The 57,671-nt window shown below is 41.3% G+C and carries 52 protein-coding genes, 1 pseudogene and 2 riboswitches (1 of these 55 running past the window's edge); of the genes and pseudogenes, 43 read left to right on the top strand and 10 right to left on the bottom strand.

Features of this window, described 5'->3' with window-relative positions; genetic code table 11:
- The 3 genes in view from tsaB to tsaD are tightly spaced (at most 20 nt apart) and all read left to right on the top strand, a layout consistent with a single transcriptional unit that may run on beyond the window.
- Nucleotides 1-454 carry the 3' portion of a tRNA (adenosine(37)-N6)-threonylcarbamoyltransferase complex dimerization subunit type 1 TsaB gene (gene tsaB, locus NQ095_RS21020; RefSeq protein ID WP_258265325.1) on the top strand. The gene continues 245 nt to the left of window position 1, outside the view, so the window shows 454 of its 699 coding nt (coding positions 246-699); its start codon lies off the left edge, out of view; the stop codon is at nt 452-454.
- Between the two features lie 20 nt (nt 455-474).
- Nucleotides 475-912 (top strand): ribosomal protein S18-alanine N-acetyltransferase, encoded by a 438-nt coding sequence (gene rimI, locus NQ095_RS21015; protein ID WP_258265324.1) that lies wholly within the window; start codon nt 475-477, stop codon nt 910-912.
- Nucleotides 909-1,925, top strand: a complete 1,017-nt coding sequence (gene tsaD, locus NQ095_RS21010; RefSeq protein WP_258265323.1) for a tRNA (adenosine(37)-N6)-threonylcarbamoyltransferase complex transferase subunit TsaD — start codon at nt 909-911, stop codon at nt 1,923-1,925. Before rimI ends, tsaD begins: the two co-directional genes overlap by 4 nt.
- A gap of 346 nt (nt 1,926-2,271) precedes the next feature.
- Here the strand turns inward: tsaD and NQ095_RS21005 are convergent, their stop codons facing one another.
- A complete protein-coding gene (locus tag NQ095_RS21005) occupies nt 2,272-4,212 on the bottom strand; it encodes an ABC-F family ATP-binding cassette domain-containing protein (RefSeq protein WP_258265322.1) in 1,941 nt (646 codons plus the stop codon).
- A gap of 191 nt (nt 4,213-4,403) precedes the next feature.
- Between NQ095_RS21005 and NQ095_RS21000 the strand changes: the two genes are divergently transcribed.
- Genes NQ095_RS21000 through tatC form a run of 3 tightly spaced genes read left to right on the top strand, consistent with a single transcriptional unit; the run spans nt 4,404 to nt 6,095 of the window.
- Nucleotides 4,404-5,081, top strand: coding sequence for a redox-sensing transcriptional repressor Rex (locus tag NQ095_RS21000; protein WP_258265321.1), 678 nt, complete (start codon nt 4,404-4,406; stop codon nt 5,079-5,081).
- Nucleotides 5,082-5,135: 54 nt separating this feature from the next.
- Nucleotides 5,136-5,306, top strand: a complete 171-nt coding sequence (locus NQ095_RS20995; protein ID WP_044340658.1) for a twin-arginine translocase TatA/TatE family subunit — start codon at nt 5,136-5,138, stop codon at nt 5,304-5,306.
- 15 nt (nt 5,307-5,321) lie between these two features.
- Nucleotides 5,322-6,095: a twin-arginine translocase subunit TatC gene (tatC, locus tag NQ095_RS20990; protein WP_258265320.1), complete on the top strand. Its 774-nt coding sequence runs from the start codon at nt 5,322-5,324 to the stop codon at nt 6,093-6,095.
- A gap of 15 nt (nt 6,096-6,110) precedes the next feature.
- On the opposite strand, the gene NQ095_RS20985 is transcribed toward tatC, so the two are convergent.
- Together NQ095_RS20985 and NQ095_RS20980 are read right to left on the bottom strand one after the other, a co-directional pair.
- Complete coding sequence (locus NQ095_RS20985; protein ID WP_258265319.1) at nt 6,111-6,320, bottom strand: YdiK family protein; 210 nt, start codon at nt 6,318-6,320, stop codon at nt 6,111-6,113.
- Entirely contained in the window at nt 6,317-7,060 is a 744-nt protein-coding gene (locus tag NQ095_RS20980; RefSeq protein WP_258265318.1) for a CPBP family intramembrane glutamic endopeptidase, read from the bottom strand. Before NQ095_RS20980 ends, NQ095_RS20985 begins: the two co-directional genes overlap by 4 nt.
- Nucleotides 7,061-7,349: 289 nt before the next feature.
- On the opposite strand from NQ095_RS20980, the gene groES reads away from it, so the two are divergent.
- Nucleotides 7,350-7,637: a co-chaperone GroES gene (gene groES / locus NQ095_RS20975; protein WP_034766060.1), complete on the top strand. Its 288-nt coding sequence runs from the start codon at nt 7,350-7,352 to the stop codon at nt 7,635-7,637.
- A gap of 54 nt (nt 7,638-7,691) precedes the next feature.
- Nucleotides 7,692-9,326: a chaperonin GroEL gene (gene groL, locus NQ095_RS20970; RefSeq protein ID WP_258265317.1), complete on the top strand. Its 1,635-nt coding sequence runs from the start codon at nt 7,692-7,694 to the stop codon at nt 9,324-9,326.
- Nucleotides 9,327-9,707: 381 nt separating this feature from the next.
- On the opposite strand, the gene NQ095_RS20965 is transcribed toward groL, so the two are convergent.
- On the bottom strand, nt 9,708-10,970 hold the full coding sequence (locus NQ095_RS20965; RefSeq protein WP_258265316.1) for a benzoate/H(+) symporter BenE family transporter: 1,263 nt from the start codon (nt 10,968-10,970) through the stop codon (nt 9,708-9,710).
- A gap of 123 nt (nt 10,971-11,093) precedes the next feature.
- Between NQ095_RS20965 and NQ095_RS20960 the strand changes: the two genes are divergently transcribed.
- Together NQ095_RS20960 and NQ095_RS20955 are read left to right on the top strand one after the other, a co-directional pair.
- The gene (locus NQ095_RS20960; protein ID WP_258265315.1) at nt 11,094-11,963 is read left to right on the top strand and encodes a LysR family transcriptional regulator; all 870 of its coding nucleotides are present in this window, start codon (nt 11,094-11,096) and stop codon (nt 11,961-11,963) included.
- Between the two features lie 188 nt (nt 11,964-12,151).
- Entirely contained in the window at nt 12,152-12,580 is a 429-nt protein-coding gene (locus tag NQ095_RS20955; RefSeq protein ID WP_258265314.1) for an ASCH domain-containing protein, read from the top strand.
- 246 nt (nt 12,581-12,826) lie between these two features.
- Here the strand turns inward: NQ095_RS20955 and NQ095_RS20950 are convergent, their stop codons facing one another.
- Nucleotides 12,827-13,855, bottom strand: a complete 1,029-nt coding sequence (locus NQ095_RS20950) for a zinc-binding alcohol dehydrogenase family protein (RefSeq protein WP_258265313.1) — start codon at nt 13,853-13,855, stop codon at nt 12,827-12,829.
- A gap of 771 nt (nt 13,856-14,626) precedes the next feature.
- Here NQ095_RS20950 and NQ095_RS20945 point away from each other — a divergent pair.
- The 6 genes and pseudogenes from NQ095_RS20945 to NQ095_RS20920 all read left to right on the top strand — a co-directional run bounded on the left by NQ095_RS20945 (nt 14,627) and on the right by NQ095_RS20920 (nt 19,526).
- Complete coding sequence (locus tag NQ095_RS20945) at nt 14,627-14,968, top strand: ArsR/SmtB family transcription factor (protein ID WP_375162869.1); 342 nt, start codon at nt 14,627-14,629, stop codon at nt 14,966-14,968.
- Between the two features lie 558 nt (nt 14,969-15,526).
- A complete protein-coding gene (locus tag NQ095_RS20940; protein WP_258265312.1) occupies nt 15,527-16,549 on the top strand; it encodes an LLM class flavin-dependent oxidoreductase in 1,023 nt (340 codons plus the stop codon).
- A 144-nt stretch (nt 16,550-16,693) separates the two neighbouring features.
- The gene (locus tag NQ095_RS20935) at nt 16,694-16,993 is read left to right on the top strand and encodes an iron-sulfur cluster assembly accessory protein (RefSeq protein ID WP_258265311.1); all 300 of its coding nucleotides are present in this window, start codon (nt 16,694-16,696) and stop codon (nt 16,991-16,993) included.
- 146 nt (nt 16,994-17,139) lie between these two features.
- Nucleotides 17,140-17,651 (top strand): annotated as a pseudogene (locus NQ095_RS20930) (type 1 glutamine amidotransferase domain-containing protein).
- Nucleotides 17,652-17,694: 43 nt separating this feature from the next.
- Nucleotides 17,695-18,453 (top strand): SDR family oxidoreductase, encoded by a 759-nt coding sequence (locus NQ095_RS20925; protein ID WP_258265310.1) that lies wholly within the window; start codon nt 17,695-17,697, stop codon nt 18,451-18,453.
- 173 nt (nt 18,454-18,626) lie between these two features.
- The gene (locus tag NQ095_RS20920) at nt 18,627-19,526 is read left to right on the top strand and encodes an aldo/keto reductase (protein WP_258265309.1); all 900 of its coding nucleotides are present in this window, start codon (nt 18,627-18,629) and stop codon (nt 19,524-19,526) included.
- A gap of 288 nt (nt 19,527-19,814) precedes the next feature.
- Here the strand turns inward: NQ095_RS20920 and NQ095_RS20915 are convergent, their stop codons facing one another.
- The 5 genes from NQ095_RS20915 to NQ095_RS20895 form a co-directional block, all read right to left on the bottom strand.
- The gene (locus tag NQ095_RS20915; RefSeq protein WP_258265327.1) at nt 19,815-20,912 is read right to left on the bottom strand and encodes a major royal jelly family protein; all 1,098 of its coding nucleotides are present in this window, start codon (nt 20,910-20,912) and stop codon (nt 19,815-19,817) included.
- A 188-nt stretch (nt 20,913-21,100) separates the two neighbouring features.
- The gene (locus tag NQ095_RS20910) at nt 21,101-22,204 is read right to left on the bottom strand and encodes a spore germination protein (protein ID WP_258265308.1); all 1,104 of its coding nucleotides are present in this window, start codon (nt 22,202-22,204) and stop codon (nt 21,101-21,103) included.
- A gap of 27 nt (nt 22,205-22,231) precedes the next feature.
- On the bottom strand, nt 22,232-23,308 hold the full coding sequence (locus NQ095_RS20905; protein WP_258265307.1) for a Ger(x)C family spore germination protein: 1,077 nt from the start codon (nt 23,306-23,308) through the stop codon (nt 22,232-22,234).
- A gap of 17 nt (nt 23,309-23,325) precedes the next feature.
- Nucleotides 23,326-24,870: a spore germination protein gene (locus NQ095_RS20900; protein ID WP_258265306.1), complete on the bottom strand. Its 1,545-nt coding sequence runs from the start codon at nt 24,868-24,870 to the stop codon at nt 23,326-23,328.
- A 178-nt stretch (nt 24,871-25,048) separates the two neighbouring features.
- Nucleotides 25,049-26,056: a DUF3231 family protein gene (locus tag NQ095_RS20895; protein WP_258265305.1), complete on the bottom strand. Its 1,008-nt coding sequence runs from the start codon at nt 26,054-26,056 to the stop codon at nt 25,049-25,051.
- A gap of 331 nt (nt 26,057-26,387) precedes the next feature.
- Here NQ095_RS20895 and NQ095_RS20890 point away from each other — a divergent pair, with 331 nt between their 5' ends.
- The 27 genes from NQ095_RS20890 (at nt 26,388) to ptsG (ending at nt 57,234) form a co-directional block, all read left to right on the top strand.
- A complete protein-coding gene (locus NQ095_RS20890) occupies nt 26,388-26,540 on the top strand; it encodes a hypothetical protein (protein WP_258265304.1) in 153 nt (50 codons plus the stop codon).
- A 64-nt stretch (nt 26,541-26,604) separates the two neighbouring features.
- Nucleotides 26,605-27,792: an alanyl-tRNA editing protein gene (locus tag NQ095_RS20885; RefSeq protein WP_258265303.1), complete on the top strand. Its 1,188-nt coding sequence runs from the start codon at nt 26,605-26,607 to the stop codon at nt 27,790-27,792.
- A gap of 626 nt (nt 27,793-28,418) precedes the next feature.
- Nucleotides 28,419-29,207, top strand: coding sequence for a Flp pilus assembly protein CpaB (gene cpaB / locus NQ095_RS20880; protein ID WP_258265302.1), 789 nt, complete (start codon nt 28,419-28,421; stop codon nt 29,205-29,207).
- A 28-nt stretch (nt 29,208-29,235) separates the two neighbouring features.
- Nucleotides 29,236-30,384, top strand: a complete 1,149-nt coding sequence (locus NQ095_RS20875; RefSeq protein ID WP_258265301.1) for a CpaE/TadZ family protein — start codon at nt 29,236-29,238, stop codon at nt 30,382-30,384.
- Between the two features lie 26 nt (nt 30,385-30,410).
- Complete coding sequence (locus tag NQ095_RS20870) at nt 30,411-31,796, top strand: TadA family conjugal transfer-associated ATPase (RefSeq protein ID WP_258265300.1); 1,386 nt, start codon at nt 30,411-30,413, stop codon at nt 31,794-31,796.
- A complete protein-coding gene (locus tag NQ095_RS20865) occupies nt 31,765-32,697 on the top strand; it encodes a type II secretion system F family protein (RefSeq protein WP_258265299.1) in 933 nt (310 codons plus the stop codon). Before NQ095_RS20870 ends, NQ095_RS20865 begins: the two co-directional genes overlap by 32 nt.
- Nucleotides 32,698-32,700: 3 nt before the next feature.
- Nucleotides 32,701-33,642, top strand: coding sequence for a type II secretion system F family protein (locus NQ095_RS20860; RefSeq protein ID WP_258265298.1), 942 nt, complete (start codon nt 32,701-32,703; stop codon nt 33,640-33,642).
- Between the two features lie 17 nt (nt 33,643-33,659).
- The gene (locus NQ095_RS20855) at nt 33,660-33,878 is read left to right on the top strand and encodes a hypothetical protein (protein ID WP_258265297.1); all 219 of its coding nucleotides are present in this window, start codon (nt 33,660-33,662) and stop codon (nt 33,876-33,878) included.
- Between the two features lie 99 nt (nt 33,879-33,977).
- A complete protein-coding gene (locus tag NQ095_RS20850) occupies nt 33,978-35,360 on the top strand; it encodes a VWA domain-containing protein (RefSeq protein ID WP_258265296.1) in 1,383 nt (460 codons plus the stop codon).
- 57 nt (nt 35,361-35,417) lie between these two features.
- Complete coding sequence (locus NQ095_RS20845) at nt 35,418-36,722, top strand: hypothetical protein (RefSeq protein ID WP_258265295.1); 1,305 nt, start codon at nt 35,418-35,420, stop codon at nt 36,720-36,722.
- 46 nt (nt 36,723-36,768) lie between these two features.
- Entirely contained in the window at nt 36,769-37,572 is an 804-nt protein-coding gene (locus NQ095_RS20840; RefSeq protein WP_258265294.1) for a hypothetical protein, read from the top strand.
- A gap of 11 nt (nt 37,573-37,583) precedes the next feature.
- Complete coding sequence (locus NQ095_RS20835; protein WP_258265293.1) at nt 37,584-38,276, top strand: hypothetical protein; 693 nt, start codon at nt 37,584-37,586, stop codon at nt 38,274-38,276.
- A gap of 18 nt (nt 38,277-38,294) precedes the next feature.
- Nucleotides 38,295-38,702 (top strand): TadE/TadG family type IV pilus assembly protein, encoded by a 408-nt coding sequence (locus tag NQ095_RS20830; protein WP_258265292.1) that lies wholly within the window; start codon nt 38,295-38,297, stop codon nt 38,700-38,702.
- Nucleotides 38,692-39,390 carry a Tad domain-containing protein gene (locus NQ095_RS20825; RefSeq protein ID WP_258265291.1) on the top strand — a complete coding sequence of 233 codons (699 nt, stop codon included), beginning with the start codon at nt 38,692-38,694 and terminating at the stop codon, nt 39,388-39,390. The genes NQ095_RS20830 and NQ095_RS20825 overlap by 11 nt, the downstream gene beginning before the upstream one ends.
- Before the next feature lie 20 nt (nt 39,391-39,410).
- Nucleotides 39,411-39,617 (top strand): hypothetical protein, encoded by a 207-nt coding sequence (locus tag NQ095_RS20820; protein ID WP_258265290.1) that lies wholly within the window; start codon nt 39,411-39,413, stop codon nt 39,615-39,617.
- 79 nt (nt 39,618-39,696) lie between these two features.
- On the top strand, nt 39,697-41,085 hold the full coding sequence (locus NQ095_RS20815) for a vWA domain-containing protein (RefSeq protein ID WP_258265289.1): 1,389 nt from the start codon (nt 39,697-39,699) through the stop codon (nt 41,083-41,085).
- 148 nt (nt 41,086-41,233) lie between these two features.
- Nucleotides 41,234-41,554, top strand: a complete 321-nt coding sequence (locus NQ095_RS20810) for a YIP1 family protein (RefSeq protein ID WP_258265288.1) — start codon at nt 41,234-41,236, stop codon at nt 41,552-41,554.
- A 105-nt stretch (nt 41,555-41,659) separates the two neighbouring features.
- Nucleotides 41,660-43,060, top strand: a complete 1,401-nt coding sequence (locus NQ095_RS20805; protein ID WP_258265287.1) for a vWA domain-containing protein — start codon at nt 41,660-41,662, stop codon at nt 43,058-43,060.
- A 347-nt stretch (nt 43,061-43,407) separates the two neighbouring features.
- Nucleotides 43,408-44,877, top strand: a complete 1,470-nt coding sequence (locus tag NQ095_RS20800) for a nicotinate phosphoribosyltransferase (RefSeq protein ID WP_258265286.1) — start codon at nt 43,408-43,410, stop codon at nt 44,875-44,877.
- A gap of 70 nt (nt 44,878-44,947) precedes the next feature.
- Nucleotides 44,948-45,775: an ammonia-dependent NAD(+) synthetase gene (gene nadE, locus NQ095_RS20795; RefSeq protein WP_258265285.1), complete on the top strand. Its 828-nt coding sequence runs from the start codon at nt 44,948-44,950 to the stop codon at nt 45,773-45,775.
- A gap of 226 nt (nt 45,776-46,001) precedes the next feature.
- Nucleotides 46,002-46,958: an AAA family ATPase gene (locus NQ095_RS20790; protein WP_060675004.1), complete on the top strand. Its 957-nt coding sequence runs from the start codon at nt 46,002-46,004 to the stop codon at nt 46,956-46,958.
- A 60-nt stretch (nt 46,959-47,018) separates the two neighbouring features.
- Nucleotides 47,019-48,176 (top strand): DUF58 domain-containing protein, encoded by a 1,158-nt coding sequence (locus tag NQ095_RS20785; RefSeq protein WP_258265284.1) that lies wholly within the window; start codon nt 47,019-47,021, stop codon nt 48,174-48,176.
- Nucleotides 48,173-50,377, top strand: a complete 2,205-nt coding sequence (locus NQ095_RS20780) for a transglutaminase TgpA family protein (protein WP_258265283.1) — start codon at nt 48,173-48,175, stop codon at nt 50,375-50,377. Before NQ095_RS20785 ends, NQ095_RS20780 begins: the two co-directional genes overlap by 4 nt.
- A gap of 39 nt (nt 50,378-50,416) precedes the next feature.
- Nucleotides 50,417-50,518, top strand: a riboswitch (purine riboswitch).
- A 130-nt stretch (nt 50,519-50,648) separates the two neighbouring features.
- A complete protein-coding gene (gene guaA, locus NQ095_RS20775) occupies nt 50,649-52,202 on the top strand; it encodes a glutamine-hydrolyzing GMP synthase (protein WP_258265282.1) in 1,554 nt (517 codons plus the stop codon).
- A gap of 178 nt (nt 52,203-52,380) precedes the next feature.
- Nucleotides 52,381-52,482, top strand: a riboswitch (purine riboswitch).
- Nucleotides 52,483-52,591: 109 nt separating this feature from the next.
- On the top strand, nt 52,592-53,926 hold the full coding sequence (locus NQ095_RS20770) for an NCS2 family permease (protein ID WP_258265281.1): 1,335 nt from the start codon (nt 52,592-52,594) through the stop codon (nt 53,924-53,926).
- A 217-nt stretch (nt 53,927-54,143) separates the two neighbouring features.
- On the top strand, nt 54,144-54,986 hold the full coding sequence (gene glcT / locus NQ095_RS20765) for a glucose PTS transporter transcription antiterminator GlcT (protein ID WP_258265280.1): 843 nt from the start codon (nt 54,144-54,146) through the stop codon (nt 54,984-54,986).
- 178 nt (nt 54,987-55,164) lie between these two features.
- Nucleotides 55,165-57,234, top strand: a complete 2,070-nt coding sequence (gene ptsG, locus NQ095_RS20760; RefSeq protein ID WP_258265279.1) for a glucose-specific PTS transporter subunit IIBC — start codon at nt 55,165-55,167, stop codon at nt 57,232-57,234.
- Nucleotides 57,235-57,671 lie beyond the last annotated feature (437 nt).

Raw genomic sequence — 57,671 nt, 5'->3', positions numbered from 1 at the left:
GGCATGGTCATTAAATATCCCTCTTATCCCTGTGTCCAGCCTTGCCACTCTGGCTTCATCGGGAAGATATTTTTCAGGATATATCGTTCCCATATTCGATGCGAGAAGGGGGCAGGTGTATACGGGGCTATATGAGTTTCAGGAAGATCGATTAGTTTGCGTGGAAGAGGATCGCAACATCATGCTCGATGAATGGGTGACAACGTTAAAAGAGTCAGATAAAGATATATTATTTGTCGGTAATGACGTTTCCATCCATCAGGATATGATTAAGGAAGTACTTGGAGATCAAGCAAGAATCGCCCCTTTTGTCAGCCATAATCCCCGTCCTTCTGAACTGGCTTATATCGGACTGGGTTTAAAAGAAATGAAGGCACATGAGGTGCTTCCTAACTATATACGGATGGCGGAAGCAGAAGTGAAATGGCTGGAGTCCCAAAAAAAATCTGAATAGATGATAAAGGATCGTTTAATATGAACATACGGTTTATGACGGTTGATGATTTAGACGCTGTTATGGATATTGAAAATCAATCTTTTAGCATTCCTTGGAGTCGTGACGCTTTCTTGAATGAAATCGAGCATAACCACCTGTCCACCTACCTCGTTGCAGAAGATGGAGACAAGCTTGCAGGTTACTGCGGCGTGTGGCTGGTCGTGGATGAGGCCCACATCACAAATGTAGCCGTCCTCCCTGATTACCGGGGACGTGGCTTGGGGGAAGGTCTTATGCGTAAGATAATGGGTATAGCGATTGAATTTGGCGCACGCGTGATGACGTTAGAAGTCAGGGTATCGAACACACCGGCACAACATTTATATCGGAAGCTCGGTTTCAAAGACGGCGGGATCCGGAAACGGTACTACTCGGACAATCAAGAGGATGCTTTAGTAATGTGGGTGAATTTATGAGAAAAGATACATTTGTATTGGGAATTGAAACAAGCTGTGATGAGACAGCTGTGGCGATTATAAAAAATGGAACAGAGATTGTGACGAACATTGTTTCGTCTCAAATTGAAAGTCATAAGCGATTCGGTGGAGTGGTCCCAGAAATTGCATCGCGTCACCATGTGGAGCAGGTTACGTATGTACTGGAGGAAGCCCTTGAACAAGCCGGGATGACGATGGAGGATATAGATTGTGTCGCTGTGACGGAGGGACCTGGATTGGTAGGCGCACTATTAATTGGTGTCAACGCGGCGAAGGCTCTGGCTTTTGCCCACGATAAACCGTTGGTGGGGGTCCATCACATTGCAGGGCATATCTATGCGAATCGCTTAGTGAGAGAGATGAGGTTCCCCCTACTTTCCCTGGTTGTTTCCGGAGGACATACGGAGCTTATACTCATGAAAGATCACGGTTCCTTTGAGGTTATCGGAGAAACACGCGATGATGCTGCAGGTGAAGCGTACGACAAGGTAGCCCGGACGTTGGGTCTTCCATATCCAGGAGGGCCGCATATTGACAGGCTGGCACATGTTGGGGAACCGAGTCTTAATCTGCCCCGGGCCTGGCTGGAGGAAGGTTCCTATGATTTCAGCTTCAGTGGTTTGAAGTCAGCGGTTATCAACACGCTTCACAATGCCAAACAAAAAGGAATGACCATTCATCCACAGGATTTGGCTGCAAGCTTTCAAGCAAGTGTCATTGATGTGTTAGTAACTAAAACGGTTAAGGCTGTAAAAGAGTATGGTGTGGAGCAAGTCTTACTTGCTGGCGGAGTGGCAGCCAATAAAGGCTTGCGTGCTGCCCTTCAGGAAGCATTTGGGGGAATCGAAGCGGAGTTGGTCATACCTCCGTTATCCCTTTGCACAGACAACGCAGCTATGATTGCAGCTGCAGGAACGGTTTTGTTCCAACAAGGAAAAAGAGGAAGCATGGATATGAATGCTCATCCAGGACTTGATATCGAGAATTTCTAAAAGGGAAAGCTTGAACGATACTTCGTTCAAGCTTTTTTACTGTGTGTTGATATCCTGTGAATAACGTGCAGAGTTAGGCAGATGACAGAGATGAAAGGAACGAACATACGTTTTATCAACAGGTTGTGGATAAAATGTTAGTAACTACTTATTTAGTGTGTATACATTGTGAAAAAGACCTGCATTACCAATCCTAAATAATGGAAAATTTTGTGGATAACATAAGTTTTTTATGTGGATACTGTGGAAAACTTCTGTGAATAACGTTTTGTAGATGTTTTGACTGTGGATAATAATGTGGAATAAGAAAGGATTGGGGAGTGATAGTTATCCCCAATCCTGTGGATTACTGCTCTTCTTGAAGTAGTTCTTCCAGTTCTGTCCACTCTTCCAATAAAGAATCCAGTTCTTCTTTAGCTTTGGTGAGTGATTCATTAATATCCTGGACTTTCTCGTGATCTTGAAAGATATCAGGATCGCAGAGAAGATCTTCTTTTTCCTGTATGTTTGTTTCGAGTGATTCCATTAAGCCTTCGATTTCTTCGACTCTGCGCTTTCGTTGACGTTCGAGTTTTTTCGCTTCTTTATCAATCTTGTGGGAACGTTTTTGAGTCGGCTCATGTGATTGTTCACCCTGTTCCATGCGTTCAAGTGCCGCAAGTTCCTCCTGCTGTTGTAATTTTTCTACATAATAATCGTAATCGCCAAGATATTCCGTCGATCCTTTTTTGGATAGTTCAACGACTTTTGTGGCAATTCGGTTGATGAAGTACCGGTCGTGTGACACAAAGAGGATCGTTCCGGGATAATCTATCAGGGCATTTTCCAACACTTCTTTGCTGTCCAGATCAAGATGGTTCGTCGGCTCATCCAGGATCAGGACGTTCCCTTTTTCCATCATCAGCTTGGAAAGGGCTAACCTTGCCTTTTCTCCACCGCTGAGTGTGGAAACGGGCTTAAGGACATCCTCCCCTGAAAAGAGGAAGTTGCCGAGGACCGTCCGGATTTCTTTTTCCATCTTCATCGGGTATTCGTCCCACAGTTCATTTAATACTGACTTATTCGAAGACAGTTCGGCTTGTTCTTGATCATAGTAACTGATGGTCACATTCGATCCGAATTTAAATGTACCATCTTGTGGTTGCAGTTTATTGACCAATGTTTTCAAAAGCGTCGATTTCCCGATTCCATTCGGTCCGACCAGGGCGATACTGTCTCCTTTTTTGACAGAGAAATCGATATGGGAGGAAATCGTATCGTTTTTCCCATATCCAATGGAAAGATCCTGGACGTGAAGCACGTCATTCCCGCTTGGTCGGTCGATTTGAAACGCGAAGCTGGCAGATTTCTCATCCCCGAGTGGTCGATCCATCCTATCCATACGCTCCAGTTTCTTTCGCCGGCTCTGTGCCATTTTAGTGGTAGAGGCACGGGCGATATTCCGTTGAATGAAGTCCTCGAGCTTTGCGACTTCCTGCTGCTGACGCTCGAACATTTTGAGGTCTTTCTCATAGTCTTCCGCTTTTTGTTCAAGATATCTGCTGTAGTTCCCCAGGTATTTCTTACTCCGGTTCCGGGAAATTTCATACACCTGATTGACGACGCTGTCTAAGAAGTAGCGGTCATGGGAAACGATCAGGACGGCCCCTTCATAGCTTTGAAGATACGTTTCAAGCCATGATAGGGTTTCGATATCCAAGTGGTTGGTCGGCTCATCAAGGATAAGGATGTCAGGCTTGGTCAGAAGAAGCTTCCCGAGGGCGAGCCGGGTTTTCTGACCACCGCTCAATGTGGATATCTTTGTTTCGTAATCAAAATCGGCAAAGTTCAAACCGTGAAGGACGGAACGGATATCCGCTTCGTACTGATAGCCGCCGGAGTCCTTGAAGTTAACCTGGAGTTGATCGTATTCCTTCAATACCCGTTGGTAGACGTCCTCTTGCTCATATACCGAAGGATCGGCCATCTGCTGCTCCAATAGTCGTAACTTCTTTTCCTGCTGTTTCAACTCTTCAAAGACGGTCAGCATTTCAGACCAGATGGATAGCTCGGATTCGAGACCCGTGTTCTGCGCAAGATACCCGATGGAGACACCTTTTGGCTTTGTGATTTCTCCGGAATCGTAGGAAAGGTGACCTGCAATTATTTTTAGAAGAGTCGACTTCCCTGCACCATTACGACCGACAAGGGCAACTCGATCTCTAGTCTGTATTTCAAGTTTAATATTTGATAGGATATTATCTGCACCAAAGTTTTTCGTTAGTTGATTCACTTGTAATAGAATCATGACGTTTCACCTCTATTTCATAGTGCTAGTGTACCGTATATGAGAGGGGAACGGCAATAAAACACCTATTAATCTTCGTACACTTAGGATAAAATATAGTGTATGATGAGTAGGAGAGTTTAATAAATTCTGGATGCTTCCTATTTTGGAAGCGGTACCAGAGGTTTTGAATAGATGTGGGGGAATACAATATGAACCAGGATACAACAAAAATTCCACAGGCAACGGCCAAGCGCCTTCCGCTATATTATCGATTTATCAAGAATCTGTACTCATCCGGTAAGCAGAGGGTTTCTTCGAAGGAATTAAGTGAAGCGGTGAAAGTTGATTCTGCTACGATCCGCAGGGACTTTTCTTATTTTGGGGCGTTGGGTAAAAAGGGATACGGCTATAATGTCAATTATCTATTGTCCTTCTTCCGTAAGACACTGGATCAGGATGCCCTCACGAAGGTTGTGCTGATCGGGGTGGGGAATCTTGGTACAGCTTTTCTTCATTATAATTTCATCAAGAATAATAATACGAAGATTGAAATGGCTTTCGAGGTGGATGAAAAGAAGGTCGGGACTCAAATCAGTGATGTACCCGTTTTTCATTTAGATGATTTAGAAGAGAAGCTTGTGGGGCATGATATTGAAGTAGCGATCCTGACGGTGCCGGCGTCTTCTGCTCAGAATATCACAGACCGATTGGTTTCTTCGAATATAAAGGGGATACTGAATTTCACCCCTGCAAGATTGACGGTGCCCGACCATATCCGCGTCCATCATATCGATTTGGCGGTGGAACTTCAGTCACTCGTCTACTTCTTGAAGCATTATTCAGAGGATGACACGGAAATGTCACAAGATGGAATCACAACAGAATAGAAAATTCTTCATATTTACGTTATGATAGAAGTGTAAAAGAGGAGGTGTCTCATTATGTTAGGTGCAGGTAGTATCGTACTAATAACCGTTGTGGCTTTACTGATCTTTGGACCGAAGAAATTGCCTGAGTTAGGAAAAGCGGCAGGGAATACATTACGCGAATTCAAGAATGCAACAAAGGGCTTAGCAGATGATGAGGACGATAATAGTAAAAAAGCTAAGTAGGGTAGGATGAACGCCATGAGTCAAAGTCAAAGAGACATGACAGTCTATGAACATATAGGAGAATTGCAAAAACGACTCATGTTTGTAGTCGTTTTCTTCTTGTTAGCGGTCATCGGAAGCTTCTTTCTTGCGGAGCCGTTAATTCGATATTTGCAGCACGCCGATGAGGCGAAACAGTTAACCATGAACGCCTTTCGGATCACAGACCCTCTCAAAATCTATATGGAAATGATCATGTTCATTGCGATCATCATGACATCACCCATTATTCTATTTCAAGTGTGGTCATTCATAAGTCCAGGCTTATATGAAAGAGAAAGGAAGGTAACGCTCAGTTACATACCGATTTCTCTTTTGCTTTTCTTAGGTGGATTGTCGTTTTCATATTTTATTTTGTTTCCGTATGTTGTGAAATTTATGATGGGGTTATCAACCAATTTAAATATCCAGCAAGTGATCGGCATCAATGAATACTTTCATTTCCTGTTTCAAATCACCATCCCATTTGGATTTTTATTTCAGCTCCCGGTCATCATGCTATTCCTGACGCGTTTGGGAATCGTTACGCCGATGCTGTTGGCACAAATGAGGAAAGTCGCATACTTCGTGCTGTTGGTGATTGCGGCATTTATTACACCACCGGATATCGTATCCCACATGATGGTAACGGTTCCTTTACTGCTTTTATACGAAATCAGTATTTGGATCTCCAAGATCGGATACAAAAAGGTGTTAGAAGCAGAGCAGAAGCTTGAAATGGAACAGTACGAGGACATAAATAAGGATTGATCAAATGATCAATCCTTATTTTTTGTTCTTTAGTTGCTTTTTGATTTTGAAATGCAGCATGACCATCCGCAGCCCGGAACCGAAGTCCAGGGTAGCCAGAAAGATGAGCATATACGTGAAAAATCCCCAACCTTCATCATTCTGTACGTTTTGTACAGCAAAGTATGTGAAGAGCACACCGAGAAGGAGATAGATCACTCCCGAGAATAATGGTGATCTCCTCATAGAAATAATCCTCCAATAAATCCTTGAATTTTTTCAGCTTCCTTCATCATTTTATCGATTTCGTCCTTATAGATAGATTGCATTAGAACGACCGTTGTATTCATGGCGACGTGAGCAAATATTGGAACCAGGATCCGCTTCGTTTTCACATAAAGAAAGGCGAAGGTGAATCCCATTGCTGAATACAGGATCACATGCTCAGGTTCGAAATGGGCAAGAGCAAAGATGACCGAACTGATGAGAGCGGCAAAGAAGAAATGCATCTTCTCATACAGGACGCCGAAAATGATTTTCCTGAACACGATTTCTTCTAGTATTGGTCCGATGATGGCTGCGACCAGCATGGATAATGGAACCTTTTCAATGATACCGATGATCATCTGGGTGTTTTCCGATCCCATTTGAATTCCTAACGCATATTCGACTTGTATCGCAACCGATTGAGCGATGAATGCCATGAAAATTCCGAGTACCGCCCAAACAATCGAACGGCCGGCGCCCATGGGAGCACTCCGTTCAAGCCGGGTGCTTGTTTCGCTTTTCCTTAAAATGCCTCCCACAATGAGGAGGGTCAGCGTAAAGCTGATGACGAGCCAATATCCAGGGACAAGGGTACGTACCGTCTCATCGGGTAACCCGAGGACGTCGACACCGATCTTATATAAAAGGGGTACCCCGACAATGCTTGAAAGCTGCATGACGATATAGGCAATTAAAATAAATCCGAAATGTTTTTTCAACGTTTGATCTCCTTTAGCACCTGTAAGATAACGGCCATGTTACTCCTGTACAATTCTACTAAGAAAAGCGGAACTGTTCAAATCTAAGGGTTTCTTTTACCCTGGAATATATGGGGAAAGAAGGGCATAAGATAGGAGGGTGTGAAAAAAAGAGAAATATGACGAAAAAAATTTTAGGCAGGACTCTTGCAAAATGAAAACGAATTAATTAATATAATAGTTGTGTTAGCACTCACAGAGTGCGAGTGCTAATAAATATCATTTACATATTTCAAGGAGGTTGTTTCACTTGTTAAAACCACTAGGTGATCGCGTCGTTATCGAGCTAGTTGAGTCAGAAGAAAAAACAGCAAGCGGTATTGTGCTACCGGATTCCGCAAAGGAAAAGCCACAAGAAGGTAAAGTGATGGCTGTAGGTACTGGTCGCATTCTTGACAACGGTGAGCGCGTTGCTCTTGAGGTAGCTGTCGGCGATCGGATCATTTTCTCTAAATACGCTGGTACAGAAGTGAAATACCAAGGCACAGAATACCTGATCCTTCGTGATAGCGATATTCTGGCTGTAGTTGGCGAATAATCAAACTTCGTATATAAAAATTCATTTATTTAAAATAAGAGGAGGACTTTATCAATGGCTAAAGATATTAAATTCAGCGAAGAAGCACGCCGTTCCATGCTTCGCGGTGTCGATCAATTAGCAAATGCAGTAAAAGTAACTCTTGGACCAAAAGGACGTAACGTGGTACTTGAGAAGAAATTCGGTTCACCACTTATCACAAATGACGGTGTGACCATTGCGAAAGAAATCGAACTTGAAGATGCATTCGAAAACATGGGTGCAAAACTGGTTGCTGAAGTAGCAAGCAAAACAAACGAAATTGCCGGTGACGGTACAACGACTGCAACGGTCCTTGCTCAAGCGATGATCCGTGAAGGTCTTAAAAACGTAACAGCTGGTGCAAATCCTGTCGGCGTACGTAAAGGAATCGAAAAAGCGGTTCAAGCTGCTATCGAAGAATTAAAAGTTATCTCCAAGCCGATCGAAGGCAAAGATTCCATCGCTCAAGTTGCAGCAATCTCAGCGGCTGATGAAGAAGTCGGTCAACTGATTGCAGAAGCAATGGAGCGCGTTGGAAACGACGGTGTCATCACAATCGAAGAATCTAAAGGTTTCACAACAGAACTTGACGTTGTTGAAGGAATGCAGTTCGACCGTGGATATGCATCTCCATACATGGTCACTGATTCTGATAAAATGGAAGCTGTCTTAGAAAATCCATACATCTTAATCACTGACAAGAAAATCGGTAACATTCAGGAAGTCCTTCCTGTCCTTGAGCAAGTTGTACAACAAGGCAAGCCGTTACTAATGGTAGCAGAAGATGTTGAAGGTGAAGCTCTTGCAACACTTGTTGTGAACAAACTTCGCGGAACATTCAACGCGGTAGCCGTTAAAGCTCCTGGCTTCGGTGACCGTCGTAAAGCAATGCTTGAAGACTTAGCGGTCCTTACTGGTGGAGAAGTGATCACAGAAGATCTAGGCTTAGACCTTAAATCTGCAAACATCACTCAACTTGGCCGCGCTGCGAAAGTAGTCGTAACGAAAGAAAACACGACTGTCGTAGAAGGTTCCGGGGATCCAGAAAAAATCGCAGCTCGCGTAAACCAAATCCGTGCTCAATTAGAAGAATCCACTTCTGAATTCGACAAGGAAAAATTACAAGAGCGCCTTGCTAAGCTTGCAGGTGGAGTAGCAGTCGTGAAAGTCGGAGCTGCAACGGAAACTGAGCTTAAAGAGCGTAAACTACGCATCGAAGACGCCCTGAACTCTACTCGTGCAGCAGTGGAAGAAGGTATCGTTTCAGGTGGTGGTACTGCCCTTGTGAATGTATACAACAAAGTAGCATCAATCGAAGCGGATGCAGATGTAGCAACTGGTATCAACATCGTGCTGCGTGCTCTAGAAGAGCCAATCCGCCAGATCGCACACAACGCTGGACTCGAAGGTTCTATCATCGTAGAACGTCTGAAGAAGGAAAAAGTAGGTGTCGGATTCAACGCAGCTACTGGCGAGTGGGTCAACATGATCGAAAAAGGTATCGTAGATCCAACCAAAGTAACTCGTTCTGCACTGCAAAACGCAGCGTCTGTAGCAGCAATGTTCCTGACTACTGAAGCAGTAGTAGCGGACATTCCTGAAGAAGGCGGCGGCATGCCGGATATGTCCGGAATGGGCGGCATGGGTGGAATGGGCGGCATGATGTAATTAGGCTTTAAAACCTTATTAGATCAACGTTTAAAATGATATATTGTTTTTCTTGTCCTCGGGTTTGTCCTCGGTTCTTCAAAAAATGACAATTCGCAGCAAAAGAAAAGCTAACTATAGGAGAAGGTCTTTCATCAGTGTGCTAAAACTGTTGGGAGGCCTTTTCTTCCATATAGGCGGCCATATGAGCATAGATATTCATTGTAGAATTAATATCCGTATGTCCTAGCCGCAGTTTAGGATTAATAGTGGTGAACCCGTACCATGAGTAAATGAGGATTTTATTCTGTACAAAGAAATAAAGGGACACTTAGACCTCACTATGTCTAGGTGTCCCTTTATTGTGTCCTGAGATGTATTTCGAGGTCTATAAAAATGCTGTTAAGAAATTTTTTCCTTTAATAGGGCCTCATTCAAGTTAGTTTCATTGTTAGAGTCACTTGGTTCTGATTTATAAAAATCTTGTTTATCCAAGAATATTGTGGCCAATGTACCCCCAACCAGACCCCAGAATGGCGCTCCGATTTGGAGAATAGAGATTCCGGAGATTGTGATTATAAAGGAAAAGAGGGCGCCTGATTTAAATGGACCAGAGAAACTCATTTTCAAAGAGTCAACCAGTACACTAATCATGGCGACTCCACCTAGTAATTGAATTAATGAGGCAGGAATGACGTGTGGAATTTGCGAAGCCATTGGAGAAAATAGAGCTAATAGACAGGATAATACTCCTAATACAATGGCAGCGACATACCTATGTTCATGTTTGCCTGATTCTTTATTAACAAGTAAGCCCGTCATGGGACCTGCAATACAGGCTGGGTGGCCCCCAAAAAAAGCATTTATAATGGTACCGATTCCGCTCCAATTGGTCATGGCATTGATTGGTGGACGATAGCCATGCGTCTCTAACATAGCAATCCCTTGTGCATTTTGAATGGCAATAACCGTTAAGAGTAATGGAATGACAAGTTCCCCTACAACGGAAAAACTAAACGATGGGATAATAAATTGGGGAATGCCCATTGTTATATGGAGAGGCTGTGCAGAAACGTTCGGCAAAAATTTGAGACAAAGAATTGCTGCAATGACCGCCCCTAATATAGGAGGAAACTTCTTTGAAAATCGTAAGAAAAAAGAAAGAGCAAAAAAGACAAGTAACGGGATTCCGTTGAGTAACGGATTTTTTACTACCGAGCCGATCATTTCAGTTCCGAAAGGGAGTAAGACGCCTGATACCATCCCCATCATAACCGGCATCGGCAAAACCTTCATCAATTTTGTAACAAGGCCAGATAATCCTAAAAGAAAAATAAGGCTCCCGGTTATAATATAGGCACCAACCACTTGGTTGAAAGAATAATGGGTTAAGCTTGAGCCGACAAGAATGGCTCCTGGTATTGAAAAGGCATAGCCTATGGGCTGCCCATAATATAAGGAGACAATGAGCGTTAGGAGTCCCCCCATTCCATAAATGGCGAAAATCCATGAGCTGGTTATGCTTCCCGACAAATGACCTTTCTCAGCAGCTTGCAAAACAATTAATAATGGTCCTGCTGAACCAAAAAGCCAGGCCACAAATCCATTTGATATATTCCCAACAGATAAAAGCTTTGGAAATTGTATGATATTTTTCTTGAACAACAAAGTCACACTCCTTAAAACATATGAATTACACTACATCTTAGTGTATACTCAACTTATCGATACTTAAAATATCCGTTTTATCTTTTAACTATATCTTTTTGGTATGATGGAGGTTTCATCTTGGATATTCGACAGTTAAAATACTTTGTCACTATAGCAGAAGAAGGTAAGATCACGACCGCTGCAAAGAAATTAAATATGGCTCAACCCCCTTTGAGCAGACAACTCAAACAAATGGAAGAAGAGCTAGGCGTCGTTTTATTTGATCGAGATAACAAAAGTCTTAATTTAACCTTGGAGGGGGAAAGATTACTACTTCGAGCAAAAGAACTTTTAAATAAACTTGATGAAACAATGGTTGAAGTTCAAGAATTGAGGAAAGACGCCAGTGGGATATTATCTGTGGGATCGAATCTTTATTGTGCATCTTTAATTCTTTCTAAGGTGGTAGATATTCGTGAGAACAACCCTGGACTTACTTTCAAAGTATGGGAAGGGGAAACGATCCATCTCATAAAAATGTTATCAAAACGCCAGATTGAGATTGCAATAACAAATAGTCCAATAACAGAAAAAAGTATCTCTCAAATGCCCTTGGAAAGTGATCCATATGTGCTTGTTTTGCCTGAAAAATGGACGTGGACTGGATCAGCACAATGCAGGTTAGAGGAAATTATCGATTTGCCATTGATTCTTCTGCGGCCAAACTATGGTTTAGGTGCGTATGGACAAATTGTCAATGAATTTCAACGGTTAGATTTAGAGCCAAATATACTGTGCGAATGTCAGGATTTAATAATGTTACTTGGTCTCGTTTCATCGGGGTTTGGTGCGACGATCTTACCGCTCTCGTTATTATCCCTCCATTCATTGGGAGGATTGAGAGTCATTCAGCTAAAGGATCAGACCTTAATATCTGAACCCAAAGTAATTTGGAGGAAGAATAGTTACTTATCAAAAGCAGCAAAAGAATTTTTAAAACTTTTTTAGACACCAAAATTATTTACTTAAAAGTAAAAGAGTTCAACGATGAAAAATGGAAAATAAAACAAGTAAATCTTTGTGTTTATGAAATATAATTCTGGTTTCCGAATTCCAATTAAACCTTTTTGCTAATAATATTCTTCTCTATGGACACGATAAGAGAAACGAAACTTTATAGATTGGTGGCCGTGAGAATGAAGGTATTATCTATGATTCAGCCTTGGGCAAGTCTTTTTGTCCTACGAGAGAATGAATTTGAAACAAGGTCATGGAAAACAGACTATCGCGGACCGCTTGCCATTCATACAAGTAAAAAAATAGATAAGGATGTCTGCAGGCATGTGGCCATCCGTTCGCTGCTCGGTAAGCATGGATATACAGAAGAGACCCTTCCGACCGGAATGATCATTGCTGTAGGCAGGCTTGAAAATTGTCTGAAAATAACTGAAAAAAATCAGGCCTCAGCAGTCCTGGAAAATGGACAAATCGTATCAGGAAATGATTATTTTTTAGGAGACTTTAATGTGGGAGGATATGCGTGGGAGGTTCAAGACATAAAGATCTTGAATGAACGTATCCCAGCAAAAGGCCAGCTTGGACTATGGGAAACTGATTTATTATGAAAGGCGATGGAGGTAAACAGGATTTCACTTGTACATAGGAATTACAAACCATGAACATCTTAAAACACCACTTCTCTTTTTAATACAATAAAAAACCTCATTTAGATTCGTTCCGGTAAACCATATCTTAAGTAAAGGAAAGTTTCTTTGTGTAATTAAAGCCGTCTGCGATCAGCAGCCGGCTTTATATTTATATCTAATTGCAATTATCGGATCACCAATTTATCGCTCTCTGTAAACAGGTTTTTAAACAAAACCATCCAGGACAATTTTACCAATCGCCCTGTTGCTCTCCAAAAATTTGTGGGCTTGACGGAGATTTTCTGCTGAGATCGGTCCAAGGACTTCGGCCAGTGTTGTCTTTAATTTTTGATGGTCCACAGCATCAGCAATATGGTTAAGCAATAGGTGCTGCTCAATCATATCATCTGTTTCGTAAACAGGGCGAGTAAACATAAACTCCCACACGAAGGTGACGCTTTTTTGCTTAAGCAATTTGAGGTCAAGCGGAGATGCTGGATCATCAATTGCGCACACAACTCCTTGCGGAGAAATAGCTTCGCTAATACCGGCCCAGTGTTTTTCCAAAGCATTCAGGCAAAAAATGTACGGAACGTTTGTAAATCCAATTGCTTGAAGTTGTGGAAGGAGCGGGTCATGGTGATTAATGGTATAGTCCGCGCCCATTGATTTAACCCAGCTAACAGTTTCCGATCGGGAAGCAGTCCCGATTACAGTAAGCCCCGCTTGTTTTGCAAGCTGAGTGGCAATGGAACCTACACCCCCGGCTGCACCAATGATCAACAGTGCCTTTCCTTGGTTAGGGCCCGGATCTTGGGGAATAGCCATTCGGGTAAATAACGCTTCCCAAGCTGTAATGGAGGTTAGGGGAAGAGCTGCGGCTTCCACAAAACTTAAGGAAACAGGTTTGCGCCCAACGATTCGTTCATCGACCAGATGGTATTCACTGTTTCCGCCTTGTCGTGCAATACTGCCAGCATAAAAAACTTCATCTCCCGGACGAAATAATGAACAGTCCGGTCCTGTCTCTTCGACGACTCCTGCTACATCCCAACCTAGAATCTTAGGAACTTCCTCAACTTTTTCCTTAGGAGCTCGTACCTTTGTATCAACAGGATTGACCGAAATGGCCGCAACTTTGACCAAAATGTCACGACCCGTTGCTTTTGGTTTTTCTACAACTACGTCCACCAGGCTTTGGGGATTTTCAATTGGAAGGTAACGAGTTAATCCTACCGCCTTCATAGTATTCATGATGAACCACATCCTTTCCTTATCAGTATACCCGTTATTAGTAATAGCTTAAAATAATTACTATTAGCCCTATAGTTTCTAAGCATCAGTGAAATTTATCAAAAATGATTAATAAAATGGATTAAAAATGTCTTGGTTTAGTCGAGTTGCACCATTCGAACATTTTAATTTTTAATGGTGGGTAGAAAAAAGCACCTTCCTTTCAGTTAAGTGAAGGTGCTTGTTTTCTAATAGGTTTTGTAAAGCAACATTGTAAATATTAGCTTATGCTTATTTGTTTAATTCCGAAATATCTTTTTCTTTTTATGACTTCTGCTATCCGAGGTCCAAGCGGCATCAAAGGAAGAGGCAGGTTGTATAAAGTATGACTTATATTATTTTCAGCTTATAGACTTCTCTATTTGATACAAGGTATGCAATATTGTTTCTGTATTCCTGATAATGAGCCGACTGAATATGTTATTCCAGCACTTCCTCATCCTTCCATACTTCATATAAAACGAAAGTTTGGTCTTCAGATTGGTTGGAATAAGTTCAAAGATAGAGTGGGGGAACAGTCGAATAAACCTGTCATTTGCAGGGTTTTTAATGGTCTTTTTTAAGATGGGAGTTTTTTCGCCGTATCTCCTTCGAAGCAGATCATTTGATTTGGAAGGACCAGATGGCTAATATATTAATATCGGGAATTACCGATTTGGCATGATGCTTTCAGATCATCTATCCAGCTTCCATTGGGATAGTGATAATCGATATAGAAAGAGGCAGATGACATTGAAACAGGAATTGGAACGCTTAACTGATGAACAAGCCGTTGAAATTTTTAAGGCATTGTCGAACCAGACGAGGGTGGGCATTCTTCAAATGTTAAAAGATCCCGGCAGTCATTTTTCACCGCAAGCCCATATTATTGCGGATGAAGGATTTGAAGGCGGGGTTTGCGTAGGGGATATCCGAAGCAAGGCGGGGATTTCGCAATCCACTACTTCACAGTATTTATCGATTCTGCTGCAAAGCGGACTTGTTGAAATAAAGCGAATCGGACAATGGACGTATTATCGCCGTAATGAGAAGACGATTAAAAAGTTCGAAAAATACATTGGTACAAAAATTTAAGGGAAATTGAAGTGAGTTTATTACAGCATCGAGCATATAACAGGTTGTACCAAAAGGATAAAATGAGTAGGCGTCATCGATGGAACGGATTTGAGAATGATCCCCAAGCATTTTTCTTCGATTCCGACCATGGTGACAGGGTTTAGCAATCAATTGAATGGATCGCCAAGAATGGGGACGGCTGGATCCATTACCCGAGGATTATCCCACAACAAACTCATTTGATTAACGACTATCGCGAGTTGTCGGAAATTCACACCCCAGGAGTGATTAAGCCTTTCACTCAAACTTTATATATCGATTTATCGGAAAATCCCGATGCGTTTCTTGTTCCGATTCCTATAGGATTTCATGTAGGGCGTAAACAGTTATTAGAAATTTAATATCAATTTCATTCCATTGGTGTCAATCACCTGGCATTTGTATTGTATTTTTCAAAGCGCCTCCCGAGGAACATACAGGAGCTTGGAGAGTTTGTGCGTCCTTACTTTCCGACTCATGAAATTCCAGTATGTGATTAGTTTTAATTAAAATTTGATAAGGGAAGAAGATGAACGTATGTCTAAACATGCAATTAAACTAAATGAAATTCCATTCTCAGTGCTGGATCTTGCACCGATAACAGCCGGAAGTACTCCTGCTGATTCTTTCCGCCATACATTGGAACTCGCACAGCATGCTGAAAAACTTGGTTACAACCGTTTTTGGCTTGCTGAACATCATAATATGCCGTTCATCGCCAGTTCCGCCACTTCGGTGGTGATGTCCCATGTGGCAGCCGGTACATCAAAAATCCGGATTGGTTCAGGAGGAATCATGCTGCCGAATCACGCTCCGCTCGTCATCGCTGAGCAGTTTGGCACTCTTGAATCTTTATATCCTGGGCGAATTGACCTTGGTCTGGGGCGGGCACCCGGTACAGATCAGGGGACCGCTCGTGCATTGAGACGCGACTTGGGAAGGACCGGAGAAGACTTTCCTGAGCAATTAGCGGAACTCCGCGGTTACTTTGATCCATCCTTGGCCCAAGGAAACCCTATAAAAGCGATTCCAGGTGAAGGTTTGAATATTCCAATCTGGCTGCTGGGTTCAAGCGGTTTCAGTGCGCAGCTTGCAGGAGAACTGGGTTTGCCATTCGCGTTTGCAGCACATTTCTCGCCACATAACACTCTGGGGGCTCTACAGATCTATCGCAAGGCGTTTAAGCCTTCGAATGTACTCGATAAGCCGTATGCGATGGTGGCATTGAATATCATTGCAGCAGAAACGGATAAAGAGGCAAAGCACCTTTTCACAACCTTGCAGCAGCAATTTTTGAATCTGATGAGCAACAACCTTACACCGCTTCAACCACCAGTAGATGACATAAGCGAAGTGGCAAGCAGCTACCAAATAAATGCTCTTCAGCAGCAATTAGGCTCATCGATCATTGGCAGCCAGCAGACGGTGAAGGAAAAGCTGAAGACATTTGTGGAGGAAAGCCAGGCTGATGAAATCATGGCCATTGCCCAAGTTTACGACCACAAAGCTCGCCTGCATTCATACGAGCTTCTGGCAGAAATTACAAGAAGCGAAAGGTGAAAAGGAGAACATCAGCGAGGAAACCTTCTTTGATGATTTTTTTAAGGCATTGAATAAGGATAAAACCGTCAGACCAGGTTATAAGGTTGTTTACCGGATTCCTTAATTAAAATGATAATAGTCGTTAGAATAGGAGACAATGAAATGAACTGCAAAATTAACCGAAATGCTGCTAAAGTGCTTAAACAAATGTTGGAAAGTGAAGAAGCTGAAGGGAAAATGGTTCGTGTCTACGTTACACTAGAGCATGGGGACCATGCCCATTATGATGTAAAACTTGATAGGCCAACGAACCATGATGAAATTGTGAAAACAGACAAAGGCATTGATGTTTTACTTGATAAAAGGGAACCGTTTTTAGATGGGGTTTGGATCAAGTATTTCTATGTGCCGCAAGCAGGATTTGAAATCACGAATTCATCCACAATACATCACCATCATTAAACGCGTGACAGAGCGATACTAATTGTTTTTATACTCCCATATATCTAGCAGTAACAAATACTAAGCACGGTAGATTACTTGTATTTATTGTGTTAAATGAGAATAATACCAACGATGCTTATACAAATTCAAGGGGGCTTATCATTATGAGCAAAAAAATCGCTACACTAATAACAGATTTATTTGAAGATGTAGAATTCACAGAACCAGCAGAAGCATTTAAAGATGCTGGTCATCAAGTGATCACAATCGACATACAGGCTGGAAAAGATATTACTGGTAAAAAAGGTGAAACAGTAAAAATAGATAAAGGAATTGGGGAAGTTAATCCTCAAGACTTTGATGCTTTACTAATCCCTGGCGGCTTCTCTCCTGATTTATTACGTGAAGATGACCGTTTTGGTGAATTCGCAAAAACATTTATACAAGAAGGTAAACCTGTTTTTGCCATTTGCCATGGCCCACAAGTATTAATTGATACGACCTATTAAAAGACGTCGATATAACAGGTTTCAAATCAATAAGGAACGATCTCAAAAATGCAGGTGCTAACTACAAAGATGAAGAAGTTGTGGTAAGCAATAATATTGTAACAAGCCGCTTTCCGGATGACATTCCTGCCTTTAATCGTGAATCCTTAAAATTATTAGCTGAATAATAGGTACTGAATAGTATCGTATTAGAAATAAATTTCCCAATGAATGATCAATACAAAAATGGTTTTAAGAAGGAAGGGTTTTACTATGTCATTAAATGGTAAACGAGTAGTTGTTTTGGGAGGCACTTCTGGTATTGGTTTAGCAACTGCTAAAGCGTTTCTAGATCAGTCTGCTCAAGTGATCATTGCCAGCCGTTCTGTTTCCAAATTAAATGAAGCAAAACAAGTTCTTCGTGGCAGTGTAGAAGCAATTGAAATTGATTTTCGAAGCGAAGAAAAAGTAGCAGAATTTTTCAGTAAGGTTGGAAAATTTGACCACCTTGTGGTAACAGCAGGTGAAGGCGCGATGGGGCACTTTAGCGAACTGCCTGTGGCAAGTGCTAAAGAGGCGTTTGATAGTAAGTTCTGGGGGCAATATATTACTGTCCGATCAGCACTTCCATATTTAAACAATGAGAGTTCAATCACCTTAACCTCTGGTGTATATGGCGTTCGTCCTCCTCAAGGCGCTACTACGTTAGCGGCAATCAATTCAGCCATTGAAGGATTGGTTCGAGGACTTTCCGTAGACCTAGCGCCTGTTAGGGTAAACGTGGTTTCACCTGGAATTGTAGACACTCCAATCTATGCTGGAATGTCAGATGATCAGAGGCAGGCACTGTTCAACGGCATTGCACAACAGCTCCCTGTTGGACGGATTGCAAATCCGGAAGACATAGCTGAAACCTATGTATATCTTGCTAAAAATGGTTTTACTACTGGGACGGCTGTTCTTATTGATGGTGGAGCTCACTTAGTATAATGCTAAATGGATGTTGAACCGAAGCTTACCACCCTACCAAGCAGCAGTTCTAACTCAAATAGAAATAAGGTAAGAATAGAGTAATTTACTAGTGGCAATACTGCAAAAGAGTATTGCCACCTTTTTTGTTCAATCAGTACATAAAAAAATCCAAAAGGAAGTGTTGATTTTCAATGAGTGTACAGGACGAAAATAAATTAACAAAAATAAAAAATTCCCTTGAAAGTCGTGTAGTTACATTGCCAGATGGAACTTCTCTACCAAAAATAGGACAAGGAACTTGGTACATGGGAGAAAAACCTCAAATGAGGGAAAGGGAAATCAAAGCTTTACAACTCGGAATAGAATTAGGAATGAAACTAATAGATACGGCGGAAATGTATGGAGATGGCGATTCTGAACACTTAGTAGGTGAAGCAATTAAAGGGCGTAGAGATGACGTCTTTTTAGTATCAAAGGTGTATCCTCATCATGCAGGATTAGACATGATTGCCAAAGCGTGTGAAAACAGTCTGAAAAGGCTGGCAACCGATCATCTTGATTTGTACCTTTTACACTGGCGAGGACGTGTGCCATTAGCAGAAACCATTGAAGGAATGGAAAAGCTACGCAAGGAAGGAAAAATAGTAAGGTGGGGAGTTTCCAATTTTGATACCGATGATATGAAAGAGTTATGGAACACTACTAACGGAAAAAATTGTATGACTAATCAAGTTTTATATCATCTTGGTTCAAGGGGTATAGATTATGATCTCTTACCATGGCAGCGAGATCATCACATTCCTATTATGGCATATAGCCCGCTAGCTCAAGGAGGTTCATTAAGAAGACAATTGTTAACGGATCCAGCCATTAATGAGATTGCAGAAAAATACGCTGCACAACCCTTACAAATCGCTCTCGCTTGGACAATCCGTTCCAACGATTGTCTAGCTATTCCAAAAGCTGTTCAAGAAGAACATGTACTAGCAAATGCGAAAGCTACTATCATTGAATTAACAAAAGAGGATTTAAATAGACTTGATGAGGTATTTCCGCAGCCGACTAGAAAAATGCCTTTGGACATTATATAGAAATTTTAGAGGATTGACAAAGAGAGAGGGGATTGGATGTGTATGCTTAACAGAGGTGTTGAAAGAGTTATTCCAATTGCAGCTAAAAGTGGAAACTCACCTAATCTATAGAATATTTTTAGGAACAGTTTAACATTGATCAATAAAACTGTTCCTAAAAACCATTTTTTTGAAATGGTCGGAAATATATGAGTTTTAAGATTGAAGGTAGACTCGTCAGCTAATTCCCGGATAAAAACCGATTAAACCTCACCTGGTGTAATGTATAAATTATTCAACTATTTTTTATTACGAAAAGGTAGAGGCAGGGAATTCATCAATTTTCATACGAAGTAAACTATAAGGTTTCTGGCGCAGGTCTTTTCCATAATGAAACCTTGCCTGCCGATGTAATTGGTTCACAATGACATATAAGTATTGATCCGGCCCAATTGAAAAAGTATCTGGCCATAAAATTCTCGGATCGTGAGCGATGGTTTCCATTAGGCCATTCGGCAATATCCTTCGAATACTGTTGTTTTCATAGTCTCCGGCATAAATGGTACCCTTTGCACCAGTGATCATTCCATCAGACGCACCTTTTTCTCCCCAGTACTCGACCCGATAAGGTAAATCGGTGTCCGGTATCGTTCGGTCTCTTAGAGCTTCTGTTGAGATTGAATACAAATGCCGACTGGTAAGTGGACAATAATATAAGATCTTTCCATCGGGAGAAATCGCTATACCATCAGACGCCAATCTGAATGGAGATGTTGAGCCATCCTTGTTTCGGTTCATCAAAATTTCACCTTCTACTTTCGGTAGAAAATAAGGGTCGGGTGAAGTTGAATTTGCTCCATTTAGCCGTCTGAACGCGTTTCCATTTTCTAGATTCACAACGATAATAGCTCCTGGTCCTTTGGAAGATGAATCTGTTATATAGGCATAACCCGCTTTTCCGACTCGAAAATCAAATCGGACATCATTCAGATAAGTTGTTGGCAGGACAACATCTTCTGTAAAGGTATATACTTTTCTTATTGTATTGGTCTTTAAATCCACAGCGACTAATTTTGCCCCTCCTTTAATAGGTTCAGAAAAATTCGGTGCGGCTGTATCTAATACCCAAAGTGTTCCCCTTCCATCCGCAACTACACTTTGGACACTAATGAAAGACATTGTGATATTACCTTGGCTCCCCAAATTGGCTTCTAAACTGGGATAAGGCTGCAAAGTATCCCCAACAATTTCCGCCACTGTGAATTTAACGTCGTCTCCCCATTTCGGAAAGCAAATGAAAATACGACCGGTTTCTGATACACTAACGCCTGTGGGCATAGCCCCATAAAATGCATAGACTAGTTCTAACTTACCGAAATATTTTTCCATAGGTAACATAGGTTTAATGATCTCCTCCTCAAAAATTTCGCACGGGGATATCACCTATATATGATTTAAATTTTTTTTAGTTCCTGGTTCTTAATTGTCTAAAAAAATTGCACATCATCCAAACAGACGTATGTACGTCGTTATTGCCTAAAAGCGGTTAGCAAAAATGGACTCAAAGCATTCCCGAATGATGGACGTAAGACCTTTTATGACTTATCAAGATCTTTCGTCATTTTATGTTTTGCTTGAATAACCAGGAAGAGAAAAGGAATATAAACATATAAAAGAGAGAAACCAATCTTTGAACAAATATCCTGTATTCGTTCTATTTGTACAACGTCCTCTAAAAGATTGGAAAAAAGTAAAAACAAAAGCAGAAAAATAAACAAGATTGTCCGTTGTCTGATATTTATCAACTTTTTAACCCCGCGGCAGGCTGCCCATAATTTAACACTGATATTGGGCAAAACCAAAAGAAACCAAAAAGAAACCGTTATATATTCGAACCTTTCAATTATGGGAATCTCTGCTATTTTCATCAGTGTGAGGGAAGGCCATATGGTATGTTTAAGATGTGCCTCACTAAAGTACAAAAATGTTAGGATTGTAACATAAAGATAGAGCATGATTGTAAACAAAAGTCCAAAATGAGCCCATTTTTGTGATTTTTCAGGATTCTTTAGAAAAGGATAAAACATGAATAAGGTTTCAACACCAAGAAATTGAAAAACCATCATTTTGGACGACCCTACTATTTCCACTAAAGAATGATTAAAAATCGGTAGTAAATGATTAATTTCCGCAAATTCCAAGGCAAATGAACTAATAGGGGTCAAAATCATAAAAGGGATAATTGTTCCCCAGAAACATATTCCGGTAATGACACGAAATCCACCTGAAACAATATAGTATAGCAAGATTAGAAATATGAAGCTGATCTGCCATGTCTTCATTAGTGGAAACATCCAAACTTGTACCACTTCAATATAGACACGGAAAACAATCAGAGCTAATACAAAAAAGTAAAGGATGAAACAAATATTAAATAATCCTCCAATCCACCTCCCAAAGCAATATTGGTTGATATACATGACATCATCATTTGCAATTTTAAGTATCCGGTACATCATCCAAAGTAATAAATGAATGCTTAATCCGGTAAGGATTACCGATAACCACGCATCGTAACCAGCATCCTTGGCTATTTCTCTTTGAAAGTTCATAATCCCAATACCTACAATATTAGAATAGATCAGAAAGAAAGCGAAATAAGGAGACACTAAAAAACGTTCATCGATGACAGTTTTCACTTTTGCCCTCCTTAGGAATTGAATATCTTATTCTTCTACACCTGTTTGGATGATTTTTACATTTGTATTGACAGTGGTCTTAAGACCAGGATATGTACTCAAATAACGTTCATAATTCCATCTTCTCGACGAAGCCCTCATCATATCTCCAATTCCGATGGGATCTGTTTCGTACTCTTTAAACAGCGAAATTAACTGTTGGATCTCTTTATTAAAATGTTTCTCCAACATCTTCTCCGTTTTTTCGATGTCTTTATTTTTGGTCAAATGAATCCACTCAGGAACCCTTTTGATCTGAGCTTTCACTGTTAAATCAATTGATATGTTAGGGTTATGATCTATTTGATTTATAGTATAGTTCACATTCGATTCCAATTTTCTCAAATTAATATAACCTTCACTATCTTCTTCTTTAATTTTGGCTTCATATTGCCCATCTGTTGTTCCATCCTTCAATATTTTTAAAAGAAAGGACTGCTTTAAATTAATATGATTGATATACTTACTTTTTTTGAATATAGCTAGTCCATCAATCTTGATTTTGCCATCCTCAATAATGAAATAAGGTAAAACTGGATCCTTCCCTTCACTGTAAAAATCTGTTAAAAATACATGCAGATTCATTTTTGGCAAACTTCCATGCATAATATTTTGATTAATCTTATCGTATAAGTGAGAGGGAACTTTTTCGTTTACACTTAATTGAAGGACGTTTTCTGCCGTTGTTTCGGTGATTCCAAGCTGCATTCTGTTCCCCACTATCGGATCCCTGACCATAAACTGAATAACAGGATCAATTCCTTGTTCAGCGAAATCCTTGCTGAATAATACTGTACGCAATTGTCCTGGATCGATGGGATGCGCTGATTTGGTACTCAAATTTTCTAGAATATAATCAAAAGTATCAGCTTCTGTGTCCAGAGTATGCAATACTGTTTTGCCCTGTTCTTCATAAGTAGGATAAATGACAGTTCCTTTCACCCGATCATCATGAATATCGTATCCAAGCACTTGAATAATTTGAACACGATCAATAATTCTTTGATTGGAACAGCTTGTTAGGAAAACAGTTATACTAACCAAAAAAAGGAAAAATCGTTGCATTTACTTCACCTCGACTACTATTCATCAAAATCGTTTTTCTTTTTTTTCTCGGTATGCGGTTGATATCTCAGAAGTGATTTTGGACGTAAATAGCTTGGTCTTTTATTTGTTTTACTGAAAGGTAAACGGACAAAGGAATCCCCATAATCTTTAGGCCTGAATGGATATAGGGGGACTGTATAAGGTACGCCTAATGATTCTAACCGGGTAAGGTGTACGAGTATAAAACTGATTCCGATAACAATACCCAGCATGCCCCATCCAAAAGCCAATAATATTAAAGGAAAACGCAAAAACCGAATCGTATTCGACATTTTATAAATAGGAGTCGTAAAGGAAGCTAATGCTGCTAATGCAACTATAATAAGAAGTACATTGCTGGTAAGAGCTGCCTCAACGGATGCTTGACCGATAACAATACCGCCAACAATACCCAGTGTTTGCCCTACCTTGGTTGGCAGGCGGGCTCCCGCCTCCCGCAGAAGTTCAATTGTAAGTTCCAAAAATAGCACTTCCAATACTGGAGGAAATGGTATGTTATGACGGGAAAAGCCAAGGGTACTTAGCAAAATTCTGGGTATCATTTCATAATGAAAGGTTAATATGGCTACGTAAGTAGGAGTGGCAAAAATGGAGAAAAAAACACTCAAAACACGTATTAAGCGAAAAAAAGAACCAACAAGCCAAGGCAAATAATAATCCTCAGGAGATGCAAAAAAATCAAGCAATGTTGAGGGTCCTGTAATTGCATAAGATGAACCATGATTAAATACCACCACTTGCCCTTTTATCAAAGCGAATGCAGCCCTGTCTATGCGTTCCGTGGATAAGAATAGCGGAAATGGCGTTAAAGAATCATCTTCTATTATTTGGTGAAGTTGAGATGAATCAAACACCACATCAAAATTAATATCTTGTAAACGTTGAGTCATTGTTTGAATATATTGATCATTGGTAACTCCATCAATATAGGCGATGACTACTTTGGTGTGTGAGAATGAACCAATATGAATTTCTTTAAAAATTAAATTAGGAGTGTTTATATTCTGTCTTAGCAAGTTAATATTGGTTACAATATTTTCAACAAACCCAATTCTTGGCCCGATCACACTGTATTCATTTTCAACGTTGTTATCCTCGCGCATCCCAGCCTTTGTATCAGCTATATTAATTAAGGCACATTTTTGATCTTTTTCTCTAATCTGCAGAAGAACATATCCTTTAAGGATTTTAGTTTCAATCTCGTTCATGTCTTCTGTAATAACTATATCTTCAATTGGAATGAATTTTTTTATATCATCAATATCCTTTAGTTTTTCAGGATGAAAATGAGGATCCCTGAAGACACACAGAACTTTCTCTTCCATTCGGAGATGATCGACAAGAGTACCGTAATAGGAAAGGATTAAATATCCCTTGATGTCGGTTATCGGCAGTTGATGAAAATCATGAGACTCCTTCGTTTTAGCAAACAAATCTTCAATACTTGAATAGCTGCTGGTTTGAGAATTTTTTGCTTGTGCTTTCTTTTTATTTCTGGCGGACCGTTTTTTGAAAAACATGCAATTCACCTCAAACCCTGAAGTTTTATAACTATGTATAGTATGATGAACTTCATCTGTGATTATTCTATTGTCAAACTAATAATCAATAAGAGTTTAATCAATCGGTAACAATACTTACTTTCAAAGAAAAAAGGATAAACTAGTTGTTTATCCTCATTAAATTCCCACACACCTATCATTTTTTTGCCAAGCCTTCGTGGTCCGTAGCAGTCGGAGGCTGTTCCATCCATCCTTTTTCTATTAAAAGATTTATTCCATCTTCGGCAATTAAGGTTATTTCTGTACTCATTCGTACGTAATCTGCAGATAAATCTCTTCTTTGGCTCATTGATAAAGCTTCACTATAGTATCCCAGGGCAGCAGAAAGCAGCGTTACTATATGGAAGAGCATAAGCTTATCAGAAAATGGTGGGACGGTTGAATCTGTTACTTCTGATTCAAAACTCTTAGAAACGTGTAAATTCTCCTCTTTTAACATAGAACTAAGAATATCAAAGTGTTTTATACAAATCTTCCGAGCACGTTCCATATAGTCTCGTAACTCTTTGGACTGACAAACTTGACTGAAACCTAACTCCAGCACCATTTTCACCATTGTCTTCTGCATATTAAGGTGTACACCAGTGATTTCGACTGCATTTATTGGTCTGCGTTTCCCGAACCAGCCAGTTAAATAGGTTTGCTTCTTTTCAAAATCTATTTTTTGTTGATTGTTTAAAGAAGGAGGTTTGTTAATAATACCCATTTGCAATGAAACATTCGTTACCCTATCATACAGATCCAATGTTTGTGAGGTACATTCAATGAAGTATTTTCTGATGTCCTCTCGAAAACTGACACTAGTCGCCCCAGAATATCTTATTAATCCGTGAATCGACATAATATGCAAATAAACAACCTTAAATGTATCAGTAAATAAACTTGGAGCATCTATTGTAACGTCTTGATCTTCAAACCCTATTGGAATAGGAAGGCCTTCTTGATTTAAAAATTGCTTTACTTTTTCTAAATGGATTTCCGATAATTCCAGGGCGGATTGAAGTAAATTACGAATATTTTCGTCCTTAACATCATTTAAAAAATAGCTCATAACACAACGTGATAAACTGTCATTAATATATTGTGACCAAATAGATGCATATTCTGCCGCATTAATCTTAGTTTGGTGATTAATTGGTTCCATTCAAGTACCCCTCCTAATCTTTATATAAAAAGGTTTACCAGTAGCAATATTTTTATTCGTTAAATTACTAGTACGCCCGTATTCAAAAAAGCATTTTGCCCATCCCTGGCAAAATGACATCGTCAATAAGCTTCTTAATGGAACTTCCCTCTTTTCACTATATTTTCTCTCATGTACATATGATTTCGAAAAACATCGTTCCAAGAGAGTTGAAGGGTTTAAAATATCACCATATAGGTAAAAAGTATGATAATAACACATCCAAACCGAAAGGATTTACGTTTACTCCGTGTGACTTCTACTTTTTAACTAAACAAAAGCAGGTGATAATATGAACTACACAACGATGAAGCTCAGGACACTGGTAGAACGGGTCATTGAAGGAGACGAACGGGCAAAGGAAGAATTCGAAAGACGATGGGAAATTCCATGGGAACAAGTAGGGACGGTGCCGATATCGATCGAGAAAAAGCCAGGGGACTGACGTGGTTCCACCCATCCCTCTTATGATAAAGTATGTGTAGAACAGTTCAGAAAGAGGGTTACCGATGACAGTCAAACAATACTATCAAGACGCCTATATGAAAACTTTTTACACATCCATTCAGGAGCAGCAGCAGGATGATTCCGGCTGGTACGTCGTATTAGAGCAAACGGCTTTCTACCCGACTGGCGGCGGCCAGCCCCATGATACGGGAACAATACAGGATAAGCGGATTGTAAATGTGGAAGAAGTGAGCGGAGAGATCCGTCATTACATAGAAGAACCGTTTGACGATATTTCAGGAGTTGTCGAGGGACAGATCGATTGGGAACGCCGATTCGATCATATACAGCAGCACGCCGGTCAGCATATCCTGTCGGCAGCGTTTGCAGAAGCACTGCAATACGAGACGATCAGCTTTCATCTCGGAAAAGAGTTCCTCACCATCGACTTAAACGTAAGTGATATGAGCGAATCCGATGCTCAGGAAGCAGAAGAACTGGCCAACCGGATCATACGGGAGGCGAGGGCGATTGAGACGAAATGGGTGACGGAAGAGGAACTGTCCGACTATCCGCTACGAAAGAAACCATCCGTCACAGGCGAGATCCGTCTCGTCATCATCCCGAATTTTGACTATAACGGCTGCGGGGGAACCCATCCAAGGTCCACAAGTGAAGTAGGGGCCATCAAGATACTCGATTGGGAGAAGCACAAAGGCCATATCCGCCTGCAGTTCATCTGCGGTGACCGGGTTCTACGCCAACTTAACCGGAAGCATGGCCTCTTAAAAGAACTCACTAGTGTCCTCCAGTCACCGGAAGAAACGATGATACCGACAGCCGAGCAGCTGATCGCCAAACAAAAAGAGCAGGAAAAAGCATTGGAAGGATTGAAAGAGGTTCTGCTGACATATGAAGCAGAAGGATTGCTTGGAGTCCAAAAAGATGACTATACGCTTATCCAAAGAGCTTACAGTGACAGGCCGATACAGGAACTTCAGAAGATTGCCCAGCACATCATCTCTAAGAGAGAAGAAGCGATTGTGATCCTTGTAGTCCATAATGATCAAAAGCTTCAGCTCGTAGCGGCGAAGGGGTCGCTCCCGACGATTAATTTAAGAGAAGTCGCACAAAAAGTATTTCCGCTCATCAATGGAAAAGGCGGCGGGAAAGAAGGGTTTGTTCAAGGTGGGGGAGAGGCTGTTATGAGTAAGGAAGAACTGCTGGAAAAACTGGTGAACGAACTATAAAAAGATGAACGAGCCACCCGGCGTGACCGGGTGGCTTTTTCAATTATATGGATGACATTATCTATATTTGGAAAATTCGATCAATATAACAATCCCAGGATTCATTCACACTTCATTCACAAATGATTCCAATTACCTAACAATTTTAATACTTGTAATAAAACACCTAATAATTACCACTATAAATTTCAAATCTTCTGTTGAAAAAAGCGTAGTAAACCTTTCGTAGCTATACAAATTACCTATTTTTACCTCTGGAAAATTTTATAAAATAGTCCAATAATAACAGACAAGATTCGACAAAGACTTTGTCGGATTGACGTTCGCGGTTACCAGTGATAATTATTATATAGAAAAAAAGTATCAGGATTTTACATAAAAAAGTTTTTAAACATGAAATTCGTGGTAAATAAGGATAGAATTAATTCCATTTTCTTCAAACCTCATACTAAGGGATCATTTTGAGGGGAATGTGACATTGTTTTGTCTTTTGGTTCGTAGATACAACTAGAAGTGGGGGGACATATTTTCTTAAACTGGTAAACCAAATAGAAATCAAAGACATCAGCTTTGGATGGTTCGGAAAGAAAATGCCATCTGTCGAGTGAAAGGAAGGAACGCAAAGGATGCTTGAGTCAAAGAGAAAAGCGATTATTTTTATAGTTTTATCCGTGTTATTAGCTGTTACGGCGGGATTCCTTGTTCTTAAGAAAGTACAAGCTTTGAATACAAACTTGGGAACAAGCGTCAAGATCTATGTAGCGAGCAAAGAGATTTCATCACGCTCCCTTATTACGCCAGAGAATGTGATGACCGATGAAATCCCAAAGAAGTTTTTAAAAAGCTACCATATTACAAATGTAGATGAACTAGTTAATAAAGTCTCTGTCGTTCCCTTATCTGAAGGGGATGTCATCACAAAGAATATCCTGAAGGAAGCTTCCTCCGTTGTTGATGAAAATAATCGACTGATCACATTGATGCAAAATGAGAGGGTTTTCTTTGATGAACCGTTGGAAGCATTGGATCGGGTGGATATCATTGTCTCTCATCGTTTTAATGGGAAAGAAGAGACGAGTGTATTCATGAAAGACGTGAAGGTTGCAAGGACGGCGAAGAAGGATAATAAATTCAAAGGAGTTCAATTGGAAGTGTCTATCGACAAAGCACCTGAACTGATTCATATGCAGAATTACGCAGACAGCTTAAGGGTCATCAAAGCAAATGTCGGTAAACAAGAAACAAATGAAAAGGCTGCAGAAACAGAAAAGGAAAATCCTCCTGCTGAAGCGAAACCGGCAGAACAAAAGAAACCAGTAGAAGAGCCAAAAAAAGAAGAGAAGCCAAAAGAAGAACAAAAACCTAAAGAAGAGCAGAAACCTTCAAAGCCTGAAGAGAAACCTAAACAACAATAGTGAGTGATATAGATAACGGAGGGACCTTATGAGTAAGGAATATCAGATCTTCCTCATCGGAGAAGAGAATGAGTTAAGTCAACATTTAATAGAAGGCTTGAATACCACTTATGAAGTGATTCAGATTCCGGAAAATGCATGGGCTACAGAATTAAGAAAGTATGAGCCTGGTGTAGTGATCTTTTATACAGGAGAAAACAGTACAACGGGATCTATGATCAAAGAACTCTATCGGGATTTTCCCAACGCCTCGGCTCTATATGTACATACTGAACAAGATTTTGAGCTACTTAGAGAAATGACAAGAGCAGGCGCTGAGGATTTCATCATTTTACCCGACGAAGAGAAATCACTCGGAGAACGGGTCAGCCATATTTTACAACAGTACCAATCACGATCAGAAACGGCTGTTTCTTCAGGGACCTATAAGCGGGGAAAGGGACAGATCTTTTCGTTTTACAGCGGGAAGGGCGGAGTGGGAAAAACACTCTTAAGCACCGCCTTTGCTCAAACCTTAAAGCTTGAATCGACTGCACAGGTCATTCACATAGACTTTAATTTGCAGTACGGCGGTTCCGAAACATACTTAGGAATTGAAAGCAATCGATCGCTGATTGATTTGCAGCCGGTTATCAATGAATTGAATGAACATCACATTAAAAATATTTCTGAAAGTGAGCCATTTTCTAAACTAGAAGTGTTAGTCAGCCCCAGGGATGCAGAAATGGCAGAAAAGATAGATGAAGAATTTGTTATCAGGTTATTGAGAGCCTGCAAACGATGTTATGACTTTATCATCATAGACCTTCCTTCAAGCCTTGATGTGAAAACTTACACGGCACTAGAGGAAGCAGATCGAATCTATTACGTCATGACCCTGGATACCCCAGCGATTCGAGTTCTGAAACATGTAGAGGATCTTTTAAAGCGACTCGGACCTCAAACATTGGAGAATATGGAGCTGATAGTGAATCTTGCAGGCAGGGAAAATGAGTTGACGAAAAAGGATCTGGAGCGATTTGTGGACCTTCCTGTTTCTGCTGAAATTAGACGTGATATTAAAGGAGTCCAGGCCGCCATTAACCAGGGACAGCCATTACGAAAAGAGATTAAAGAGAAGAAATTAGTAGCACCTGCTAAGGATATTCAGAAGTGGGTTACTTCTATGTTGAAATAAACATTTGAACAGAGGGAGGTGGAACGATGTCACTCTTTCAACGAAACCCCGAAAGAAAAGCGGATAAGAAGTATGAATATGAAGAGAATGTACCATCAAGCTCATCCAATCCTTATATAGATGAGCTGATTGAACACTATAAAGCAAGATTATTGACTGAAACCAATTTAGATGAATTGACGAGTTTACGAGATGGTGAGAGAAGGCTGTCGATTGAAAGGCTGATTAATCAATTCATGGCGGAAGAAAAGGTTGTTATTCCAAGCCATGAAAAAGAATCGATGCTCTCCCGCTTGATCGATGAAAGTGTAGGATTCGGTCCACTGGAAGCATTGCTAAAGGACGAAACCATCACCGAAATCCTGGTGAACGGCCCATCAGAGGTATTTATAGAAAAAAATGGTCAACTACAGAAGTCGAACATCACATTTAAAGACGAAGAACATGTACGACACATTATTGACCGTGTTGTTGCCCCACTCGGAAGACGGATTGATGAAAGCTCTCCAATGGTGGATGCCCGTTTACCGGATGGAAGCCGTGTAAATGCCGTCATTCCACCGATTAGTTTGAATGGGACTCTTATTTCTATCCGGAAATTCAAGAAAACGCCATTTGAAATGGAAGACCTCATGAATTACAACACCTTTACGAATGAGATGGCATTCTTCCTTGAGGCAATTGTCCAAGCAAAAATGAATATCCTTGTCTCCGGAGGAACCGGGAGCGGGAAGACAACCCTATTAAACGCCATGGCCAAGTCCATTCCTTTAAAGGAACGCGTGATAACCATAGAGGATTCTGCTGAGTTACGCTTGAATCGATCCAGTGTGGTCGGTATGGAAGCAAGACCTTCAAACGTTGAGGGTTCAGGAGAGGTCACAATCCGGCAGTTAGTGAAGAATGCCCTCCGTATGCGTCCCGACCGAATCATTGTAGGAGAGGTCAGGGGTTCAGAAGCATTCGATATGTTACAAGCGATGAATACTGGTCATGAAGGGTCGATTACGACCGTCCACGCCAACTCCCCTTCAGATGCGATCAGCCGTGTAGAAGGAATGGTCGTAATGGCCGGGATGGATCTCCCAACCCATATCATCCGGGAATACATTGTAGGAGCACTCAATTTCATTGTGCAAGCGGAAAGATTATCTGATGGATCAAGGAAAATCATGAATATCTCAGAAGTATATGTAAATGATCATAACAAAATCGAAGTACAGGATATTTTCATATTTGAAAGAACCGGAATCGGTAAAAATGGTGAAGTTGTAGGAGAATTCGTCCCGACAGGTATTCGCCCGAGATGCTTGAACCGTCTGAAGATCCATGGTGTTGAAATTGATGACAGCCTGTTTGAGCCGAAGGAGGGAGTAACCCATGCCGCTAATGACGGTATCTATTCTTTATAGTTTAGCTGTCCTCTTCCTGCTCTGGGGACTATACTTCCTTCTGGGCTACCGGAATCAGAAGAAAGAATGGAAGCAGAAGGTCAACACGTGGTACCCGGAGCAAAAGCGAAAGAGCTCCATCAGTGTGGTAGGAGATAAATTTGATCAATCTGAGACGGCAAAGCCGTTGGCGCTAAAGCTGCAAAGCTCAAATATCGCCCTCCTCCCATCTGAATATTTAGGGGTTCATATATTAGGTGCCTTGGTGCTCCTGGTCCTGTTATTCAATATTTTTAAATTGCCTTTGAATCTAGTACTCCTACTGATTCCTGGAATTCTTCTCGCTTCCCACTTTCTATTATTCTACTTAAGAAAGAATAAGTATGAAGAACGTTTTAACAGTCAGCTTGCCGACATCTGCCGATTACTCGGTAACGGTGCCAGGTCGGGACTCACAATCAATCAAGGAATTGAAATGGTGGCGCGGGAAGTAAGTGCTCCAGCGGGAGAAGAGTTTAAGCGGCTAGCGAATGAACTCAAACTCGGAGTACCTCTTGAAGTGGCATTAAGGTCCATCCAACAGCGAAATAAATCCAGGGAGTTTCAACTGTTCATCGCGACCATCCTCATTCAGAAGAAAACGGGGGGAAACTTGGCGACAACACTGGACTCTATGTCCAACACCCTGGAAGACCGTAAAGTGTTGAATCAAACCATTAAAACGATGACCTCCGAACAACGGTATATTTCCATCCTTGTTCCAGCCATGCCGATCTTTATCGTGTTGATGATGAACAATATCATTGAAGGGTTTACCGATTCTTTGAGAACAGTACCGGGCATGATAATCCTGGTCCTCTTTCTCTCAGGAATCGTACTCTCTTTCTTCCTAATCAGAAAAATAACGAATATAAAGGTGTAGCCCATGGATGCCATAATTATTTTATCAATCATTGTTTTCTGGATCACGTTTGTCATAGCGATACGCCATTATTCAGTCTACCTGAAAGAAAAGCGTATGTTACTAGAACATATATCGGATACGACGGAAGTAAGTGCTTTTGAAAAGAAGTCAAAAAAGAAAAACAAAACCAGCATGGTTCAAAAGTTAACCAAATATGCAGATGAATTCTCAGATCTTGGACAACGAATCAATTTCTTCAGTGAAAATCACGATGTCAAAGACTGGCTGCGAAAATCCGGTAATAGATACGGATTAACCGTTGAAAGATTTCAGGGAATGAAAATTGTTTTACTATTGATCGGGTTTATCTCAGGGGTCCTATCCCTAGTGATTGGTCTACCATTCTCTCAATATGCATTGATTCTCAATCCGGTGATTGGCTATTTCCTGCCGATCGTCCTGGTGAGAAATCAGGCAAAAAAGCGACAAGAAGCATTGAGGCATGATTTACCCGATTTTTTAGATACCATCAGCACCAGCCTGCAGGCAGGTGTCAGCTTAGACCAAGCTTTAAGGGAGGTGATACGGTTCTTTGACGGTCCTCTCAGGGAAGAGTTCTCACGATTCAATCATGAAATCGACCTGGGGGTACAAAGAGAAACCGCCTATCGCAATTTACTGGAAAGAAACGATAACCCTGAGTTTCAAAGTCTCATCAAGGCCCTGATGCAAGGATTGAAGCTCGGTGTCCCAATCGCCACGACCTTCAAAGTCCAAGCAGAAGACATGAGACAGTTCAGAGAAGAACAAGTAAAAGAACTTGCAGCTAAAGCTTCCCCGAAAGTAACACTCGTCACCACATTCGTAGTGGCGCCGGTATCAATACTTATGATTGCCGGGCTGATGTTACTGAATTTAATATACGGGGAGAACAGCATCATTAAACTATTTAATAACTTTTAAAATGGAGGAAATTAATCATGAAAAAACTAACAGAACTTTACACAAAATGCTCAATTAAATTGGATGGAATGATTCGCAACGAAAGAGGATCTCAAACGTTGGAATGGATTGGGATTGCAGCGGTCATTGTTATTTTGGTTGGGGTTATTTCCCAGGCGTTTGCGGATGATACGACAATCGGGGACGCTGTAGTAGAGAAAATTTCAGGAATGATTGATTCAATTGGAGGAAATTAATTCCTCTTCAATTGGATAGATGAATAAGGTTAACCACCAAGCATAAGAATTTCAATGAATATCCAAAAAATATAGTGATTTTCATCAAGGGGGATATGCATGAGAAAGCACCTCTTTATTCTGCTCGCGCTAGCAGTTGTATTGTCAGGGTGTAATAGCGAGAAGCAGAATGAGAAACCTTCCAGCCAAAGTAAGGTAGAGCAAAAGGATAACAAAGAAAAAAAGACGTCGGACAAAGAGAATAACGAAGAAGAGGCTGAAAGTTTTTACAGTAGTATTCCTAAGGTACCTAATTCAGCAGAGGAAGTTATTAGCCAATTACCAGGAAAATTTTTTGGGGAACCCATTAGGAGTGAAGAATTCGAACCTACCTTGTTTAAAGAGGTGAAAAATGCTCCATCACTAAGTGAGGATCCAAGTGAGGAAGAGTACGATCAATATTTTAAGTATCTATATTCATTAGCAGCGGTTGATTTCCCTGACCCCCAAGACCTTGTGAAAAAGTGGGAATACAGCATGTCAGGTACTCCCAATACTACCGATGAAAGATACCAATTTAAAGACAATTACAATATTGAAATAATATTGGATTCAAGTGGGAGCATGAAGAATGATGTGGAAGGTAAAACTCAAATGGACCTTGCAAAACAAGCCATTAATGACTTCCTGTCCACCGCTCCTGAAGAAGCCAACGTATCTCTAAGGGTCTATGGCCATAAAGGATCTGGCTCGGATCAAGACAAAAAAATGAGTTGCTCCAGTGTGGAACAGGTATATGGGTTTGATAAGTATAATAAAGAGCAATTTGATAAAGCATTAAACAGTTTTGAACCGAGTGGCTGGACTCCTATTGAAGGGGCATTGAAGGCTTCCAAAGAAGCGTTCAGCAAATACGATTCAAAGGATAATACGAATCTAATTTATCTTGTAAGTGATGGGATCGAGACTTGTGACGGAAATCCTGTTGAATATGCTAAAACCTTTGCTGATTCTAATATTAAACCAATTGTCAATGTCATCGGATTTAATGTGGATAGCGCTGCCCAAAAGCAATTGAAATCTCTGGCTGATAACACAAACGGGGTTTATACAACAGTGACCAATGCTAAACAACTGGAAGAAGAATTTGATCGTGCAAAGGATGTTTTAGAGAGTTGGGAAGATTGGAAAGATGACGCACTCAATGATGCTGATGCCAAAAAAGTAGACGCAAACTTTGACATCCTAAGCTATACAAATGATTATTCATTAATGGCAGACATCCAAAATAATAATTTATATGGGATCATTGCTGATCTTTCTTTAGAAGATGTGATTACTATTGAACAAAAGAAAGAACTTATGGAACGAAAAAATAAGGCAAAAGATATAGTCGACGAGTCCGAAAAGAAAATAAAAGAAGATCTGGAAATGAGTAGAGATAAAAATATTGATGATTTAAGAAAAGAAATTAACGAAAAATACAACACGAATACCAATTAGAAATTATACATCGATGAGTAAAGCATAAAACCTTACACATAGAAAGGAAATGGAACGATGATGGAAAGACTGACCAAAAAGGTTTTTGTACTGTTGGCTCTACTCATCGTTCTTTTCCAATCATTTTCCTTGCCTATATACGCAAGTGCCACCATCAAGCCGTGGAACGGGAATCCGTGGACAGGTGATTCTTGGGAAGGAAGCCCGTGGGACCCTCAGCAATTCAAATGGGAAGGGGATCCGTGGGAAGGTAAGTCAACACAGGGAAATGATTGGGAAGGTAACGGTACTGAAGGTCAGGGAACAAATGGCCAAGGAACGAATGGACAATCCTGGGAAGGGTTTGATTGGTCTAACGCGCCCTGGTATATGGATCCTTGGGTAATGAATGGTTGGACGCCAAACGGGTTTCAGGGTAATGGAACGGACGGGAATCCTTTTAACGGTAATGGAACGAATGGAAACCCGTTTGTAGGCTATGATACAAACGGAAATCCCTTTGATGGAAATGGCACGAATGGCCGATCATTTGAAGGAGACCCTACGAATCCTCGTGGAGGGGAAACGGCTAGCTCATTTAGTGGTGATCCAACGGATATTAAACTTCCGATGGGGTATGAGGTAGCCAAATACTTAAGTAATGATGTCGTTGGCGGACAAGTGAATATGATAAGTGAATTTATGAACTTTGATTTTGAAGCTAATCCCAATGGATATAGACCGAATGGTACATTCTTTTCTTCTTTAGTTCTTAATGGAGTAAAAGTTGGTTTAGGGGATAAAACGCCAGGATTCGTGAATGGAATAGCCGATATTCATGATGGGACTTTAAAAACAATAGATGCAGTTGGTGCAATAAAAGATTACCAAATTTTAAAGACCGTTAGAAATTTAGATGACGCTCAAAGTGGAGCTCGAGGAGTATTGACGGCCACTGACAATGCTAGTGATTTACTTTCGGGATTATCAAAGGTAGGGTCCATATCCAAATTTAACTTTGCCACAGCTGCGGTGGGTGCAGGTTATTCAGCATTTGAGCTTGGTTTTAATGGTGCTAAAGCATATGATGTATTGAATTCAGATGTAGCCGGAAATAAGAAAGTATCAGCTGTTGCAGAGGCATCAAGTAACCTTGGTGATTTACTAATGAACGCAGGAGTAGTAACTGCTGCCTTTCCAGGTGGTCAAGCAGCTGGGGCAGTAATGATTGCCGGTGGTGCAGCTATTTGGGGAGCTTCTAAGTTAACCAAGCTTGTGGCCGACAATTGGAGTGGTATAAAAAAATTCGCAAAAGACCCAGTAAAAAACACTGCTAAAGCCATTGGAAAAGGAATATCAAAAGTTAAAGGATGGTTTAGTTAATTAAATAGGGGGGCTAGTCCCCCTTGAATAGTTAGGAGCCACATAAATGAATTTTGAAATCTTGAAAAAACAAGCAAATAAGCACAAGAAATTTTTAGAAAATAAAGTACTCATTAACCCATTCAGTTATGAGATTAATAATGTAGATTATTATCTGGCAATTTATGAAAGGGGAAATAAATTAAAGGGGTACACAGTAATTTCTGAAGGGGAATATGTTGAAGATGATGCAATTAAGGCTTTTGAAAAGCTCATTTTGTTTACAGCATATGTAAATAAATTTTTTGAAATTGAAAAAGCAAAAATGAATCTCTCCCCAGAGTCATTTAGAAATATATATACTGTTTTAGATGATTATTTAAAGAGTAACCAGAATGATGATTTAAGTAAAGGTAGAGAAAAGATAAGTGAATTAGAAAACCTTTTAGTAGAATTACAACTAAAAATAAAAACCTATACCCACCATTACGATAATCATATATTGGTTCACAATACCTTAGATGAACAAGAAGAGAGTAAGGTAATTGAAGCTATGTCTCATGTAAATAGACTTCAGTATCTTCAAGGTAAAACATTAATTGAGTCTTTTAATGACTTAAGGAATATGTATAAAGAAATGAAGAGATTGAATCTGGTTCAAAAACTATCAGAATATGATCAGACAGTCTTAAAAGAAATTTCAAATAATATAGATGACACAAAGAGGAGCATTAAAGATTTTGGACCTGAAAAAGAAATTGCTCACTTACCAGCACATGAACAAGTGGAGATAATTTCAAACGACATGAGGAAAATTGGAAAAGAAAAACTCCCGCGCTACAAACAAGATCTACGCTACCCAAAACCCTGAGGTGAGATAATATGGATAAGCCAATAAGACACACTTTCTCATTTATCGGGGAAAGGTTTGAGAAGATTTTAGTGATCATTCTATGTGTACAATTACCGTTATTGTTATTGCATTCTCTTATTACGAATTATATCTATGCAGTTACTCCCAACGTAGGGACAATCTATTCTGTAGCGGATATTTATTATGCCCTTTTTACCATTCTGTTTTTCATTTACGCTCAAATTCCATTTGTGAAATATACGTTCAACGAATTAGAAGGCAGGGAGAATTCTCTGCGAAACGCTTTATATACTTTTGTAGTAAAGGGCTTTCCTATTTTTCTCTTTGCTTGCCTGATCAGCATTCTATCAATAATAGGTTTTGCATTTTTTATTATTCCAGGGATTGTGATTATGGCTGTGTTCATCACGGCTCCAATCATTGCAATAGTAGACAACAAATCGGTGTGGAAGTCTATTAAAGAAGCAGGTCTATTGTTCAAAAAGAAGTTCATTAAGATTATTCTGCTGCTATTACTATGGGGAATCATAGAGATGGTAGTAGGAATTGTTCTAAATGGGCTTATTTTAAATATTACTTCTTCATACGCGGCGATAGCAGGCGTGCAAATGATTACTAATATGATATTCTACCCTGTTTTTTTAGTGTTATTAACAACCTACACATTAAAGTGGAGAGCAGGATTACGAAAGCTTGTGTAGTGAGGATGTGAGAGGGTTATGTTTAAGCTGAAAGACAAACTGAAAAGTGAAGAAGGTTCATCCACTATTGAATTTTTAGGGATACTCCCCTTTATCCTGCTGGTCGTCATGATTGCCTGGCAGCTCATCGTAAGCGTACAAGCCGTCGTGGTTGCTCAATCGGCCGCAAACGAAGCTGCCAAGGTGTATTCGATTACTGAAGATTCAGTTGAGGCGACGGAGGCGGCGAAAAAAATCGTCAATGCCGGGGGATCGTATTTAACCTTTTCGGGAGCGTCAGGTATGGCTAATAAGGATTTTACCACGAGTGTTGATGTGGAAATTGATTTAGTATTTCTTCCGAAGAAGATCTTTCCTGGGGGGGCAACTCCGTCTATTTCGTTTACCTCTACAGCCTCTGGCAAGGTGATAAAAAATGAGAGCTAGAGTAAAAGCGTATCTTCAGGAGGAACGAGGGAATGCAGCACTCTTTATGATAGGGTTACTGAGTATTATGATGGTCCTGTTTGTGTTTGTTTTTAATCTTTCCAAGATATTTGCGGTGAAGGAAGAAGCGAATACAACCGCACAGCAGGCAAGCTTAGCGGCCACGTCCGTTCTTTATGATCAATTGGATGAGGCAATTGAGAAATATGAGAGTAGAGAAATTATTGGAGTAGTGGATTCTCATCCTGAATCAATAGAAGAGAAGATTGAAAAAAAGGAAATACAATTAAGATCTGATGCCGGGTACAATGATTATTCGGAAAATGAGATCAAGCTGGAAGCAATAGATATTGTTTTAACAGAGGAATTACGTCATGGACTAGGTAAGGATAAGCTGGATGATATTTTGGGAGAAGAAATTTACCAACAAACTTTACCTGACATGGTATCTCAAGCTAAATCGACCATCATACAAAATGATGGGAATTTAACAGATGCCACCCTTACCATAAAAGACGGACAAGTTTTTGTCCATGCTTCAAACACCATGGAAGGAACCTCCTTTAAAGGTTTTTTTCAAGACATCAAGGAAGACCTGTTTCAAACCTCGGCTGGACCTAAAGTCGACTTTATTGAAGAGCTTTCAAACTTTCAAAATAAAGAGGTAGAACGGTTCCTTGATGAGTAAAAATGACAGGAGGAATGAAGATGTCCAAAAAAGAAAAACGCTGGAGAAGGTTTTATTTATTCCTGATGATTTTCTTCTATGCGATATACGTCCCGGTTTCAGTACTGGAATGGCTGCTGGGTGATGGTGGGTTGCCCATTACCGCTGTGGTAGTTGGGACTGCATTACCCTATATGAGAAAAAATCATCTTCATCAGATTCAGATGAAAGAAGGAACAGGAGCTTGAAGTGAACTTCAGGCTTTTTTATTAGAAATGAATAGAATTATTTCAAACATCTAAATGGATTTATATTTGAGGTGTGAACATGAACCGTTTGAAGGTAATCCTACAGATTTTAATCGTTTTGTCTATTTTTATGGTAGGTTGTGGAAATGAGAACAAAGAGGATCAAACTACTCAAAAAAACACTTCCCAAAAGGTAGATGATGATAATAATCCATCTAAAAAAGCAACCTTTACTACTTCTTCAAATGAAGAAGTAGAGGTTGCTCCATTACCATCAACATATCAAGAATTAGAAGATTTGCCTGCCGGGAAAGATTCCGAGAGAATTCCAACCTTAACTGAAGAAGACAAGGATAAAGTGGCTGAAAGATTCAAGGATTTACCTGATATTCAGAATAATCCTTCCAAGAAGGAATTGGATTTTTATTATCAGGAATTGTTAAAGAGAGTTCAAAGGGATTTTAAAGGTCCAGAAAGCTTAATCAAACAAATGAAATTTCAGTCTTTCGGGGACCCCGAAATAGAAGATACCAGGTATCAATTTAAAGAGAATCTAAATGTAGAAATCATACTGGATGCCTCTGGAAGTATGGCACAGGATGTTGGCGGCACTACAAAGATGGACGCTGCAAAAGAAGAGATTAAGAGGTTCGTTGAAAGCTTGCCTGAAGGGACCAAAATTGGACTTAGGGTATATGGACACAAGGGCAGTAATGCAGATTCCGACAAGGAGTTATCTTGTAATAGTTCAGAAATGATCTATTCAATCGAGCCTATAGATGAGTCTAAATTCCAATCTGCTGTAGACCAAGTTCAACCTACTGGCTGGACACCAATAACTCTTGCGCTTAATGAGGCTAAAAAGGATCTATCTACATTTAAAGGTGATAACAATAATAATATTGTGTATTTGGTTAGCGATGGAATAGAAACATGTGACCAAGACCCGGTAGCGGCTGCTAAAGAGCTATATGATTCAAATTTAAAACCAATTATTAATGTTATTGGATTTAATGTGGATACCAATGGTCAAAGACAGTTGAAGGATATCGCTGATGCCACTGAGGGTATTTATGAGAATGTTGATGACCAAGAAAGTTTAAAATCGGAGCTTGAGAAGATACAGAGTGTTGCTGAAGCTTGGGAAAAGTGGAAAAGCAAAGGTAAGCAGTCTATAGAACTAAAAGAAGTACAAAACAGCTTAGACATATTTGGATACATTACACAAGAAAGTGTAAAGGTAACAACAGAAAGAACTCAAATAGACTTATTCTTATCTATTCTCGCTGATCATGGGAAGATGGATACAGAATCAAATACATATCTCTCAGAGAAAAACAGAGTGTATCATGAATGGATGTATGCTGAAGTTGAGGAATTCGAGCAAGAATTGAGAGCAATAAACGAAAAAAGTTACAAAGACGCCATGAAAGCATTAGAGCAGAAGTACAACATTAATACTCAATAATTAAGCATCTTGTAACGAAAATTATCATCTGCCCACGATTTGAGGGGGTGTACATCACATACAGAACCCAACAGCTGTTAATAGAAAAGCAACTAAATTTCCGCAGGTTCTGAAAAACTAAAAAAATAAAAGTAGATTGGAGATTTATATGGACACAGCTACCGAAGTGAAATCAATCCAAAAATTCAATCCGTTAGTAAAGATCTGGAGGAAACCTCGATTATCCATTCGTTACATATTAGAAAACAAAAAGTTTGCATGGGTCTTTCTGCTGGTCAGCTTAGCAGGAATGTCCACCGTCTTGGATGCAGCGTCTTCTGCTAATATCGCTGATCGGGTGAATACAAGCGTTGGGGGGATCTTCTTCTTTTCCCTTTTACTTGGGCCTATTCTCGGTCTAGTAATCTGGGTTCTATCCGGGTTGTTATATTGGGGGATCGGGAAAATCTTCCATGTGACGGGGGACTGACCCCATTTTCCCATGATTGAGTAATAGTCATAATATAAGAGCAAGTAGTCTATTTAGGCTTGTTCCTTTATACTATGTTTTTATTAAAAAAGTGGGGGGAAACGAGTGGTTAATAATTACAAATCGAGTGTATCCTTTATTGCTATCCTTTTAGCTATATTAATTGTTGTAGCGGGGTGTAAAGAAGAACAGAAAGACTTTAAATCAACCAATACTACTTCTAATAGCGTAGAAGAACCAGAAGAAGAAAGTAAGCCAAGTGATAAAAAGGAATCTGTTAGGTATGAAGTCATTAGCGATTCTCCTGTTGCTCCTGAGAAGATGGAAGATATAATCAATTATCCTGCAGGACCATTTGTGAACAATCTGTTTAGAGAAGAAGAAGATAAAATTGAGATTGTGAAAGAATTAGAGAAACTCCCCAATTTAAATGGTACGGAAGGTGAAGAAGTTTACGAGGCTTATTGGAATACCCTTGTTCAAATGTTTGCGGGAGATTATAAAGATCCAAACCAATTGATAGAAATGCTTAAAATAAAATCATTTGGCAGTCCAGAAATAGATGATCCCAGGTATCAATTCAAAGAAAACCTAAACGTTGAAATCCTTTTAGATGCAAGTGGTAGTATGAAGGCTCAAGTCAATGGAAAATCAAAAATGGAATTAGCGAAAGAAGCTATTTCAAAATTCACCGAGTCTTTACCTAGTGACGCAAAAATTGCTTTGAGAGTATATGGTCATAAGGGAACCGGAAGTGATAAGGATAAAGAATTATCATGTAAAGCCAATGAAAGAGTCTTTGGTTTCTCGAATTATGATAAGGACAAAATGAGCAGTACGTTAAAAAATATTGAACCAAAGGGCTGGACACCTGTCGCTAATTCCCTTCAAAAAGCGAGTGAAGATCTCTCAATGTACCCGGCTGATCAAAATACAAATATTATTTATCTTGTCAGTGACGGGATTGAAACTTGTGACGGGGATCCAATTACAGCGGCGAAAGAACTAAAAGAATCGAATGTAAAACCTATTGTCAATGTTATTGGTTTCGATGTAGATGCAGCTGGACAAAAACAATTAAAAGAGGTAGCGAAATCTGCTGATGGCTCCTATGCCAATGTATATAATCTCGATGGATTAACAAACGAGTTTGACCGAGCGAAGGAAATTGCTGAAAAGTGGGAATCTTGGAGAACGAAAGCTTTAGGAGATAACCTTACTCGAAAAGTATTGAATACGAGTGATATTTTTCAATTCGCTGCAGACTGGGGTAGTACTAACTTGGAAGAAACCAACAATTTGAGGGGCTCGTTGCTTTATTTAAAGAAAAATGAAAGGGTGACAGGAGAAGCTTTCAATTATTTAAATGAAAAAGTTGATGAGAGGAGAAAAAACATCCTCGGTATGAAGAAAGTATTTGAAGAAGATATGCACAATCTAAACGAAGCTAACTTTGAAGAAATGAACCAGATTATTAATGAAAAATACAATACTAATAAAGAATAGGATGGGAGAAAAACATGTATAAAATAAGTGTAGAAAAGTTCTAAGAATTTGGGGTCAGTCCCTCTGCATACTAATGCGTTATTGTGACGGGGAACTGACTAATCAGAACACATTAGAACGCTTAACAAGACTTTCATATATTTCGTTTAATGCCTTTATTAATTTGATGAATCGATTCAGCTTAGTTATGTCTATCTATAACTAAATGACTTCCCCCCGCAAAGAACATAAATTTAATCAAACGCTTGTTTAAAACCCAAACTTAAACTAATCATTCGATATCCCACCCAATATTGGTTAGAATAGATAAGACCTACAATTGGCTATAGCTTAAAGGAGAGAAATACATGACGAACTATGCAGATGATAGTTTAGCGTTGCATACAGATTTGTATCAGATCAATATGACGAAGGCTTACTGGGATGATGATTTCCATAATCGAAAGGCTGTTTTTGAAGTGTTCTTTCGAAAGCTGCCTTTTGGCAATGGATATGCGGTATTTGCCGGGCTCCAACGGATCATTGAATATGTGAAAAAGTTTCATTTCTCGGAGAGTGATATCGAGTACTTACGGGAGCTGGGTTATGAGGAGGCATTCCTGGAATACTTGGCGGAGCTTCGTTTCACCGGGACGATACGGTCCATGGAGGAAGGGGAGGTTGCGTTCGGGAATGTCCCTCTTCTCCGGGTGGAGGCGCCACTTGCTCAGGCTCAGTTACTGGAGACGGCGATCTTGAATATCGTGAACTACCAGACGTTGATTGCGACGAAGGCGAACCGGATCAAGCAGGTGGTACAGGATGAGGTTGTGATGGAGTTCGGGACAAGACGTGCCCATGAGCTGGATGCAGCGATTTGGGGAACGCGGGCAGCGTATATCGGCGGCTTTGATGCGACGAGTAATGTCCGTGCAGGGAAATTATTCGGCATGCCGGTTTCCGGAACCCACGCTCATGCCATGGTTCAGGCTTATCGGGATGAATATCAGGCGTTCCATAAGTATGCGGAGAGCCATAAGGATTGTGTGTTCCTAGTCGATACGTATGACACATTGAAATCCGGTGTACCGACGGCGATTCGCGTGGCGAAGGAGCTTGGCGATAAGATCAACTTCAAGGGGATCCGTCTTGATAGCGGGGACATGGCCTATCAATCCAAGATCGCCCGCAAGATGCTGGATGATGCAGGCTTTACGGACACGAAGATCATTGCCTCCAATGATCTGGACGAGTATACAATCCTGAACTTAAAGGCTCAAGGAGCACAGATTGATGTATGGGGTGTGGGGACGAAGCTGATCACAGCGTACGATCAGCCTGCGTTAGGTGCCGTATATAAGCTTGTGTCCATTGAAAATGAGTCAGGTGAAATGGAAGACACGATCAAGATCTCGAGCAATGCGGAGAAAGTTTCAACTCCCGGGATGAAAAGGGTTTACCGCATCGTCAATACGGTTAATCATAAATCAGAGGGTGAATATATTGCCCTGGAGCATGAGCACCCGGAAAGTCAGGAACGGTTGAAGATGTTCCATCCCGTTCATACGTATATCAGTAAGTTCGTCACGAATTTCGAAGCGAGGGAACTTCATGTGGAGGTATTCAAGAACGGCGAGCTTGTATATGATACGCCTCCACTATCAGAAATGAGAAACTTCGTGAATGAAAATCTTGAATTGTTATGGGATGAATATAAGCGTTCCATGAACCCGGAAGAGTACCCTGTGGATTTAAGTGAAGAGTGCTGGAACAATAAGATGGATCTGATTCATCGTGTAAAAGCAGAAGTGAAAGAAAAACAAAGCGAAAACTGGTAAGTATGCCTGTGATTGGGTAAGATAAAAGGTATAATATGATGTAATAAAACCTAACATGGAGTGTGAAAACATGGATTCTCTTCAAAAACAAATCGTAGAAGAAATGATGGTCTCCCCGGAAATCAATCCGCAGGAAGAAATCCGTCGAAGCGTCGACTTTATGAAGGCTTACTTGAAGAAGCATTCGTTTATGAAAAGTCTGGTCCTTGGTATTTCAGGAGGTCAGGATTCCACATTACTAGGAAAGCTGGCTCAGATGGCCATCGATGAAATGAATCAGGAATCAGGGTCATCGGATTATGCTTTTTATGCCGTCAGACTTCCTTACGGGGAACAGGGAGATGCCCAGGACGCCATTGATGCCGTGGAATTCATTAACCCGAGCGTGTCGATGACGGTCAATGTCCAACCCGCAGTCGATGCAAGCGTAGAAACATTGAAGAAAAACGGCATTGAGCTTTCCGACTTCGTGAAAGGAAACGAAAAAGCACGTGAACGGATGAAGGTGCAATTTGCCATTGCTGCCATGAAGGATGGCGTGGTCCTCGGTACGGATCACTCTGCTGAAGCAGTCACCGGCTTCTACACGAAATACGGAGATGGAGCGGCAGACCTCGTCCCCCTCTTCCGCCTGAACAAGCGTCAAGGGAGAATGCTCTTAGTCGAGCTCGGCTGTCCGGAACACTTATACAATAAGAAACCGACAGCAGACTTGGAGGAAGATCGCCCGTCGCTCCCGGACGAAGAAGCCCTTGGCGTCACGTATGATCAGCTGGACGATTACCTGGAAGGGAAAGAAGTACCTGCTGAAGCCAAGAAAACCATTGAGGGTCATTACCTGAAAACACAGCATAAACGTCATCTGCCTGTCACGGTGTTTGATGATTTTTGGAAATAATCAGTGGAAAAGCCGATTCTCGTATAATGGAGAATCGGCTTTTTAAATTGGATGGAAGCAAGATGCTTCTACATAAATCTGCAATGTCCATTTCCTCGAAGATCCTCATATCCTACCAATTCCCTAAAATTTATCTACCAATTTCCCATTTTATAGAGGATTTTCGACTTTTTAAACGAAAGTAGTAATAGTTAAAGATGAGTTTGAATCATTCAGGAGGGGTACGATGTCACATGAACTGGTGAATCCGAAGTTGCAAAGTATCATTGATAATATAGAGAAAGTCATGATCGGGAAGAGAAAGGTAGCGGAACTTAGCATCGTTTCCCTGCTTGCCGGAGGACATGTTTTGCTTGAAGACGTTCCGGGTGTAGGGAAGACGATGATGGTCCGCGCATTGGCGAAATCTGTGGGAGCGAGCTTTAAGCGAATTCAGTTTACGCCGGACTTACTGCCTTCTGATGTGATCGGGGTATCGATTTATAACCCGAAAGAGATGGAGTTTAATTTCAGACCTGGACCGATCATGGGGAACATCATTCTTGCGGATGAAATCAACCGTACGTCACCGAAGACACAGTCCGCTTTACTAGAAGGAATGGAAGAAAGCAGCGTGACGATTGACGGGATGACGCGAAAGCTCGATAAGCCTTTCTTCGTCATGGCGACCCAGAATCCGATTGAATATGAAGGGACCTATCCGCTTCCGGAAGCACAGCTTGACCGGTTCCTTTTGAAGATGAAGATGGGGTATCCGGAACCGGAAGAAGAGATGGAGGTTCTTCACCGCGCCCAGCGGACTCCGCCGATCGATGAATTGGAGCCTGTTATGACCCTTGAGGAATTGAGATATATCCAAGGTGATGTCAAGGAAGTATTGGTGGATGACACCATTAAGAAGTACATTGTGGAGATTGCGAACCGTACGAGGATCCATGCGAATGTGTATCTGGGTGCGAGCCCCCGTGGATCGATTGCCCTGATGAAGGCTTGTCAGGCCTATGCCTATTTAAGGGGGAGGGATTATGTAGTTCCCGACGATGTCCAGTTCCTGGCACCTTTCGTGTTTTCTCACCGGATCATTATGAAATCGGAAGCGAGATACGAAGGAATTACCCCTGAAGAAGTGGTGGAGAGAGTCATGGCGCGGATACCGGTCCCGGTACAAAGGCTAGTGAGATAGATGAAGACGAAACTTCAATTTATTAAACCGCTTGGGAAGTTTCTGCTCCTTCTTATTTTGATGGGCGTGACTTTTTCGTATGCGATGTTTCAAGGTGGGTTTGTGAGCTGGTTTTTGTTCTACAGTTTTTTGCCGTTTTCCCTTTATTCGGTTTTTGTGTTCTTATATCCGTTATCAGAGTTTTACGTGGAGCGGAGTTTTGAATCTGCCGAGTACAAGGCAGGGGACGAATTGAAGGTGACGATCACCCTGACCCGGAAGCTGCCATTTCCTCTGTTTTATTTGGTATTGGAGGATGTGGTGACTGATTCTGTCTTTCATCAGTCAGGTTTTCAAAAGGCGAAGGCGATGATTCATCCCGGGTTCAGGAATCGAATCAAACTGACCTATTATATCGATGAGCTTCCCCGTGGGGAACACATCTTTTCTAAAGTGAGATTTAAAACAGGTGATTTCTTTGGGGTTTTCGAAAAGGAAGCCACGGTGGATTGCGTCGACAGGCTCCTTGTTTACCCGTCGATCGTCGATGTCCCTTATCGACCGCTTGAGAATCGATATGATCAGGGGATGACGACTTCGAGTGTGAAGATTCAAAAGGATACGACGATGGCGACGGGTATCCGGGAGTATCAACCGGGTGACCGCTTCTCGTGGATTCATTGGAAGACCTTTGCCAGGACCAATGAGCTGATGACGAAGGAGTTTGAGGAACGTCAGTCCCATGACGTCCTCATTGTACTCGACAGGGAGTCATCCCAAGCGTTTGAAGCGATGGTGACCTTTACGGCATCGATGATCAGGTCCATCGTCAAAAAGGGGGCTCAGGTCGGCCTTGTGTCAATTGGTGGAGATCATGTTTCATTTCCAATCAGGGGGGGAGAAGAGCACTTGAGTCAGCTGAATTATCACTTGGCGAAAGTGAGGCAGGACAGCCCGTTTGCTTTAGGGAAAGTCCTGCAGGGAGCAGGATTGAACTATTCTCAATCAGCTGCGGTCCTATTCGTGACCTCATCCGTTTCCAAAAAAATGATTATGAGCGTAAATGAGTATACGAAGCGGAACAGCTCTGTCGTCATCTTTTTAGTGAAGAGGGCAGGGGATGCGTACACGGCGGAAGAGAAATCGTTGAAAGCCTATGCCTCTTCGCGCGGCATTCGATTGCAGGTATGCTTTGAAGGCGACTTTTCCTCGGCATTTCTGGAGGTGAAACGGGCATGAGGCAAGAGACAGCAAATACCTATTTCAAGATCGTGACGTATTTCTTTGGATTTCTACTATTATGGGAGTGGTTAAAACCACTTAAAGTTGTGACGGACACTGCGAGTCTGACCTATTTTATTGTCTTTATTGCCCTGGCACTCACACTGTCTTATTTCCGGATTCATTTTGCTATCACGGCATCTGTGAAAATCCTTTTTGTTCTTTACAGTCTGCATGGGTTGTACTACAAGGGCTCTTTTTTATCTCCCAAGTGGTTCAAGGAGTTCAGTCATGATTTATGGGAGAATCTCGGATTGACTCTCGGGCGGGAATGGCCAAGTTTGTCTTTTGAGTATAGAAGCTTGTTGTTCTTTGTGCTTCTGTGGCTGATGACGTACTTGATTCATTACTGGTTATCTGTTCGAAAAACGATTCTTCTGTTTTATGTGATGACGGTCACTTATGTGTGTTTGATTGATACTTTCACGGTATATGAAGGGGATAAATCGATTATACGCGTCGTCATTTTCGGCTTTCTTCTCATGGGGTTGCTGGCCCTTGAGAGGCTGGTGCAAAGAGAAAAGCTCCTTGGTTCCAAGATGAGCCGCCATCGCTGGATCGTTCCACTGACGGTAATGCTTACGATCAGTTCGGTTGTTGCATTTGCAGCACCTAAAGCCGATCCGATCTGGCCGGATCCTGTCCCGTATCTTCAATCCTTTTCTGAGGATGCCGGTGGAAGTGGTGTCAACAAGATTGGCTACGATACGGATGATACTAAGCTTGGAGGACCCTTTGTCGGTGATCCCACGGTCATTTTCAATGCGGAGGTGACACGGGAACATTATTGGAAAATTGAATCGAAGGATTTATATACGGGGAAAGGATGGGAGCAGTCCGTTTCTGACAATCAGAAGGACCCACTTACGTTTGAGTCGGGAAAAAAGGTACCGATCCCTTCACCGGAATCGGATGAAGAGCAAGCCCTTGAAAATGAGAAGGTCATGGTGAATCGTACCTATTCCCATGTCGTTTATCCTTATGGGGTAGAAGTGATCAACGGGAATGAAAATGGGTATTTCAGCTTCAATCCCGTAGATGAAAAAGTGACGAGTTATAAAGAACCCGATGAAACGGTCAAGCTTGACGAGTATGAGCTGTCCTACCGCTCTCCATCCTATTCGCAGAAGAAGATGAAGGCGGCCAATGAAGACCAGGAAATCATGCAGGTGCCTGAATTCGTCGATCGCTACACCCAGCTGCCCGATACGACTCCTCAACGCGTCAAGGATCTGGCCGTTGAAATTACGGCAGAAGAGGATAATTGGTATGACAAAGTAAGAGCGATTGAGCAATATTTTTCAAAGGAAGCCTATGTATACGATCAATTCGATGTGCCGGTTCCTGAAGAAGGGCAGGATTACGTAGATCAGTTCCTGTTTGAAACGCAGCGCGGTTACTGTGATAATTTCTCTACTTCCATGGTCGTCCTGGTCCGCTCACTCGGGATTCCGGCGAGATGGGCCAAAGGCTATACAGAAGGGGAATACAGCAGGCAGGTCGATTCGACGAATAAACTCTATGAAGTATCGAACAACAATGCCCATTCATGGGTAGAGGTATTCTTCCCGGAAGTGGGCTGGGTTCCGTTTGAGCCTACTGTCGGTTTCAGCAACAATGTCTCTTATCAGTATGACCTTGATATACCTGATTCAGATACTGACGAAGTTCCTTTGCCTGAACAAAAAGAAACACCGAAAAAACCCCTCCAGCCTGAGGAAGATACCGCGTCTTCCGATGATGGATTCTCTCTGTCCAAGCTGTGGGATGACATTACGTCATTCGTTGTGGATAATTGGGGCAAGATTGTGATGGGAACTATTCTATTGATCATTATTGCGATTTCATTATACCTTGTGAGGAGAAGATGGATACCTTATGTCCTGATTTTCTATTATCGCAGGAAGTCATCGGGGGATGTATTCTCGGAAGCCTACCTGTCCCTTATGAAACAATTGGAAAGATACGGATTGAAAATGGATGACGGTCAGACTTTACGGGGGTATTCAAGGTACATCGATTCCTTCTTCGGTACCCGTGAAATGACCAGTCTGACCAATAATTATGAACGTGTATTATACGGACAGAAGCCTACATCAGAAGACTGGATGAAGATGAGGGAATTATGGGAAAATTTAATTAAAAGGACAACCGGTTGACCCGGTTGATTACAAAGTATAAAATGATGTCAAATTCAAATAGCGTTCGTTAGCATCCTTCGTATATCCTCGATAATACGGTTCGAAAGTATCTACCCGGTCACCTTAAATGACTGGACTATGAAGGCAGTGTTCTTAGTTGACATCCGTGTATGCAAAAAACTAGAATTCTGCCTTTTTTTAAGGCGAAGTCTAGTTTTTTTTATATTTTTTTTGGAATGCTAACAACAAATAGATGGTAGTAGGTAAATAAACAGAAGAGGTGAACTGAATGCTTGGTAAAGAAGAATTGCACAATCAGGAAATGATCGTCGTTTTGGACTTTGGAAGTCAGTACAATCAATTAATAACGCGAAGAATCCGTGAGTTTGGTGTTTATAGTGAGCTCCATCCGCATACAGTTACCCTTGAAGAAATCCAGGAAATGAATCCAACGGGGATCATTTTCTCCGGCGGACCGAACAGTGTGTACGGTGAAGATTCATTCCGCTGCGATGAGCGTATCTTTGATCTGGATATTCCGATTCTCGGGATCTGCTACGGCATGCAGCTTATGACGATGCACTTTGGCGGAAAAGTGGAACGCGCAAAGCACCGTGAGTACGGGAAAGCAGCCATCAACATCGAGAAGCAGTCAAAATTATTCTCAAATCTTCCTGAAGAGCAAGTCGTATGGATGAGTCACGGGGACCTTGTAGTCGAAGCTCCTGCAGGATTCGATGTGAACGCAATAAATCCTTCTTGCCCGATCGCTTCTATGAGTAACGAGGAAAAAGGGTTATATGCAGTACAATTCCATCCTGAGGTACGACACTCAGAACACGGAAACGAAATGCTGAAGAACTTCGTATTTGAAGTGTGTGGGTGCACAGGCGACTGGTCCATGGAGAACTTCATTGAAATGGAAATGGACAAGATCCGTCAAACCGTGGGGGACAAAAAGGTCCTTTGCGCATTAAGCGGCGGGGTCGATTCTTCTGTAGTGGCCGTATTGATCCATAAAGCAATCGGTGATCAACTGACATGTATCTTCGTCGATCACGGACTTCTTCGTAAAGGCGAAGCTGACAGTGTGATGAAGACATTCTCTGACGGCTTTAACATGAACGTGATTAAAGTGGATGCCCAGGATCGTTTCTTGAATAAATTAAAAGGTGTATCCGACCCTGAACAAAAACGTAAAATCATCGGAAATGAATTCATTTACGTGTTCGACGATGAAGCGACGAAGCTTCAAGGCATTGAATACCTTGCACAAGGTACGCTATATACAGACATCATCGAAAGTGGTACGGCGACTGCACAAACAATCAAGTCCCATCATAATGTCGGCGGGCTTCCTGAAGATATGCAGTTCACCCTGATTGAACCACTTAACACATTATTCAAAGATGAAGTGCGTGCATTAGGTTCTGAACTCGGTATTCCGGATGAAATCGTATGGCGCCAACCATTCCCGGGACCGGGTCTTGGTATCCGTGTGCTTGGTGAAATTTCTGAACAGAAGCTTGAAATCGTCCGTGAGTCTGATTACATTCTCCGTGACGAAATCAAGAAAGCCGGCCTCGATCGTGACATCTGGCAATACTTCACCGTTCTTCCGGACATCCGAAGTGTCGGTGTCATGGGTGACGCAAGGACCTACGACTACACAATCGGAATCCGTGCCGTCACTTCCATCGATGGAATGACGTCCGACTGGGCGCGTATCCCATGGGAAGTACTTGAGAAAATCTCAACACGCATCGTGAACGAAGTCGATCATATCAACCGCGTGGTGTATGATGTGACGAGTAAGCCACCTGCAACGATTGAGTGGGAATAATAAACTGGGATAATTAACTGACAGGCTTCCTCCGGATCGAATTTTTTCGACAAACGGTAGGGTGCCTGTAGTTTTTTGTATTAAACGAACATTGATGCGAATATTTTATAATAATGTTCGTATTTTAAGTTGACGAACTGAAATCACGTTGGTACAATAGTACCTGTAATCATAACAAAACATTATAAAAGTATTACGTCGTATAATTTCGGGAATAAGGCCCGAGCGTTTCTACCAAGCTACCGTAAATGGCTTGACTACGAGGTGATGGATGATAGGACCGTATTTATCGTTCCTTATTGATCTTGATCTTAACAGTCAAAGCCTTGAACTCTGGTAGTTCGAGGTTTTTTTATTTTCTACGGCGACTCTATAGGAGGAGTACAAGAATGAGGAATTTCTTTCAGTTTGACCAGCTAGGAACGAATTATAAAAGGGAGATCATCGGGGGATTGACCACGTTCCTATCGATGGCCTATATCTTAATCGTTAACCCACTCACGTTAACCCTTCAATCTGTTCCGGATCTTCCGGACAGCATGAGAATGGATTACGGTGCAGTGTTCGTGGCAACAGCATTGGCTGCAGCCATCGGGTCGTTGATCATGGGATTGATCGCCAAGTATCCGATCGCTCTGGCACCGGGGATGGGCTTGAATGCCTTTTTCGCTTATACAGTCGTTTTAACGATGGGCGTACCTTGGCAATCTGCTTTAACGGGAGTATTGATTTCGGGACTGATTTTCATCGCCTTGACACTTTCGGGGATCCGGGAAAAAATCATTAACTCGATCCCGGCCGAGTTGAAATACGCTGTTGGAGCGGGGATCGGATTATTCATTACCTTCATCGGCTTTCAAAACGCAGGAATCATCGTAAATAACGATGCCGTCTTAGTGGGACTTGGAGATTTAACGAAGGGAACTACGTTACTTGCGATCTTCGGAATTATCATCACGGTTATACTGATGACAAGAGGTATTAAAGGTGGGATTTTCATCGGGATGGTCGTAACGGCCGTCGTGGGAATGATCGCAGGCCTGATCGATACACCGGAAAGAGTAGTGGACGCGGCACCAAGTCTTGCTCCGACATTCGGGGCAGCGCTGGAACCATTATTCAATGATGCAGGCAGTATCTTCACGATTCAGATGCTTGTGGTCATCCTGACGTTCTTATTCGTAGATTTCTTTGATACAGCCGGGACCCTCGTGGCGGTAGCCAATCAGGCAGGCTTGATGAAAGAGAACAAATTACCGCGTGCAGGAAAAGCGTTATTCGCAGATTCTTGTGCAACGGTAGTCGGAGCCATCTTAGGAACGTCTACAACGACGTCTTATATCGAATCATCTGCTGGGGTTGCTGCAGGAGCTAGGACAGGGTTTGCATCTGTCGTAACCGCCATCCTGTTCGTCCTTTCGATTTTCTTCTTCCCGTTACTTGCCGTCATCACATCGGCTGTGACAGCACCTGCCCTTATCATTGTCGGGGTGCTCATGGTATCGTCATTAGGTGAAATCGACTGGAAGAAATTCGAGGTAGCTGTACCGGCATTCCTGACCATTGTCGCCATGCCCCTAACGTACAGCATTGCAACAGGTATCGCCATCGGGTTCATTTTCTACCCGATCACGATGATCATGAAAGGTCGCGCGAAAGAAATTCATCCAATCATGTATTTCCTGTTTGTGATCTTTGTGATGTACTTTATCTTCCTGGTATAAGTTTAGACAACCTTCATCAAGAAGCTGATCTCTCGCAGATCAGCTTCTTTCTGGTTTTTATCGGAGAAAGTGTAGAAAATAAATAAAGGAAATAGCAACAAAGGTAGAGAAAGTAGTACTAAGGTAAGAAGTATCAATTGAAAAAAGGGTCAGTTTTCGTTAGAATCATGGAATCGGGTAGTGTCGAAAATGGTCGAATATATAGGGAGAATTGAGTATGTCTACTTTAAATGTAAAAAAAGTCTTAAATAACAACGTATTGATTGCCGTTCACGAGAGCTACGGAGAAGTCGTGCTGATCGGGAAAGGGATAGGGTTCAACCGGAAAAAGGGCGATCCCATCCAAAATGATATTGCCGAGAAGATGTTTGTCCTAAAAGGGGAAAAAGAACAGGAACAGTACAAAAACCTTCTCCCTTTTTTAAATGAAGATATGTCAAATGTCATTATCTCCGCCATCGAATTGATCAGGAAAAGAACCAATTCATTCCTTAACGAACATATTCATATCGCCCTGACAGACCATATTCTATTTGCGATTAACCGATTGATGAGAGGAATGGAGATCCGAAATCCGTTTCTGGTGGAAACAAGAACCTTGTATCCTTTTGAATATGAAATAGCGAAAGAAGTCGTCGGCATGATCAATGAAATGACCGATGTCCATTTGCCTGAAGGGGAAGTGGGATTCATTGCCCTTCATATTCACAGCGCCATGATGAACAAGGATCTTTCCGAAGTGAACCAACATTCTCAGTTGATCAGTCGCCTGATAGGGATGATCGAACAACAGCTGGACGTTGAAATCAATAAAGAGAGCGTCGATTATATGAGGCTCATACGCCATATCCGTTATACGATTGAACGGGTTTTACGGGAAGAAAGAGTAGAAGAACCAGAAAAAATAGCAAAACTGTTGAAAGAAGAATATCCGGTCTGCTATAATCTATCATGGAAGCTGATTAAGATGATGCAGCAAACATTGCAAAAGCCCGTGTACGATGCAGAGGCAGTATACCTCACGATGCATCTTCAACGGATTCAAAATAAAGTGAATTAATGTACTTATCTTTCTTACGTGTTACTGATACGATCAGGCATGAGTGAAGAAGATAATTGAAACGTGTATTTTGGGGTAGTCTATCCATATACGTTCATTATCCTCTTTTCTCATGCCTTTTTTGTTGGCGCAATCATCTAATTAGTCGAAAAATGAAAATTAAAGGGAGGAAACTCACATGTTTAAAAAGGCTTTTGGTGTACTACAAAAAGTCGGTAAAGCATTAATGCTTCCAGTTGCGATCTTACCAGCAGCCGGACTTTTACTAGCGTTTGGTAATGCTCTTCAAAATCCAACGCTTCTAGACATTGCCCCATTCCTTAATAACGGCGGCGTTGAAACCGTTGCCAGCGTAATGGAACAAGCGGGTGGAATTATCTTCGGAAACTTGGCACTGCTCTTCGCAGTCGGTGTTGCCATTGGCCTCGCCGGTGGGGAAGGGGTAGCCGGTCTAGCCGCTATCGTTGGTTTCTTGATCATGAACGTAACAATGGGTACAGTTGAAGGATTAGGTATCGGTGATGTAACTGGTGACGGTGTGGATCCGGCTTTTGCGCTGGTTCTTGGTATCCCTACCTTACAAACGGGTGTATTCGGCGGTATCATCGTCGGGATCCTGGCGGCGTCCATGTACAATCGTTTCTATCAAATCGAACTTCCTTCATACTTAGGATTCTTCGCAGGTAAACGGTTTGTTCCAATTGCAACAGCGGCATCTTCCGTTGTACTGGGATTATTAATGCTATTGATTTGGCCACCGATCCAAGATGGCCTTAACACATTCTCAAACTTTATGCTTGGTGAAAATAGAGCATTGGCAGCATTTGTATTCGGTGTAATTGAACGTTCACTAATTCCATTCGGATTACACCACATTTTCTATGCTCCATTCTGGTTCGAATTCGGTTCTTACACATCTGCAGCGGGAGACGTTGTACGTGGGGATCAGGCGATCTTTATGAAACAAATTCAAGATGGTGTACAAGACCTTACTGCCGGTACATTCATGACAGGTAAATTCCCATTCATGATGTTTGGACTTCCAGCAGCGGCATTAGCGATCTACCATGAAGCGAAGCCGGAGCGTAAAGCCGTTGTAGGTGGAATCATGGCGTCTGCTGCCTTGACTTCATTCTTGACAGGTATCACAGAACCAATCGAATTCTCATTCTTATTCGTAGCACCTGTACTATTTGGAATACACTGTATCTTCGCAGGTTTATCATTCTTAACGATGCATCTGTTAAATGTAAAGATCGGTATGACATTCTCAGGTGGTTTAATTGACTACATTCTATTCGGACTGATTAACCCGCAAACGAATGCCTGGATCGTCATCCCGGTAGGTATCGTGTTTGCATTCATCTACTACTTCGGATTCCGTTTCGCTATCCGTAAGTTCAATCTTATGACTCCTGGTCGTGAAGACGTGGATGAAGATGAAGATGACGCTCCGGCAAGTTCAGCTGGCGATCTTCCATACAACATCCTTGAAGCAATGGGTGGACAAGAAAACATCGCTCACTTAGACGCATGTATCACTCGTCTGCGTGTATCTGTCAATGACGTGAAGCAAGTAGATAAAAACCGTCTGAAAAAACTTGGTGCTTCAGGTGTACTTGAAGTGGGAGATAACATCCAAGCGATCTTCGGACCGAAATCAGACACGATCAAGTCACAAATGCAAGACATCATCCGTGGGAAAGCTCCACGCAGAGTAGAAACAAATGCAAACGAAGAAGTAGAGCAACAGATCGAAGAAGTGAATCCGGATGCCCTTCAAACTGAACGCAACAACGAAAAGTTTGTAGCTCCGATCACTGGTGAGATCAAAGACATCACAGAAGTTCCTGACCAAGTATTCTCAGGTAAAATGATGGGTGACGGTTTCGCGATCGTACCGACTGAAGGAACAATCGTTTCTCCTATCGCAGGTAAAGTCGTGAACGTATTCCCGACAAAGCATGCCATCGGACTTGAGTCCAAAGCTGGCCGTGAAGTCCTGATCCACGTAGGAATCGACACAGTGAAGCTGGAAGGTAAAGGATTCGAAGCTCTAGTAAAAGAAGGGGACCAGGTAGAAGCCGGTCAACCATTACTGGAAGTGGATCTTGACTACATCAAGGCAAACGCGCCTTCCATCATGACACCGATTGTTTTCACGAACCTGAAAGAAGGTCAACAAGTGACAATCGAGAAGCCTGGTAAAGTGAACCGTAACGACGAAAACGTAATTAAGATCGACTAATGATCAATTAAAAACCGGCTCACCTTCCATCGCGGAAGGTGAGCCGGTTTTATTTTGGTCCATATTATATTATAGAAGAAAGAGGATGGTTAAATCGAAGGATCATGAACTCTTATTAGGAAGGTTTGAAAGTTTTTGAAATAAATCTATCAAATCTATTGACGAATATCTAATAGCTTGATATACTTTAAAAACCGTCGCAAGAGAGCAGCGGGTTACATAACAACATTCAGCGAGATCACAAAACATTTCAAAAAAAGTTGTTGACAAACACACTGCATTCTTGATATGATGGTCAAGTCGCTTCGAGAGAAGCACTTACACATTGAACCTTGAAAACTGAACAAAACAAGACAATACGTCAACGTTAATTCTAGATTTATTTTTAAAGAGCTATTCAAACTTTTATCGGAGAGTTTGATCCTGGCTCAGGACGA

The sequence above is a fragment of the Rossellomorea sp. SC111 genome, from assembly GCF_024733565.1.
In the GTDB taxonomy this organism is placed as follows: domain Bacteria; phylum Bacillota; class Bacilli; order Bacillales; family Bacillaceae_B; genus Rossellomorea.
Note: the sequence above shows the minus strand (reverse complement) of the source record. Positions and strands in the feature narration are given on the sequence as shown.

Bases quoted from the DNA above. Each gene is read 5' to 3' on its own strand.
- NQ095_RS20905 (WP_258265307.1), bottom strand. From the start codon at position 23,308: ATGCAACGATTTTTCCTTTTTTTGGTTAGTATAACTGTTTTCCTAACA.
- guaA (WP_258265282.1), top strand. From the start codon at position 50,649: ATGCTTGGTAAAGAAGAATTGCACAATCAGGAAATGATCGTCGTTTTG.
- NQ095_RS21005 (WP_258265322.1), bottom strand. From the start codon at position 4,212: ATGATTCTATTACAAGTGAATCAACTAACGAAAAACTTTGGTGCAGAT.
- cpaB (WP_258265302.1), top strand. From the start codon at position 28,419: ATGCTTGAGTCAAAGAGAAAAGCGATTATTTTTATAGTTTTATCCGTG.
- NQ095_RS20885 (WP_258265303.1), top strand. From the start codon at position 26,605: ATGACAGTCAAACAATACTATCAAGACGCCTATATGAAAACTTTTTAC.
- NQ095_RS20870 (WP_258265300.1), top strand. From the start codon at position 30,411: ATGTCACTCTTTCAACGAAACCCCGAAAGAAAAGCGGATAAGAAGTAT.
- NQ095_RS20940 (WP_258265312.1), top strand. From the start codon at position 15,527: ATGTCTAAACATGCAATTAAACTAAATGAAATTCCATTCTCAGTGCTG.
- NQ095_RS20935 (WP_258265311.1), top strand. From the start codon at position 16,694: ATGAACTGCAAAATTAACCGAAATGCTGCTAAAGTGCTTAAACAAATG.
- NQ095_RS20855 (WP_258265297.1), top strand. From the start codon at position 33,660: ATGAAAAAACTAACAGAACTTTACACAAAATGCTCAATTAAATTGGAT.
- NQ095_RS20890 (WP_258265304.1), top strand. From the start codon at position 26,388: ATGAACTACACAACGATGAAGCTCAGGACACTGGTAGAACGGGTCATT.
- NQ095_RS20950 (WP_258265313.1), bottom strand. From the start codon at position 13,855: ATGAATACTATGAAGGCGGTAGGATTAACTCGTTACCTTCCAATTGAA.
- NQ095_RS20820 (WP_258265290.1), top strand. From the start codon at position 39,411: ATGTCCAAAAAAGAAAAACGCTGGAGAAGGTTTTATTTATTCCTGATG.
- NQ095_RS20875 (WP_258265301.1), top strand. From the start codon at position 29,236: ATGAGTAAGGAATATCAGATCTTCCTCATCGGAGAAGAGAATGAGTTA.
- NQ095_RS20790 (WP_060675004.1), top strand. From the start codon at position 46,002: ATGTCACATGAACTGGTGAATCCGAAGTTGCAAAGTATCATTGATAAT.
- NQ095_RS20955 (WP_258265314.1), top strand. From the start codon at position 12,152: ATGAAGGTATTATCTATGATTCAGCCTTGGGCAAGTCTTTTTGTCCTA.
- NQ095_RS20895 (WP_258265305.1), bottom strand. From the start codon at position 26,056: ATGGAACCAATTAATCACCAAACTAAGATTAATGCGGCAGAATATGCA.
- NQ095_RS20780 (WP_258265283.1), top strand. From the start codon at position 48,173: ATGAGGCAAGAGACAGCAAATACCTATTTCAAGATCGTGACGTATTTC.
- glcT (WP_258265280.1), top strand. From the start codon at position 54,144: ATGTCTACTTTAAATGTAAAAAAAGTCTTAAATAACAACGTATTGATT.
- NQ095_RS20770 (WP_258265281.1), top strand. From the start codon at position 52,592: ATGAGGAATTTCTTTCAGTTTGACCAGCTAGGAACGAATTATAAAAGG.
- NQ095_RS20985 (WP_258265319.1), bottom strand. From the start codon at position 6,320: ATGAGGAGATCACCATTATTCTCGGGAGTGATCTATCTCCTTCTCGGT.
- NQ095_RS20840 (WP_258265294.1), top strand. From the start codon at position 36,769: ATGAATTTTGAAATCTTGAAAAAACAAGCAAATAAGCACAAGAAATTT.
- NQ095_RS20925 (WP_258265310.1), top strand. From the start codon at position 17,695: ATGATCAATACAAAAATGGTTTTAAGAAGGAAGGGTTTTACTATGTCA.
- NQ095_RS20900 (WP_258265306.1), bottom strand. From the start codon at position 24,870: ATGTTTTTCAAAAAACGGTCCGCCAGAAATAAAAAGAAAGCACAAGCA.
- groL (WP_258265317.1), top strand. From the start codon at position 7,692: ATGGCTAAAGATATTAAATTCAGCGAAGAAGCACGCCGTTCCATGCTT.
- NQ095_RS20860 (WP_258265298.1), top strand. From the start codon at position 32,701: ATGGATGCCATAATTATTTTATCAATCATTGTTTTCTGGATCACGTTT.
- rimI (WP_258265324.1), top strand. From the start codon at position 475: ATGAACATACGGTTTATGACGGTTGATGATTTAGACGCTGTTATGGAT.
- NQ095_RS20835 (WP_258265293.1), top strand. From the start codon at position 37,584: ATGGATAAGCCAATAAGACACACTTTCTCATTTATCGGGGAAAGGTTT.
- tatC (WP_258265320.1), top strand. From the start codon at position 5,322: ATGAGTCAAAGTCAAAGAGACATGACAGTCTATGAACATATAGGAGAA.
- NQ095_RS20865 (WP_258265299.1), top strand. From the start codon at position 31,765: ATGCCGCTAATGACGGTATCTATTCTTTATAGTTTAGCTGTCCTCTTC.
- NQ095_RS20785 (WP_258265284.1), top strand. From the start codon at position 47,019: ATGGGCGTGACTTTTTCGTATGCGATGTTTCAAGGTGGGTTTGTGAGC.
- nadE (WP_258265285.1), top strand. From the start codon at position 44,948: ATGGATTCTCTTCAAAAACAAATCGTAGAAGAAATGATGGTCTCCCCG.
- tsaD (WP_258265323.1), top strand. From the start codon at position 909: ATGAGAAAAGATACATTTGTATTGGGAATTGAAACAAGCTGTGATGAG.
- NQ095_RS20845 (WP_258265295.1), top strand. From the start codon at position 35,418: ATGATGGAAAGACTGACCAAAAAGGTTTTTGTACTGTTGGCTCTACTC.
- NQ095_RS20850 (WP_258265296.1), top strand. From the start codon at position 33,978: ATGAGAAAGCACCTCTTTATTCTGCTCGCGCTAGCAGTTGTATTGTCA.
- NQ095_RS20825 (WP_258265291.1), top strand. From the start codon at position 38,692: ATGAGAGCTAGAGTAAAAGCGTATCTTCAGGAGGAACGAGGGAATGCA.
- NQ095_RS20810 (WP_258265288.1), top strand. From the start codon at position 41,234: ATGGACACAGCTACCGAAGTGAAATCAATCCAAAAATTCAATCCGTTA.
- NQ095_RS20815 (WP_258265289.1), top strand. From the start codon at position 39,697: ATGAACCGTTTGAAGGTAATCCTACAGATTTTAATCGTTTTGTCTATT.
- NQ095_RS20995 (WP_044340658.1), top strand. From the start codon at position 5,136: ATGTTAGGTGCAGGTAGTATCGTACTAATAACCGTTGTGGCTTTACTG.
- NQ095_RS20830 (WP_258265292.1), top strand. From the start codon at position 38,295: ATGTTTAAGCTGAAAGACAAACTGAAAAGTGAAGAAGGTTCATCCACT.
- NQ095_RS20800 (WP_258265286.1), top strand. From the start codon at position 43,408: ATGACGAACTATGCAGATGATAGTTTAGCGTTGCATACAGATTTGTAT.
- NQ095_RS20920 (WP_258265309.1), top strand. From the start codon at position 18,627: ATGAGTGTACAGGACGAAAATAAATTAACAAAAATAAAAAATTCCCTT.
- ptsG (WP_258265279.1), top strand. From the start codon at position 55,165: ATGTTTAAAAAGGCTTTTGGTGTACTACAAAAAGTCGGTAAAGCATTA.
- NQ095_RS21000 (WP_258265321.1), top strand. From the start codon at position 4,404: ATGAACCAGGATACAACAAAAATTCCACAGGCAACGGCCAAGCGCCTT.